Genomic DNA, 55,546 nt, shown 5'->3' on the forward strand with positions numbered 1-55,546 from the left:
GTGCGGCTGCAGCGAGTGCCATCAGCAGGGCTACCGCGGGCGTACCGGGATTTACGAATTGGTGGTGTTCGACGACCACTTGCGTACGCTGATCCATAACGCCGCATCGGAGCAAGAGATGGTTCGTCATGCCCGCTCGCTCGGCCCGAGCATCCGCGAGGACGGTCGGCGCAAGGTGCTGGAAGGGCTGACCAGTCTTGAAGAAGTGCTGCGTGTGACCTTGGACGAGTGACTTAGGACGATAATGGCTGCTTTCGAATACCTTGCCCTTGATGGCAAAGGCCGCCAGCAGAAAGGCGTGCTGGAAGCTGACAGCGCGCGTCAGGTGCGTCAATTGCTGCGCGAGCGGCAACTGGCGCCGTTGGCGGTCAAGGCGACACGCACCCGCGAACAGGCCGGCGTCGGCGGGCATTTCAGCTTTGTGCGTGGGCTCTCGGCAAGTGATCTGGCGCTGCTCACCCGCCAGTTGGCGACCCTGATACAAGCCGCACTGCCGGTCGAGGAGGCACTGCGCGCCGCCGCCGCCCAGGCTCGTTTGCCGCGCATCCAGGGCATGCTGCTGGCCGTGCGTGCCCGGGTTCTGGAGGGGCACAACCTGGCGAACAGCCTGAACGAGTTCCCCGCGGCTTTTCCCGAACTGTACCGTGCCACCGTGGCGGCAGGTGAGCACGCCGGGCACCTGGGGCCGGTGCTGGAACAATTGGCCGATTACACCGAGCAGCGTCAGCAATCGCGGCAGAAGATCCAGCTGGCGCTGCTCTATCCGCTGATTCTGATGTGTACCTCGCTGCTGATCGTCGGCTTTCTGCTCGGTTATGTGGTGCCGGATATCGTGCGGGTGTTCGTCGACTCCGGACAAACCCTGCCGGCGCTGACTCGCGGGCTGATCGTTTTGAGTGAGTGGGTCAAGGGTTGGGGTTGGCTGGCGGTTGTTCTGGCTCTGCTGGGCTTTTTCGCCCTGCGTTGGGCGCTGCGCGATGAGGCGGTGAAATTGCGCTGGCATGCGTTCTTGCTGCGCGTGCCGCTGGTCGGGCGGTTGATTCGCGCCACCGATTGTGCGCGTTTCGCTTCGACCCTGGCGATCCTCACCCGCAGCGGCGTGCCGCTGGTGGAGGCGCTGGGCATCGGTGCCGAAGTGATAGTCAATCGGCTGATTCGGGCGCAGGTGGTGGTGGCCGCGCAAAAGGTTCGCGAAGGCGGTAGCCTGACCCGTGCCCTGGAAGCCAGCGGGCAATTTCCGCCGATGATGCTGCACATGATCGCCAGCGGCGAGCGCTCCGGCGAGCTGGATCAGATGCTTGCGCGTACGGCGCGCAATCAGGAGAACGACCTGAGCGCCCAGGTGGCGCTGCTGGTCGGTTTGTTCGAACCTTTCATGTTGGTGTTTATGGGCGCAGTGGTGCTGGTCATAGTCCTGGCCATCCTGCTGCCGATTCTGTCTCTCAATCAGTTGGTGGGCTAAAGCAGTGAACAAGCGTCAGACGGGTTTTACCCTGATCGAAATCATGGTGGTGGTGGTGATCCTCGGCATTCTCGCCGCCCTGGTGGTGCCGCAGATCATGAGCCGGCCGGATCAGGCCAAGGTCACAGTGGCCATGGGCGATATCAAGGCGGTGTCCGCCGCGTTGGATCTGTACAGGTTGGATAATCAGACCTACCCGAGCACCCAGCAGGGTTTGGAAGCGCTGGTGCAGAAGCCCTCCGGCAACCCGCCGGCGAAGAACTGGAATCGCGACGGCTACCTCAAGCGCCTCCCCGTCGATCCGTGGGGCAACGTCTATCAATACCTGGCGCCCGGCACCAAAGGCGCTTTCGACCTCTATTCATTGGGTGCCGACGGCAAGCAGGGCGGTCACGACCTGGATGCCGATATTGGCAACTGGGATCTTTGATGAGGCTGGACTGAGCCATGCTTGTCGGCCGCGGTGGCGCGTCCAGCCCGATCCGGGGGTTTACCCTGGTCGAGCTGCTGGTGGTTATCGTGATTATCGGCAGTCTGATTGGCCTGGCCGTACTCAGCACGGGAATCGCCGGCCCGGCTCGGGAGTTGCGCAACGAAGCCGAACGGCTGGCCGGATTGATCGGTGTGCTGGCCGAGGAAGCGGTGCTGGATAATCGCGAATACGGCTTGCTGTTGAATGCCGAAGGCTATCGGGTGTTGCGTTACGATCCGCTATCGGCACACTGGCAGGCTCTGGCTGACAAGCCGCATCGCTTGCCGGCCTGGGCCGAGTTACGTGTCGAGCTGGAAGGCGAGGCGCTGCAATTGCCGCAGCCGGCAGCCGAACCGCGCAGTGCGGCTAATCCCGTACCGCAACTGCTGCTGCTCTCCAGCGGCGAGCTCAGCCCCTTTCGCTTGTATCTGAGCGAGCGGCGCAAGGACGGCTTGCGCTTACTGTTGTCCAGCGATGGCTTCCGTTTGCCCAAGGTCGAGGTTGACGCTCAGGCGGGGCGGCCGGGATGAAGGCGTGCCGTGCTTTCACCCTGCTTGAGGTGCTGGTTGCCCTGGCAATCTTCGCCGTAGTCGCCGCCAGCGTACTGGCCGCCAGTGCGCGCAGCCTGCAAACCGCTGCCCGCCTGGAAGAGAAAACCTTGGCGATGTGGATTGCCGATAATCGCTTGAGCGAGTTGCAGTTGGCCGAGACCCCGGCCAGAGATGGGCGCGATCAGGGCGAGCTGGAGTTCGCCGGGCGGCGTTGGCAATGGCAGAGTGAAATCCAGGAGACCAGCGAGCCGAGCATGCGTCGGGTCACCCTGTGGGTGGCGCCGCGTCCGGAAAGAAACCGCCTGGGTGGCGACCTGCGCGAGCGCGCGGTCGTCAGCCTCAGCGGCTTTCTCGGGGATGGGCGATGAGACGCGCGCGTGGCTTCACCCTGCTCGAGCTGCTGATCGCCATTGCGCTGTTCGCCCTGCTCGGCTTGGCCGCCTACCGCATGCTCGACAGCGTGCTGCTGACCGACAGCAGCACGCGCGCCCACGAACAACAACTGCGTGAGCTGGTGCGCGCCATCGCCGTCTTCGAGCGCGACCTGCTGCAGGTCAGCGCGCGGCCGGTGCGCGATCCTTTTGGCGAGCTGCGTCCGGCCCTGCTTGGCGAGGAGGGCGATGGCGCCGGTGTGGAACTGAGCCACGCTGGTTGGCGTAATCCGCTCGGCCTGGCGCGCGCCAATGTGCAGCGGGTGCGTTGGCAACTGAGCGGCGAGCAATGGCAGCGTCGCTACTGGAATGTGCTCGACCAGGCACAGGACAGCCAGCCCCAGGTGCAGCAGGCGCTGAATGGGGTGCTAGGCATACGCCTGCGTTATCTGGATGGCGACGGCCGCTGGCAAAGCAGTTGGCCGCCGGCCGAAGCGAGTGGCGAATTACAGCTGACCGAGTTGCCGCAGGCGGTCGAACTGCTACTGGAGCATCGCCGCTATGGCGAGCTGCGGCGATTACTGCGTTTGCCCGATGCGCTGCCCAAGGAGACGGCGCAGGCGCCGGTGGCGGGACAGCCGCAAGCAACTGCTGAGGTGCTCGAACCATGAAGGCGCAACGAGGTGTGGCGCTGATCACCGTGATGCTGGTGGTGGCAGTGGTGACGGTAGTCTGTGCCGGGATTATCGCTCGTCAGCAATTGTCGATTCGCAGCAGCGCCAATCAGTTGCACGTACGCCAGGCCTGGCATTACGCCCTGGGTGGCGAGACCCTGGCCAAGGCGCTATTGCGGCGTGATCTGGAGCAAGGCAACCCGCGTGCGCCGGTGGATCATCTGGGTGAGCCTTGGGCGCGGCCGTTGGCGCCTTTCGCTCTGGACGAAGGCGGTGAGCTGCGGGTGCGTATCACCGATCCGAGCGGGCGCTTCAACCTCAACAGCCTGGTGCGCCAAAGTGCGCCTGATGACGCCGCCGTGGCGCAGTTTCGCCGCTTGCTCTTGGGCCTGCAGATCGATGCAGCCTATGCCGAGCGCCTGCTCGATTGGCTGGATGCCGATCAGGAGCCGAGCGGTGGCTTGGGTGCCGAGGATAATCAATACTTACTGGCAGCGCCGCCCTATCGTGCCGCCAACCGCGCACTGGTCGACGTGTCTGAACTGCGCCTGTTATTGGGGATGAGCGAGGCCGAATACCAGCGTCTGTTGCCGTTCGTCAGTGCCTTGCCGGCGGATGCGACCTTGAACGTCAACACCGCCAATGCTCGGGTGTTGGCGAGCCTGGCCGACGGGCTGTCGCTGAGTACGGCGCAGGGGCTGGTTGCCGCGCGGGCGAGCCAGGGTTATGCCGATGTAGCGAGTTTTCTTGCACGATTGCCCGGGTTGCAGGTGCGGAACCAGGCGTTGGCGGTCGGTAGCCAGTATTTTCAGGTGATCAGCGAGGTCAGTGTGGGTGATCGCCGTCAGGTTTTACGCAGCAGCTTGCAGCGCGCCAGCGATGGCAAATTGTATGTCCTAGCCCGTGATCTGGGGCAGAGCGGTGTGCCGCCTGCGCCTGCCGAGGAAGTCGAGCGATGAATCAGTGGTGTGTGTTTCTGCCGCCGGCGGCTTGTGCCGGCGCCTCTGCGGAGTTGCTGGTGCAACGGGTGCGCGAGGGTGGCAGCCAGTGTCTGCCGTTTGCCGAGGCGGTGGCCGGGGCGGGCGATGCCTGGACCCTGGTTCTGCCGGTCGAGGCGGTGACGGCTTGTGCCGTGCGTCTGCCGACGCAGAAGGCCCGCTGGTTGCGCCAGGCCTTGCCGTTCGCGGTGGAAGAGTTGCTCGCCGAGGACATCGAACAGTTGCATCTGGCCTTGGGTGCAAAGCTTGAGGACGGCCGTCATCGGGTGTTTGCCGTACGCCGCAGTTGGCTGGCGAGTTGGCTGGCGCTGTGCGAAACGCCGCCACGCACGATTGCCGTGGATGCCGATCTGCTGCCGCGGCAGGGCACCCAGCTGCTGCAACTGGAGTCGCGCTGGTTGCTCGGCGGCGAAGGGGTGGCACGCCTGGCGCTGAGGGGTGAGGATTGGCCGGCGCTGGCCGCCGCCTGCGCGCATCCGCATATCGCCTATCGAGCCGCCCGGCAGGCGGGGCTGCAGCCGGTGGATGAGACTGCCGACATCTTCGATGGTTATACCTGGCTGGCTGGCCAGACGAGCGAGAACAATTTGGCCCAGGGCGAATTTGCCCCGCACGACAGCGGCAGCCAATGGTTGCGCTGGCGTCCGCTGCTGGGGTTGGTTGGCCTGTGGCTGGTCTTGCAGTGGGGCTTCAATCTGGCCCAGGGCTGGCATTTGCAGAGCCGGGCCGAGGCCTACGCCGAGTCGAGCGCAGCGCTCTATCGAGAACTGTTCCCCGAAGACCGCAAGCTGGTCAATCTGCGTGCCCAGCTGGATCAGCACCTGGCCGCGGGCGGCGCCAGTGGCCAGGGGCGTCTGCTCGGCCTGCTTGTCCAGGTGAGCCAAGCGCTGACGCTCGAGGGCGCGCCGATCCAGGTGCAGCAGGTGGATTTCAGCGAGGTGCGCGGCGACTTGGCCATGCAGGTGCAGGCGCCCGGGTTTGCCGAACTGGAGCGCCTGCGTGAACGTCTGCAGGAGGCCGGCTTGGCGGTGCAACTGGGGTCGGCCAGCCGGGAGGGCGCTGGGGTCAGCGCACGTTTGGTGATCGGGGGATGAACATGGATCGTCTGGGCGAGTTGAGAAAGCCATTCGCGGTGCGCCTGCAAAGTTCCGCGGTGTTGCAGCGCTGGCGCGGTTTGGCGTCGCGCGAGCGGCGGGCATTGAGCCTGTTGGTGCTGGTGGTGTTGCTGGTGCTGGTGTATCTGCTGCTCTGGCAGCCGGCGCAACAGAGCGTTGCCGTGGCGCGCGACGCGTTCGAGCGGGAGCGCGCCCTGCATGCCTATATGCAGGCGCAGGCGCCCTTGGCACGCAGCATGGCAAGCAAACCGCAGGTCGGTCTGGATCCGGCGCGCCTGCAAGGCGTGGTCACCGCCAGCGCCGCCGAGCAGGGCCTGACGATCGAACGACTGGACAGCGATAGCGGCGGCACGCTGCAGGTCAATGTGCAGCCAGCGCCGTTCGCCCAGCTGTTGCGTTGGTTCGCCGCGCTGGAGCAGCAAGGCGTACAGATTAGCGAGGTCGGGCTGGATCGCCATGAGGATGCGCGAGTGGCGGCAAGATTGAGCCTGCGCGTGGCGTTTTAAGCTGGGCGATGCACGGTTGGAATCGGATTGGGCTAGGGCTTCTTGCTGCGGCTCGGCGGCGTGCCATTTTCTGCTGTTTCAGAAAAACTTTAAGCAGAGTATTGACTTAGGTAAGGCCCACAAGTAAATTGCGCGCCTCACAAAGCGAAGGGTGATTAGCTCAGCTGGGAGAGCATCTGCCTTACAAGCAGAGGGTCGGCGGTTCGATCCCGTCATCACCCACCACTCTTTGTGAATTCGGACGCAAGTCCGACCGACACGCAGCGGTAGTTCAGTCGGTTAGAATACCGGCCTGTCACGCCGGGGGTCGCGGGTTCGAGTCCCGTCCGCTGCGCCATATTTTCCATCTCGGGTTCGCCCGGCATGAGGCAGAAAGGCTGTAAAGTCGATTTGCCAGATGAAGCAAGAGTTCTTTGGACGCAAGTCCATCCGACACGCAGCGGTAGTTCAGTCGGTTAGAATACCGGCCTGTCACGCCGGGGGTCGCGGGTTCGAGTCCCGTCCGCTGCGCCATATAGGAAACCCTCAGGTAGCGATACCTGAGGGTTTTTTGTTGCCCGCGACAAATTGTCATCTTGTATTCATCTCTCCCCTTTAGCTTGATAGACACGTTGTCTCTATCAGCCAAAGCATCAAGCGGGAGGAATCACCAATGGATGACTATCAAGAAGAACTGCTCGAGTCCCGCGTCTTTGACCAGGACGACTGCGAGGCGGTTGAAGACGCTACCGAGCTTTGAAGCCCTGGCGCCTGCAGTAGGTCGTTATTCGGCCTGGCGTTGGGCGCGGCGGAACTCGCCCGGAGTCTGCCGGTTCCAGCGTTTGAAGGCGCGCTGGAAGGCCTCGGCGGAGGCGAAGCCGAGCAGGTAGGCGATTTCGCCGAAGGCCAACTCGGTGTCGCGGATATAGGCCATGGCCAGGTCGCGGCGGGTTTCGTTGAGGATGGCGCGGAACTGCGTGCCTTCCTCGGCCAGCTTGCGCCGTAGCGTCCAGCTCGGCAGCTGCAGGCGCGCGGCGACTTCCTGCAGGTCGGGCTCGCGACCGTGCAGCAAGGGCCCGAGCAGCTGGGTGATGCGCTCGCGCAGGCTGCGGGTGCGGGTCAGTTGTTCCAACTCCCGTTCACAGAGTTCCAGCAGCTGGCGCCAGGTGCTGGGGCAATGCTCGGGGTTGCGCAGGTTGAGCACGGCCTGATGCAGGCGCAACTGATTGTGCTCGGCAGCAAATTCCACGGGGCAGTCGAACCGTTCGCTGTACTGCGCGCTGTAGCTGGGCGCGGGAAATTCGATCTGGATTTTTTCCACGCTCAGGCGCTGATTGGCCAGATTGCCCAGTTGCTGCGCCCAGCCGGCCAGTACCGAGTCGATGACGAAGCGGTTGTAGGCGTTGTACGGGCTGATCGAGTAAAAGCGTAGCCAGGCTCCCTGGGCGTCTTCGTGCAGGCTGGATTGGCCGCGATAATTGGACGCATACAGTGGTTCGAAGCGGATCAGCGCGCGGGCGGCTTCACGCACGGTCGGCGCCTGGGCCGCGGTGACGCCGGCCAGGCCGGCCTGGCTGAGGCGGCTCAAACGCCCCATCAGCAGGCCGAGGCCGGGTTCGCCGGTCAGTTGAATCGCCGCGTGACCCAGGCGCATGTAGCGTGGAATCGACAGGCGTGCTCGGGGTTCGGCCAGCCGGGCTGGATCTAGGCCATAGCTCTCGAGCAGGGGCTGGGGGTCTTGCCCGAGCTGGCGCACGGCATCGTCCAGACTGTGGACGAAGCCGACCGAGAGGTCGCCGAGGCGAACCCGTTGTGGTTTCACTCGGCGCCTATCCAGATGTTCAGTAGATGGCTACCTGGCGCCGCACTGGCTTGTTCGACCTCACGGGGAATCAGCAGGATGTCCCGCGAGGCGCCGCCAATCGGCCAGTCCAGCTTGCCGCGCAGGAACAGCGGCGGGCTGCTACGGCGGCCGTCAATCAGGGATACAGTGCTCTGCGGGTAGCCGGGGCGCCAGTCGCGCTCGACCTGGAAATCCAGGGCGCCGACGCTGAGGCGTTGCGCCGGGCCGGCATCGGCTCGCCACGGCCAGGGCTCAAGATGCGGGCTGCCCTGAATCTTGCCCTGCGGGGAAAACACCAGGCTGAGGTTGCGCAGCGGGCCTGCACCGCTGTGCAGGCGGCCGTCTTCCACGCGCGGCTCGGGCAGCAGGATCGAACCCGCCAGCAGGGTGACGCGGTACTCGCGGGCGAGCCCGGCGAACAGTTGCTGGTAATCCTCGGCCATCTGCCCGGCCTTCATCCGCAGCAGGGCTTCGTCCAGGCGTTCGGCATCCAGATTCAGCAGCAGCGCCTCGATGGCCAGCAGCGGGTTGCCGAGCAGCAGCCAGTCGCGTACTTCCCGGCGGCTGCGGGCCTGATAGAACTCGACTTTCTCGCCACGCGCCAGCAGCCAGGTGCCGATATGTTCGGGCAGCGCCACCAGGGTGTTCGGGCCGAGCAGGCCGGCATTGCGGGCGTTATCCAGTGCGGCAGCCAGTTTCAGGCGCAGGTGGGCCGGGCTCTGGTAATCCATGGGGTAGAGTTGCGGGCGGATCAATAGCAGGTTGCCGCGTGCCTGCACCGGGGCCGGTTCGCTGCTGATCGAGCTGCGCAGGTCGGACAGGTAATGGGCGGCCGGGCGCCGTTCGGCCCAGATCAGCAATGCCAACAGGCAGGCGCCGACAATCAGGGCGACGAGAAATATCGAGAGTTTACGGGTCATGGCTACAGGGTAGGTCGATGAGTGGCCGCCTGCCAAGTGGTGGAGTTAATTTCGATCATCATTTTGTAATTTTGGGTCATTGAGGCGTCGGGGCCGGCTCTTTATTGTCTAGTCCATACCGACCGCGGTCCAGTTGAGACCACGGCATTCCGTGAAATGCACAGGCTCGATGTGGAGACTTCCATGACTGCTCGTTATCCCAATTTGCTGGCCCCGCTGGATCTGGGCTTCACCACCCTGAAGAACCGCACCCTGATGGGTTCGATGCACACCGGCCTGGAAGAGAAGCCGGGCGGCTTCGAGCGCATGGCGGCCTATTTCGCCGAGCGTGCCCGTGGCGGCGTCGGCCTGATGGTGACCGGCGGCATCGGCCCGAACGAGGAGGGCGGTGTCTATTCCGGCGCGGCCAAGCTGACCACCGAGGAAGAAGCGCAAAAGCACAAGATCGTCACCCAGGCGGTGCACGAGGCGGACGGCAAGATCTGCATGCAGATTCTGCATGCCGGGCGTTATGCCTACAGCCCCAAGTCGGTCGCGCCGAGCGCCATCCAGGCGCCGATCAACCCGTTCAAGCCCAAAGAGTTGGACGAGGACGGCATCGAGAAGCAGATCCAGGACTTCATCAATTGCTCGCTACTGGCCCAGCAGGCCGAGTACGACGGCGTCGAGATCATGGGCTCGGAAGGTTACTTCATCAACCAGTTCCTCGCCGCCCACACCAACCACCGCACCGACCGCTGGGGCGGCAGCTACGAGAACCGCATGCGCCTGCCGGTGGAGATCGTCCGCCGCGTGCGCGAGGCGGTGGGGCCGAACTTCATCATCATCTACCGCCTGTCGATGCTCGATCTGGTCGCGGGTGGCAGCAGCTGGGACGAGATCGTCCTGCTGGCCAAGGCCATCGAGGCGGCCGGCGCGACCCTGATCAATACCGGCATCGGTTGGCACGAGGCGCGCATTCCGACCATCGCCACCAAGGTGCCGCGTGCGGCCTTCACCAAGGTCACCGCCAAACTGCGTGGCGAGGTGAAGATTCCGCTGATCACCACGAACCGCATCAACACCCCGGAAGTGGCCGAGCAGGTGCTGGCCGAGGGCGACGCCGACATGGTTTCCATGGCCCGTCCGTTCCTCGCCGATCCGGACTTCGTCAACAAGGCTGCCGCCGGTCGGGCGGACGAGATCAACACCTGCATTGGCTGCAATCAGGCCTGCCTGGATCACACCTTCAGCGGCAAGCTGACCAGCTGCCTGGTCAACCCGCGCGCCTGTCACGAGACCGAGCTCAATTACATCCCGGTCACCCAGGTGAAGAAAATTGCCGTGGTTGGCGCCGGCCCGGCCGGCCTGGCCGCCGCCACCGTGGCCGCCGAGCGCGGTCACAGCGTGACCCTGTTCGACGCAGGCAATGAGATCGGCGGTCAGTTCAATGTGGCCAAACAGGTGCCCGGCAAAGAAGAGTTTTTCGAGACCCTGCGCTATTTCAAGCGCAAGCTGGAAACCAGCGGTGTGGAGCTGCACCTGAATACCCGGGTCAGTGCTGCCGAACTGGCCGAGGGCGGCTTCGCCGAGGTCATCCTGGCCACCGGCATCGCGCCGCGCACGCCGGCGATTGCCGGGGTGGATCACCCCAAGGTGATCGGCTACCTGGATGCCATCCTCGCGCGCAAGCCGGTTGGCCAACAGGTCGCCGTGATCGGGGCCGGCGGCATCGGCTTCGATGTTTCCGAGTTCATCACCCATCAGGGGCAGGCCAGCAGCCTCGACCGCGAGGCATTCTGGCGCGAGTGGGGCATCGACGCCGCGCTCGAGGCCCGTGGCGGAGTCGCTGGAATCCAGGCCGAAGTGCAGGCCCCGGCACGCCAGGTGTTTCTGCTGCAGCGCAAGAAGTCCAAGGTCGGCGACGGCCTGGGCAAGACCACCGGCTGGATTCACCGCGCCGGACTGAAGAACAAGAACGTGCAGATGCTCAATTCGGTCGAATACCTCAAGGTCGACGACGAGGGGCTGCACATCCGTATTGGCGAGGGTGAACCGCAGGTGCTGGCGGTGGATACCGTGATCCTGTGCGCCGGTCAGGATCCGCTACGCGAGTTGCAGGACGAACTGGTTGCGAGCGGACAAAAAGTGCACCTGATCGGCGGTGCCGATGTGGCTAGCGAGCTGGACGCCAAGCGGGCGATCGATCAAGGCTCGCGGCTGGCTGCGCAGCTATGACGGGGGCGTCGAGCATGACTGCAGCGCTGGCCGTGCAGCCGGCGGTGGCCGCGGCACTGCATAAATGGCATGCAATGATTGCGGCCGGTGACCTGAGCGCCTTGCCGGCGCTGCTGCATCCGCAGGCAGTGTTCCGCTCGCCGATGGCCTTCAAACCCTATTCGGGGGCGCCGTTGGTGACACTGATTCTCAACACTGTGTCTCAGGTGTTCGAGAGTTTCGCCTACCATCGCGAATTGGCCAGTGCCGACGGTCTGAGCTTGGTGCTGGAGTTCTCTGCCAGCGTGGGTGAGCGCGAGCTGAAGGGGATCGACATGATTCGTTTCGACGACGCCGGCAAGATCGTCGAGTTCGAGGTGATGATCCGGCCCATGAGCGGACTGCAGGCGTTGGGCGAGGAAATGGCCAAGCGTCTGGCGCCATTGCTCTCTGCAACCAAAAGCTGATCGTTGCACCGAGCCCGTCACAGTTTCACCCTGCCGCTTGTCCGTTCGGATCCGGCGCCAGGGTGGCTGCCAACCCTGTCACATTGCTGGCGTTGGTTTTTACCCTAGACTTGCTTGAACGATGGCTGGCGACTGCGTTGCAGGTTTCGCCGTGCCTGTCAGAATGGTGGCCGGCGCGTTGAGACACCTGATGTTCTTCAGCGAGCCGTAGCGCTTGAGCGGATTTCACCGTGTCTAGAGGGAAACCGATGAGCATGCAGAACAAGCCGCAGATGGTTGAGGCCGTGATGTTCTTCAGTGAGCGCGGTGGCATCTGCAAACAGATGTTCTTTGCCGAGTTCGAGGCCTTGCTCGACGGCGTGGTGAATATGCCGGAATTCGCCGACCAGCAGATGCGTATTGCCTATGTGGCGATCAATCCGCGTCTGTTGATCCGGGCGGCGGTGTTCTTCTATCTGGACTTCGACGAGAAAGGCGCTCCGGACTCGGGCTGGAATATCCCTCTGCAACACCTGTCCGAGCGCGCCGGGCGGGGCCCCGATCTCGGCGCCGGGCCGATTCGGCTGGCCTGTCGCAGCCAGTGCCCGGTGTCCTGGCACCAGATGCACCTGTGGGATCCGAGCCTGGCACCAGGGCAGAATGATTTGCTGTTGCTGCGGGATGCCGTCAAACGCAACAGCTTGGGCTTGCTGGTTGAGGATGACAGCGTCCAGGCGATTGCTCCCGAGCGTTTGCACATGGCATCGGAAGACAAGTGGTATGCGCCCGATGCGGCCAGCGAGGTGGCCGATAAAGTCGCCGAGACGATGAATCAGGAGCATCGTCTGAAGACCGCACAGCTGATCAAGCAGCAGCGTTTGCGCATCAGCAGCCTGAGCCAGCAACACGAAGAGGAAGTGGCCAAACTCAAGCTGGCCAATGAAGAGCAGGGCAAGAGCCTGCAGGTGCAGGCCCGCGAGCTGCATCGGGCGTTGCGCCAACAACAGGAATTGAACGCCAGTCTCAAGGCGCAATTGGCCGCTCAGGCGGCCAGTATGCAGTCGTTGCGCGAGGAAATGACCGAGCAGGTGCGCGATTCTGAGTGCCACGACCGAAGCGAAAGCGAGATTCTGCGGGTTCAGTTCGAGAGTGAGCTGCAAACCAAAATCGCCTCGGCGGTGGCCGAGTACAAGGAGCAAGTCGCCATTCGCGATGTCGAACTCGCCTACCGCAATGAGCAGGGCGCGCAGGCGCAGCAGGAAGTCGAGCGGCTCAAGCGTGAGCGCGACGAACTGGTCGGTCAGGGCGGCGAGCAGATTCTCGAGCGGTTGGCCACGCTTGGCGTGGTCTTCGTGGTCTATCACCCTGGCGCCGGGCACTTGACCATTCCCTTGCAGGACATCGGCAGCTATCGGGACAACCCTGTGGCCTATGCGGCGGCCAAGTGCTTCGTCTCCGAAGCGCAGTATCGACAGTGGCTGGCGCACTATCAACAACCCAATTGCGAGGCGACCCTGCCCAGTGGACAACGCTGCGCCATCCCGATCGACCGTGTCGATACCCCGAGCCGCTTCACCGTCGGCGACTCCAACTGCTGCGAGCGGCACAAGGCCGGTAGCCGCTTGCGCACAGTCGGCTAAGTCTTGCCGCTGGTTGAGCCCAACTGGGCGCCCAAGGCGCCGCTCGAACCCTTGCATCTGCAGTGGCTGGCGGCGGCCGGCATCGAGTTGGCGGTGTTGCGTCTGGATCTGATCGATCCGCTGATCAGCGGCAACAAGTGGTTCAAGCTGGCGCCCTACCTGCAAGCGGCCTGCGCGGTTGCTGCCGAGGGGCTGATCAGCCTCGGCGGGGCCCATTCCAATCACCTGCATGCGCTGGCCGCCGCGGGCAAACGCTTCGACTTTCCCACGGTGGCTTTGCTCCGCGGCACGCCGCAGGACACGCCGACCGTGCGCGATCTGCAGCGCTTCGGCATGCAGCTGCACTGGCTCGGTTATGGCGGCTATCGTGCCCGCCATCAGCCGGGTTTCTGGGATCCCTGGCGTGAGCGTTACCGCACCCTGCATCCGGTGCCCGAGGGCGGCGGTGGGCTGCCGGGAGCCATGGGTTGTAGCGGCTTGGTGAACCAGGTACGGGAGCAGCTGAGCGTGCTCGGTTGGGCGGATTATCACGGCTGGTGGCTGGCGGCGGGTACGGGAACCACCCTGGCGGGCCTGGTGCTGGGCGAGGCCGGTGCTCATCCGGTCTACGGCGCCGTGGCGGTGCCTGCCGATCATGGCGTGGCGCAAAACGTGCGGGCGCTTCTCGACGAGGCGCGGGCCGCGGAGGGCGGCTATCAGTTGCTCGACGCCAGCCGCGGCGGGTTTGCCAGGGTCGATGCGGCGCTGCTGGCGTTTCTTCGGGCCAGCGAAGCGGCCAGCGGGCTGGCGTTGGAGCCGCTGTATACCGCCAAGGCGCTAATGGCGTTGCGTCAGCACGTCGAGGCCGGTTACTTTGCGCGTGGCAGCCGCCTGGTGTTCGTGCATACCGGCGGCCTGCAGGGCCGTGCCGCGGCGTTGCGCCAGCATGCGGCGGAGCATGCCAGGCGATGAAAACACGCCCGCGATGGCGTTGGTTCTTTGCGCAACCTCTGAGTCTTGACCGGCGGAGCCTGGATACCCATGAGTGACCCCCTGAATCCCGAGCAGTTGCGCAGTTTTACCCCGCTCAATGTGCTGTCCGAGCACCAGTGGCGGGAATTGCGCCATCAGCTGGTACCGCAGCCGCTGCTGGCCGGGCAGCTCCTCTTTCGTCAGGGCGATCAGGCGGGGCTGACCTACTACCTGCTCGCGGGAGAGTTGCTGCTGCAGACGGCCGATGGCCGGCAACAGCGTCTGCTCGCCGGCAGTGAGGCCAGTTGCTATCCGCTGTCGCCCAGTTTGCCGCGTTTGCATGAAGCGCGTGCCGCGAGCGATGCCAGCCTGCTGGTCGTCGACACGGCCACGCTCAACCGGCTATTGACCTGGCGCCTGGCCTATCAGGATTTGCTCCTCGAACTTGGCCAGAACCATGCCGATGTGGCGTGGCTGGAGCGTCTGCTGGAGAATCCGGTATTCGCCAAGGTGCCGCCGAGCAATGTGCGCGTCATGCTCGAGCGTCTGCAGCGCATCGAGCTGGCGGCGGGCACCACCCTGTTGCGTGAAGGGGAGCCTGGCGATTGCTGTTACTTCCTCGAAAGCGGTCGTGCCGAAGTGATTCGCGGTGCCGCTAGCGAGCAGCAGGTGTTGGCCGAGCTGGAGGTGGGTGCCTGTTTCGGTGAAGAAGCCTTGCTCGCCGACCGCCCGCGCAATGCCACTGTGACCCTGCTGGAGAATGGCGTGGTGTTGCGCCTCGATCGTCAGGACTTTTTCTCTTTGCTCAAGGCGCCCGTGGTCGACGAAGTCTCGCTGGGCGAAGCGGCACGCCTGCTGGCGGCCGGCGCACAGTGGCTGGACGTGCGCCTGCAGGAGGAGTACGAGCAGGCCCATGCCTTGGAGTCCCTGCATATGCCATTGCAGCTACTGCGCCTGAAGGCGCGGTTGTTGGATAAGGCGCGTACCTATCTGTGTTATTGCGACAGTGGCAAACGCAGCGCCAGCGCGGTGTTCTTGCTTACACAGCTGGGTTTCAGTGCCTACGCGTTGCGCGACGGCGTGGACGTGTTGCCGGCGCTGCAGCGCGATGCTCTGCTGTGCGAAAGCGGCTCGGGTTATCTGGCGCGATCCGGTGGGCGTACCGAGCGCAGCCGCTAATCAGGATCGGCGCGGGACGCCGCCGGCAACCTGGCTCGGCGGATGGCCCTGTGCCCTCGCGGGCTATTTTTCAGCGGCGTCGGGCATTGCTGACGGCCAGTCATCGCTGACCAGAAACACCCGCTCCACCTCCTGCCAGTCGCCCTGCGGGCTGTGTTGCAGCCGCACCAGTAATTGCGCCTTGGCCTGCGGCTGCAGGGCGTGCAACCAATCTTGCAGTGTTTCGCTGGGCCACAGCTCGTCACGGCCAACTCGCGCCGGCGCCAGCCAGGCCGCGCGTGGTAAAGGTTGCCAGCGGCCGTCGGTGCGCTGTGCGGCGAAACCAGGCCAGTCGCGCCGGTGCAGCCAGCGGCCAGTCAAGTGTTGCGGGTTGGCGCCCGGAGGTGGCACGCAAGGTTGCGGCCAGGGGTAGAACAGGTAACCGCCGAGCCAGAGTGCCGCCTGCGCCGTGCACAGCTCCAGTTCGGCCAGCGCCGGGCGTGCTTCGCCGCGTGCCGACATGGGTAACTGGTGCTGACTGAGATGGTCGAGCTTGATATCCAGGCGATCATGGCAGCCCGGGCCGATCCAGTGGGCGAGCTCGGCGCCGCTTTGCCGTTGCGGGCCGAGATAGAGCTTGATCGCCAGCTCCAGATGGTGCACGCCTTCCTCGTCGCGCAGCAACAAGTCGAGTTCGCCGAGGGTTCGTCCGTTCTGCCGGATCGGCAGGTTGGCCGCCAGCAGTTCGATGCCGGGGGCGGCATGCAGGGCGAATTGCCAGAGGCGTTCGTAATACAGACCCAGGCGCCGCACCGAACTCTGCGCCAGCCAATTCAGCAAACTGCCGGGGTCGCGGTCGAGGCGGATCAGCCAGTCGGCCAGGGTGTCGGGCGCACGGCTCCATGAGCTGACGCTGAGCGGGTGGCGTTGCGGCCACGGCATTGCGCTGAGCAGTGGCGGTGACAGCAGCACCCAGGCCAGATCCCGCACCACGGGTTGGCGCAATTGTTGCGGCAGGTCGGTCAGCGAGGCGAGCGGTGTCATAACCCGAGCATAGCGCCAAATCCTTGCTTGGCGGCGGTTAAGCGGTGCGCTCGTGCGGCCGCTGGGCAGGGCGCGCGTTTGCCGCTGCCTGTGGCTTTCGCCCATAATCGGACTTCTCTAGATCCAGAGCTTGCGGGAGCACCATGGAGCAATTTCGTAATATCGGCATCATCGGCCGTCTGGGTAGCACCCAGGTGCTGGATACCATCCGCCGGCTGAAGCGGTTTCTGATTGACCGTCACCTGCATGTGATTCTCGAAGACACCATCGCCGAAGTACTGCCAGGCCATGGCTTGCAAACTTCCTCGCGGAAGATTCTCGGCGAGGTCTGTGACCTGGTGATTGTCGTCGGCGGCGACGGCAGCATGCTCGGCGCGGCCCGTGCACTGGCGCGGCACAAGGTGCCGGTGCTGGGGGTCAACCGCGGCAGCCTGGGCTTTCTTACCGATATCCGCCCGGATGAGCTGGAGCTCAAGGTGGCCCAGGTGCTGGAAGGCAACTACCTGACCGAGAACCGCTTCCTGTTGGAGGCCGAGGTACGCCGGCATGGCGAAGCGATCGGTCAGGGCGATGCGCTCAACGATGTGGTGCTGCACCCGGGCAAGTCGACGCGGATGATCGAATTCGAGTTGTACATCGATGGCCAGTTCGTCTGCAGCCAGAAGGCCGACGGCCTGATCGTCGCCACGCCGACCGGCTCCACGGCCTATGCCTTGTCTGCCGGCGGGCCGATCATGCACCCCAAGCTGGACGCCATGGTCATCGTGCCGATGTATCCGCATACGCTGTCCAGCCGGCCCATCGTGGTGGATGGCAACAGCGAGCTGAAGATCGTCGTGTCCAAAGACCTGCAGATTTACCCGCAGGTTTCCTGCGATGGCCAGAATCACTTCACCTGCGCGCCGGGCGATACCATCACCGTGGGCAAGAAACCGCAGAAGCTCTGTCTGATCCATCCACTCGATCACAACTACTACGAGGTCTGCCGCAACAAGCTGGGTTGGGGCAGTCGGCTCGGGGGCGGAGGGGACTGAATGCACCTCGATCCCACGCGTGGCTATGACCTGATCGGCGATATTCACGGTTGTGCACTGACCCTTGAGCGCTTGCTCGAAACCCTCGGCTATCGGCGTCAAGCTGGGGTCTGGCGGCATCCGCAGCGGATGGCGATTTTTCTCGGCGACCTGGTCGACCGCGGTCCGCGTATCCGTGAAGCCTTGCATCTGGTCTATGACATGGTTCAGGCCGGCGCGGCGCTGTGCATCATGGGCAATCACGAGTTCAATGCCCTCGGTTGGAGCACCCTGGCCGCGCCCGGCAGCGCCCAACATTATGTCCGCGAGCACACCCCGCGACATGCGCGGCTGATCAAGGAGACCCTGGAGCAGTTCGAGGCCTATCCCGCGGAATGGTCCGAGTTTCTCGCCTGGTTCTATGAGCTGCCGCTGTTTATCGATGCGGGGCATTTTCGCGTGGTGCATGCCTGCTGGGACGCCGGCCTGATCGAACCGCTGCGTGCCCAGTTCGCCGACGCTTGTATCGACGAGCACTTCCTCCAGGCTTCGGCCGTGCGTGGCAGCTTCGCCAATACCGCGCTGGACCGTTTGCTGCGCGGCACCGACATGCGCCTGCCGCATGGTTTGACCTTGACCAGTGGCGAGGGTTTTCCCCGTGCACATTTCCGCACCAAATTCTGGGAGGAAGACCCGCAGACTTATGGCGATATCGTCTTTCAGCCCGATGCCTTGCCGGAGCTGGCCGCACAAACGCCGCTGACCGAGTTGCAAAAGAACGAGCTGCTGCGCTATGGCGCCGATCAACCATTACTGTTCGTCGGCCACTATTGGCGCAGCGGCAAGCCGACGCCGATCCGTCCCAACTTGGCGTGTCTGGATTACAGCGCGGTGATGTACGGCAAATTGGTGGCCTATCGTCTGGATCAGGAGACGCGTCTGGATCCGCACAAGTTCGTCTGGGTCGAAGTGCAACGGCCGGAGGCTCCGCGATGAGCCCGGTTGCTGTTTTGCGGCTGCCGATCCAGACCGATCTCAGTGGTTTTATCGTCTTGCTGCAGCGCTTGCAGGTGCCGCACCGGGTTTCCGAGGAAGCTGGCGAACAGGTGCTGTGGGTGCCGGCCGAGTTGGCCGAGCGGGTGCGCGATCTGCATCTGCGCTACCCGCAGGGCGATGCGGCGCTGCAGGCGCCTGCGTCGGCGCAGGCCACGGCGGGGTTTGCCCGGCAGTTGCGCGAAAGTCCGCTGACGGCCGGCATGCTCGGGCTGACCCTGCTGGTGGCCATGCTGACCGCGCTGGGCGACAACTTCGCGGCGATCCGCTGGTTGAGCTTCGTCGATTTCCGCATTCAGGGCGATTACATCTATTTCAGTTACCTGGCCGAAATGCTCGAAACGCGGCAGTGGTGGCGCCTGGTCACGCCGATGTTGATTCATTTCGGCCTGCTGCACCTGGCGATGAACGCGCTCTGGTACTGGGTGCTGGGGCGGCGCGTCGAGGCGCGCCAGGGGGCATGGATGCTGCTTGGGCTGACGCTGCTGTTCAGCCTGGCATCCAACCTTGCCCAGTACAGTTTTTCCGGGCCTGCCTTGTTTGGCGGCTTGTCCGGCGTGCTCTACGGGCTGCTGGGGCATTGCTGGCTGTTTCAGCGCCTGGCGCCCAATGCCGAGTATCGCTTGCCGCAGGGCGTGCTGGTGATGATGTTGGCCTGGCTGCTGATCTGCATGACCGGTATCTTCGAGCTGCTGCAGTTCGGTGCGATTGCCAATGCCGCCCATGTCGGCGGGTTGCTCGCCGGTTGTCTCACCGGCCTGCTGGGCGGCGCCTTGGCACGCCGGCGCAGCTGACAGCCTGTTAAACTGCCGCTTCGTCTTTCGGAGGTATCCATGTCGTCGTCCTTTCTCGAAACAATCGAAAACATCACCCCAGAGATTTACCAGAGCCTGAAGCTGGCGGTGGAAATCGGCAAATGGGCCGATGGGCGCAAGTTGTCCCAGGAGCAAAAAGAACTCAGCCTGCAGGCGCTGATCGCCTGGGAGTTGCAAAACCTCCCCGAGGAACAACGCACCGGTTACATGGGCGGGCAGGCTTGCGGCTCCAAGTCCAAGCCGGCCGTGGAAGAAGCGCCGAACCCGCAGTACAAGGCCCTGCACTGATGGTCGAGTTGGCACGCGGCGCCCTGAGCAAGATGGCGGCGCGCCTGGATGCGCCCGTGCAGTATGCGTTTCGCCTGGACGCCGAAGAGGTGGCGGTCAATCCATTGATCGGCAAGACCTTGCGCCTCGAATACCTGGGCGCCATCCATTGCAGCCACTGCGGGCGCAAGACCAAGACCAGTTTCAGCCAGGGCTACTGCTACCCCTGCATGCAGAAGCTGGCGCAGTGCGATATCTGCATCATGAGCCCGGAGCGCTGCCACTACGACGCCGGCACCTGCCGCGAACCGAGCTGGGGCGAGCAATTCTGCATGACCGATCATGTGGTCTACCTGGCCAACTCCTCGGGCGTGAAGGTCGGCATCACCCGCGCCACGCAGGTTCCGACACGCTGGATCGATCAGGGCGCATGCCAGGCCTTGCCGATCCTGCGGGTGGCGACCCGGCAGCAGTCGGGCCTGGTCGAAGACCTGCTGCGCACGCAGGTCGCGGACAAGACCAACTGGCGTGCCCTGCTCAAGGGCGATGCCGCGCCGGTCGACCTGGCGGCAATTCGCGAGCAGCTATTCGCCAACTGCGGCGCGGGGCTCACCGAGTTGCAGCAGCGCTTCGGCCTGCAGGCGATCCAGTCGCTGAGCGATCAGCCGCCGCTGGACATCCGCTACCCGATCGAGGCCTACCCGGCCAAGATCAGCAGCTTCAACCTGGACAAGAACCCGATTGCCGAAGGCACCCTGCTCGGAATCAAGGGCCAGTACCTGATGTTCGACACCGGGGTGATCAATATCCGCAAGTACACCAGCTATCAGATAGCGGCAAGCTGTACGGCATAAGCTGCGAGCTTGAAGCCGTGACGACCGCAACCCACTTGCAGCTTGAAGCACGTCGCTTGAAGCTGCCGCGAAGAGGCTCCCATGCGCACCGAACAACCGAAGATGATTTACCTCAAGGACTATCAGGCGCCGGACTACCTGATCGACGAGACGCACCTGACTTTCGAGTTGTTCGAAGAGCACACCCTGGTGCATGCGCAGCTGGTGATGCGGCGCAATCCGGCCTGCGGCAATGATCTGCCGTTGCTGGTACTCGACGGCCAGGAGTTGGAGCTGCTCAGCCTGGCCCTTGATGGCGAGGAGCTGAGCGCTGGCGATTACCGGCTCAGCGCCAGCCACCTGAGCCTGCAGCCGAAGAACGCCAGCTTCGTCATCGACAGCAGCGTGCGCATCCACCCGGAGCGCAACACCGCCCTGGAAGGCCTGTACAAGTCCGGCGGGATGTTCTGCACCCAATGCGAGGCCGAGGGCTTCCGCAAGATCACCTACTACCTCGACCGCCCGGACGTGATGAGCAAGTTCACCACCACCCTGAGCGCCGAGCAGCACCGCTACCCGGTGCTGCTGTCCAACGGCAACCCGATTGCCAGCGGCCCGGAGGAAGGCGGCCGGCACTGGGCGACCTGGCAGGATCCGTTCAAGAAACCGGCCTACCTGTTCGCCCTGGTGGCGGGCGACCTCTGGTGCGTGGAAGACAGCTTCACCACCCTGAGCGCTCGCGAGGTGGCGCTGCGCATCTATGTCGAGCCGGAGAATATCGACAAGTGCCAGCACGCCATGGACAGCCTGAAGAAGGCGATGAAGTGGGACGAGCAGGTTTACGGCCGCGAGTACGACCTGGACATCTTCATGATAGTCGCGGTCAACGACTTCAACATGGGCGCCATGGAGAACAAGGGCCTCAATATCTTCAACTCCAGCTGCGTGCTGGCCAAGGCCGAGACTGCCACCGACGCCGCCCACCAGCGGGTCGAGGCGGTGGTGGCCCACGAGTACTTCCACAACTGGTCGGGCAACCGGGTGACCTGCCGCGACTGGTTCCAGTTGTCGCTGAAAGAAGGCTTCACCGTGTTCCGCGACGCCGAGTTCAGCGCCGACATGAACTCGCGCACGGTCAAACGCATCGAGGACGTGGCCTACCTGCGCACCCACCAGTTCGCCGAGGACGCCGGGCCCATGGCCCATCCGGTGCGCCCGGAGGCCTTCATGGAGATTTCCAACTTCTACACCCTGACCGTCTACGAGAAGGGTTCGGAAGTGGTGCGCATGATCCGCACCCTGGTCGGCGAGGCGGGCTTTCGCCAGGGCAGCGACCTGTATTTCGCGCGCCACGATGGCTTTGCTGCGACCTGCGACGATTTCATCAAGGCCATGGAAGAGGCCAATGGCGTCGACCTGAGCCAGTTCAAGCGCTGGTACAGCCAGGGCGGGACGCCGCGGCTGGCGGTCAGCGAGGCTTACGATGCCGCCGCCAAGACCTACAGCCTGAGCTTCAGGCAGAGCTGTCCGGCCACGCCGGGGCAGAAGGACAAACTACCCTTCGTCATCCCCGTGGAGCTGGGCCTGCTCGGCGCGCAGGGCCAGGCCTTGCCGCTGCGCCTGGCCGGCGAAGCCGGCGCTGGGGCGGCGTCGCGGGTGATCTCGATCACCGAAGCCGAGCAGGTGGTGACCTTCGTCGATGTCGCCGAACAGCCGCTGCCTTCGCTGCTGCGCGGCTTCTCCGCGCCGGTCAAACTGAGCTTTCCTTATAGCCGCGACCAGTTGATGTTCCTCATGCAGCACGACGCCGACGGTTTCAACCGCTGGGAAGCCGGTCAGCAGTTGGCCGTGCAGGTGTTGCAGGAATTGATCGGCCAGCATCAGCGCGGCGAGCCTTTGCAGCTGGATCAACGCCTGGTCGGCGCCCTGCGCAGCGTGCTGGATAACGATAGGTTGGATCAGGCCATGGTCGCCGAACTGCTTTCGTTGCCGGGCGAGGCCTACCTCAGCGAAATCAGTGCAGTGGCCGATGTCGATGCCATCCATGGCGCCCGCGAATTCACCCGCCGGCAACTGGCCGAGGCGCTGTTCGATCCGCTCTGGCAGCGTTACCGGGCCAATCGCGAGCTTTCGCGCAGCACGGCCTATGTTGCCGAGGCCGAGCACTTCGCCCGGCGCAGCCTGCAGAACATTGCATTGTCCTACCTGATGCTCAGCGGCAGGCCCGAGGTGCTGGCGGCTTGTCTGGAACAGTTTGAAGTGTGCGACAACATGACCGAGCGCCTTGGCGCCTTGGCGGTGTTGGTCAATTCGCCGTTCGAGGAGGAAAAAGCCAAGGCCTTAGCCAGCTTCGCCGACTTCTTCCAGGGCAACCCGTTGGTCATGGATCAGTGGTTCAGCGTCCAGGCGGCTTGCAGCCTGCCGGGCGCCTTGGCGCGGGTACAGCAACTGATGGAACACCCGGCCTTTACCCTGAAAAACCCGAACAAGGTGCGCGCCCTGATCGGGGCGTTCAGCGGGCAGAACCTGGTCAATTTCCATCGGCTCGACGGCAGCGGCTACCGCTTCCTCGCCGATCAGGTGATTACCCTCAATGCCCTCAACCCGCAGATCGCCGCGCGCTTGCTCGGGCCGTTAACCCGCTGGGGTAAATACGACGACGCGCGCCAGGCCTTGATGAGGGCCGAGCTGGAGCGGATTCTCGCCTCTGGCGAGCTGTCCAGCGATGTCTTCGAGGTGGTCAGCAAGAGTCTGGCGAGCTGAAGCCGTTTATATCCGTCAACTAGCTTGTAGCTAATCATCGATATGCAAATAACCCAGCCTTAGCGCTGGGTTATTTGCATTATGCCGCTCTGATTTTGTCTTACAAAGTGTTGCGCTGATGTTACCAACTGTCGTGCCGGGTAACACCTTACTGTTACCTGTAGCGGGCGGGCAGGTATTTCTGCATAAATAGCGGAGGTGGCCAGCTTGGGTTGAATTAACGTCGTTGCGCTAACTTCATGACCCGCGCGCCGAAGCAAGGACGGATGAGGTCATCCGGCAGACAAAAAAAGCCAATGGCTGTTTCAATATGCTGCATTTGTCTGATGAATGATCAGTCATAAAGTGAACTTTCGGAGTGCTCGCTGCGGGGCAATTATTTTTATACGAGCGTTTGAATTGGCATTGTGGTTGCAATAACTCCAAGGATTTTACCTTGCCACTGTGCATGCCGACGCTAGGTGCATGCGAGCGCATTGGGGGCCTTCCAATAACATCAAGGCCGTCATCAGTATGGTCGTAGCGTGTCTCGGCATGAGGCATACAAAAGAATGATCTGTCCACGGAGTAAAGTTTCGATGGCAATAAAGTCCCGTAAGTCCGTATTGCGTTTCGCACCTGCCAAGGCAGGTTTTGCCTTTGTTGGCATCCTTCCGCTGCTGGTGGCGGCCCATGCCCAGGCCGTGGAATTCAGCTTCGCCGACAATGAAATCAGCGGCTCCATCGACTCCACCGTGTCCTACGGCCAACTGTGGCGCGTACAGGGTCAGGACAAGACCAATAACGACATCAACACCAACGACGGTAACCGCAACTTCGACACGGGTTTGGTCTCTGAGGTCTATAAAATCACCACCGATCTAGGGGTGAATTACAAGAATTATGGCGCCTTTATTCGTGGTACTGCGTTCTATGACACTCAGATCATGGATCGCCGCAATGATTACTATGATGCGAATAGTCCTGTGCAGCCTAGTCAGAGCTATCCCAATGATGATCGCTTTACGTATGAAACCCGGCATAAAGCAGGGCGTAGTGCGCAGATTCTGGATGCCTATATCTATGGTAGCTGGGATGTGGCGGATATGCCGGTTACCGCGCGTTTCGGTAAGCAGGTGTTTAACTGGGGCGAGGGCTTGTTCTACCGCGGTGGTATCAATACTACCAACCCGATCGATGCCGCCAAATTCCGCCTGCCAGGCTCTGAGCTAAAGGAAGTGTTGGTGCCGCTTGAGGCGTTTAACGTCAGTGTTGGCTTGAGCGACAATTTGTCGGTGGAGGCTTTTTATCAGTTTAACTGGAAAGAGTCGGCCATTGACCCGGTGGGCACCTATTTCTCAGAAACCGACCTGTTTGCAGATGGCGGCAACACGGCATATACCGAACAACCTGCATTGGCCGCGCTTCGTCCTCTCTATCAGGGGCTGTCGGCCGGCAATGTCGGTGGTTTGAGTGGTAACGATTACTTCGATACTAACGGCACCTTCAAAGTGGCGACTATCGGTGGGGATATCAATGCCAAGAACGATGGTCAGTTTGGCTTGGCATTTCGCTATATCGCCGAAGAGTTAAACTCCACCGAGTTCGGTTTCTATTTTGTTAATTACCATGCCAAGGAACCGTCTATTTTTGCCGATGTGGATGATAGTTTCGCGGGGCTGAACCCGTTGGCTATCGGTGCTGCTGTTACTCCTGCGCTGACACCCCAGGTGCAGCAGGCAGTGGCAGCTCAAGCCGGCGTTCCTTTAGCTACCTTGCAGGCTGTGATTGCCAATCCGGCGCTAAATCCTGGTCTTGCAGCTGCTTACGCTGGGGCTCTGACTGGTGCGGTAAACTCTGCCGTGGGCGGATTGTCAGCTATTGATTTGGCCAATAACATAATCGGTAGCCGTGAATACCCCGAAGATATCCGCATGTACGGTATGAGTTTCAATACCACTGTTGGCGATGCATCGGTGTTTGGTGAATTGTCCTACAGGCCGAATCTGCCGATTGGTGTGGCTACCACCAACGACATGCTGGGTGATTTGCTTAGCCAGGCGGCCTTTATGACTGCTGGTCAAAGAGTAAATATCGGTGGCCAAAATGTAGTACTCACCGACACCGTCAGCAACTACGAGCGAGTGGAGGTCTTTAATGCCTCGCTCGGCACTATCTACAATTTTGGTCCCGCACTGGGCTTCGATTCGCTGTTTGGTGTTGCTGAACTGGCGTCCGAGCACCTGCGCGGTAGTGATCTGCAATACAGCTCTCGCAATGGCAATCGTTACTACGCCGGTCGTCCCAATGGCTCCTACGTTTCTGGTTATGATCGCGACGACCAGGTTAATAAAAACGCCTACGGTTACACCCTGATGCTTTCCGGTACCTGGAACGACGTCTACGCCGGGGTCAACCTGTCGCCGTTTGCCGTCTATAAGGACGACTTCGAAGGTAACTCGCACCAGACCGGCAACTTTATCGAAGGGCGTAAGGCCTACACCCTGGGGCTGCGCGCCAGCTACCAGAGCAATCTGGAAGCCGAGCTGCAGTACACCGAGTTCTACGGCGCCGGGCAGAACAACGCAACGCGCGATCGCGACAATATCGGTTTGAACGTCAAGTACTCCTTCTAAACACAACTAGAAAATACCGGGTGCCTGCGGGCGCCCGATTGCTGACTTATCACGGAGAATCAAGATGCTGAAAAAGCACACGCTGATGGGGGCCGCTATTGCGCTGGCGCTGTCTGCTGGTAGCGCGCTGGCCGCGGTTTCGCCGCAGGATGCCGCCAAGTTGGGCGCAAGCCTCACCCCTTTCGGTGCCGAGAAGGCCGCTAACGCGGCCGGTACCATTCCCGAGTGGACCGGTGGCATCACTAAGGCGCCGGCCGGCTATACAGCTGCGGGTCAGCATCATGTGGATCCATTCGCCGCCGACAAGCCGCTGTTTACCATCACCAAGGCCAATCTGGAGCAGTACAAGGACAACTTGACTCCGGGTCAGATTGCCATGTTCAACACCTATCCCAACACCTATCAGATGCCGGTATACCAGACCCGTCGCTCCGGCTCTGCGCCGCAGTGGGTGTATGACAACAGCATCAAGAACGCCAGCACGGCCAAGTTGCTGGATGGCGGTAACGGTTTCACCGACGCCTATGGCGGCATCCCGTTTCCGATCCCACAAAATGGTGTAGAGGCGCTGTGGAACCACATTGCCCGTTACCGTGGTAGCTATATCGTGCGCCGCGCTTCGGAAGTGGCCGTGCAGCGCAATGGCAGCTACTCCCTGGTGACCTCGCAGCAGGAAGCGCTGTTCAAGTTCTACAACCCCAAAGGCACGGCTGCCGACCTGAACAACGTCATGTTCTACTACCTGTCGTTCACCAAGAGCCCGGCGCGTCTGGCCGGTGGTGCGGTGCTGGTGCATGAGACCCTGGATCAGGTGAAAGAGCCGCGTCAGGCCTGGGGTTATAGCGCCGGTCAGCGCCGCGTGCGCCGCGCGCCGAACCTGGCGTATGACACGCCGATCGCTGCCGCCGATGGCCTGCGTACCGCCGACGACACCGACATGATCAACGGTTCGCCCGATCGCTACGACTGGAAGCTGGTGGGCAAGAAGGAAATCTACATTCCTTACAACAGCTATAAAGTCACCAGCCCGGAAGTCAAGTACGAGAACCTGCTGCAAGTGGGTCACCTGAATCCGGCCTTCACCCGCAACGAGCTTCACCGCGTGTGGGTGGTCGAGGGCACGCTGAAGTCCGGTGCTCGTCACATCTACTCCAAGCGTACCCTGTTCCTCGACGAGGATAGCTGGCAAGCTGCGGTGGTTGACCAGTACGACGGTCGTGGCGAGCTGTGGCGTGTATCCCTGGCTTACCTGAAGAACTACTACGATCTGCCGACCACCTGGTCTGCGCTGGATAGCTTCCACGATCTGCAGGCCCGTCGTTACCACGTGCAGAACCTGGATAACGAAGAGTCGAGCACTATCGACTTCAGCCAGCCGGTTCCGGACGATGGCTACTTCAAGCCGGCTGCCCTGCGTCGTCGCGGTACGCGTTGATTCGGGCGTAGAGTCGCTGAAAGGCCGCTACAGTCGTAGCGGCCTTTTCTATTTTGCCGGCAGAAACAGGCGCAAGCAGTTGGCGGCCTTAACAAAACATAACGTCACGTCGATTGTCAGGCCTTTCTAAAGCTCGCTAGCATAAGCGGTCTGCTAAAAAGCAGTGCCATCGATAACAACAAGGGAGAAGGTATATGAGTGAGCCCGTCACGCGGCGCACCCGGGCCGGTCTGTTCAATGCACCGGCGTTGCGCTTCTACTCGCCGCTGGCTAAAGCGCTCTCGCTCTGCAGTGTGCTGTCCGTTGTGCTTTTTGCTGCCGCGCCATTGCAGGCGCAAACCGCCGCCGATTCAGCCGTTCGTTACTCGATCGAATCGCCCAGCGCAGTGAAAAAACTGCTGTTGGACGTTACCCGCGTCGGCCAGCGCCTGGTGGCTGTTGGCGACCGTGGGCATATCCTCTACTCCGACGACAATGCCGTCAGCTGGACTCAGGCCAAGGTGCCGACCCGGCAGATGCTTACCGCGGTGTTCTTTGTCGATGACCAGCATGGCTGGGCGGTTGGCCACGACGCACAAATTCTCGCCAGTAACGATGGCGGCGCTACCTGGGTCAAACAGTTCGAGGATCAGGAGCGCGAGGCCGGTTCGCCTTTCCTGGATGTCTGGTTCAAGGATCTGAACAATGGTTTCGTCGTCGGCGCCTATGGTGCGTTGTACGCGACGACCGATGGCGGCAAGAACTGGGAAGATGTCGGTGACCGCCTCGACAGCGAAGACGGTTACCACCTCAATGCCATAGTCGCGGTCAAGGATGCCGGCCTGTTCGTCGTCGGCGAACTGGGTGGCATGTTCCGCTCGGCCGATTGGGGGCAAACCTGGGAAACCATTCAGGGGCCCTACGAGGGCTCACTGTTCGGCGCTCTTGGCACCAGCGAAACCGGCAGCTTGTTGGTTTATGGTCTGCGCGGCCATATGTTCCGCTCCAGCGATTTCGGCGATAGCTGGCAGCAGATCGAGCTGAATACCCCGAATAACGGTCCGCTGGAGTTCGGCCTGGCCGATGGCAACCAACTTGCCGACGGCTCGATCGTGGTCGTTGGGCATGGCGGCACCGTGTTGAAAAGCAGCGATGACGGGCGAACCTTCAGTTTGCTCAATCGCGTCGACCGGCTCTCGCTAGCGGGCGTCACTGCACTGGATAACGGCAACCTGATTCTGGTGGGGCAGGGCGGCGTCCTCGTCGCTGCGCCGACTGGCGCCGATCTGGGCCAACAATAATAAGCCGGGAGAGTTTGCATGAGTAAGCATCAACAACAACCTGCGTCTGTCCTCGAGCGGTTGATCTTCAATAACCGTCCGGCGGTGATTGTACTGTGCCTGCTGATCAGTGTTTTTCTGTTCTATCAGGCTGCCCAGGTGCGCCCACAAACCAGTTTCGAGAAGATGATCCCGCTGGGCCATCCCTATATCCAGAAGATGCTCGAGCATCGCAATGACCTGGCGAACCTGGGCAACACCGTGCGCATCTCGGTGGAAGCGGTCGATGGCGACATCTTCACCAAGGAGTACATGGAGACCCTGCGTCAGATCAGCGACGAAGTGTTCTACATTCCCGGTGTCGATCGTTCCGGGCTGAAATCGCTGTGGAGCCCGAGCGTGCGCTGGACCGAGGTGACGGAAGAGGGCTTCGCCGGCGGCGAAGTGATTCCGCAGACCTACGACGGTTCCAGCGACAGCCTGGAGGATTTGCGCAGCAATATCCTCAAGTCCGGGCAGGTCGGCCGGCTGGTGGCCAACAACTTCAAATCGAGCATCGTCGATGTGCCGCTGCTGGAGTCCTACCCGAATCCCGAGAACCAGGGCGAGCTGATTCCGCTGAACTACCAGAAATTCTCCCACGAGCTGGAAGAGAAGATTCGCGAGAAGTACCAGGCACAAAACCCTAACGTGAAGGTGCACATCATCGGCTTCGCCAAGAAAGTTGGCGATCTGATCGATGGTCTGGTCGGTGTGGCCTTGTTCTTTGCCGTGGCCATCGGCATCACCTTCGCCCTGCTGCTGTGGTTCACCCATTGCTTCAAGAGCACCCTGGCGGTGGTCATCACCACCCTGATCGCGGTGGTCTGGCAGCTCGGCTTGCTGCACACCCTGGGCTTCGGCCTGGATCCCTATTCGATGCTGGTACCGTTTCTGGTGTTCGCCATCGGCATCTCCCATGGGGTGCAGAAAATCAACGGTATCGCCATGGCCTCGGGGGAGGCGACGAGTCCGTTGTCTGCCGCGCGCATGGCGTTCCGCCAACTGTTCATTCCCGGCTTGGTCGCCTTGCTGTCGGATGCGGTCGGCTTCATTACCCTGCTGCTGATCGATATCGGCGTGATCCGTGAACTGGCCATCGGTGCGTCGATGGGGGTGGCGGTGATTATCCTGACCAACCTGATCCTGCTGCCGGTGATGATTTCCTATATCGGCATCAGCAAGAAGGCGGTCAAGATCAGCCGTGAAGAGGCGGCCAAGGATCACCCGCTCTGGCGTCTGCTTTCCAACTTCGCCCATCCGATGGTGGCGCCGGTGTCCGTGCTGGTTGCCATGGTGGCCCTGGCCGGTGGCGTCTGGTATGGCCAGAACCTGAAGATCGGCGACCTCGACCAGGGCGCGCCGGAGCTGCATCCGGACTCGCGCTACAACCTGGACAACGATTTCGTCATCCACAACTACTCGACCAGCTCCGATGTGCTGGTGGTGATGGTCAAGACCAAGACGGAAGGTTGCTCGACCTACCCGGCGCTGTCGGCCATGGACGAGCTGACGTGGAAGATGGAGAACACCGAGGGCGTGCAGTCGGCCATTTCCATGGTCACGGTGTCGCGTCAGGTGATCAAGGGCATGAACGAGGGCAACCTGAAATGGGAAACCTTGTCGCGTAACCAGGACGTGCTGAACAACTCGATTGCCCGCGCCGACGGTCTGTACAACTCCGATTGTTCGGTGGCGCCGGTGCTGGTGTTCCTCAACGATCACAAGGCGGAAACCCTGGAGCGGGCGGTCGCGGTCGTCGAAGGTTTCGCCAAGGAAACCAACAGGGAAGGCCTGGAGTTCATCCTGGCCGCCGGTAACGCGGGTATCGAAGCGGCCACCAACGAAGTGATCGCCGCGTCGGAGACCACCATGCTGGTGGCGGTCTATGCCGCCGTGAGCATCATGTGCCTGCTGACCTTCCGTTCCATTGCGGCGACCCTTTGTGTGATTCTGCCGCTGGTGTTGACTTCGGTGCTGGGTAACGCCCTGATGGCTTATATGGGCATCGGCGTGAAGGTGGCCACCCTGCCGGTGATTGCCTTGGGTGTGGGCATCGGTGTCGACTACGGCATCTATATCTACAGCCGCATGGAGACCTACCTGCGCCAGGGGCTGTCGTTGCAGGAGGCCTACTACGAGACCCTCAAGTCGACCGGTAAGGCCGTGCTGTTTACCGGCGTATGCCTGGCGATCGGCGTGGCGACCTGGATCTTCTCGGCGATCAAGTTCCAGGCCGACATGGGCCTGATGCTGACCTTCATGTTCCTCTGGAACATGATCGGCGCGATCTGGCTGCTGCCGGCACTGGCACGCTTCCTGATCAACCCGGAGAAGCTGCGCCACAAGGCCTGATCGGCAGACGCAGTACTAAAGAACCGCGGCCTTAGGGACGCGGTTTTTTTATCTCGCCAGTAGCGGCATGGCGTCCTGGCTGCTGCTCGGTGGTTGCGTCGCGGGCGGTTATCCTAGAGTACGTTCAAGGCGTTAAAGGCGAGGTGAGGCCATGCTCCTGCGTCTGGCCGCGGATGCCGTGTTGCTGCTGCATCTGCTGTTCATTGCGTTCGCGCTACTCGGTGGTTTGCCGGTGTTGCGCTGGCGTTGGCTTGCCTGGCTGCATCTGCCTGCTGTGCTCTGGGCGGTGGCGGTCGAGTCGCTACAGCTGCTGTGCCCGCTGACGCCACTGGAGAACGCTTTGCGTCAAGGCGCAGGGCAAGCGGGTTACAGCACCGGCTTTATCCAGCACTATCTGCTGCCGATCCTCTATCCGAGCGGGCTCACGCCCTTTATCCAGCTGTGGTTGGCCGCGTTGCTGCTGTTGCCGAACCTGCTGGTTTATGGCTTTTTGCTCTGGCGTTGGCGCAGCCGTTAGCCGGTCTGCCAGTGACAGCGGTTTGCCTTGGTCATTCAGCAACATGATGGTACGTGGGGCGGAATATTTCCTTGGCTACACTGCGCCCGGTCTTCCATCGCACAACAAGGCGGCTTCCATATGCAAAACCGCATGATGATTACCGGCGCAGGTTCGGGCTTGGGTCGTGAAATCGCCCTGCGCTGGGCGCGCGAGGGCTGGCGCCTGGCGCTTGCCGATGTCAACGAGGCGGGTCTGGGCGAGACCCTGCAATTGATCCGCGCCGCCGGCGGCGAGGGTTTCACCCAGCGTTGCGACGTGCGCGACTACAGCCAGCTGACCGCTTTGGCGCAGGCCTGCGAGGAAAAGTTCGGCGGCATCGATGTAATCGTCAATAACGCCGGTGTGGCCTCGGGCGGCTTCTTCAGTGAATTGTCGCTGGAGGATTGGGACTGGCAGATCGCGATCAACCTGATGGGCGTGGTCAAGGGCTGCAAGGCGTTCCTGCCGTTGCTCGAACGCAGCAAGGGCCGGATCGTCAACATCGCCTCGATGGCGGCCTTGATGCAGGGCCCGGCGATGAGCAATTACAACGTGGCCAAGGCCGGTGTAGTGGCGCTGTCGGAGAGCCTGCTGATCGAACTGAAACAACAGCAAGTTGGGGTGCACGTGGTCTGCCCGTCGTTCTTCCAGACCAACCTGCTCGATTCCTTCCGTGGCCCGACGCCAGCGATGAAGGCCCAGGTCGGCAAGCTGCTGGAAAGCTCGCCGATCAGCGCCGCGGACATCGCCGCCTATATCTATGACGAGATGGCCAAGGGCGAGTTCCTGATTCTGCCCCATGAGCAGGGCCGCATGGCCTGGGCGTTGAAGCAGAACAACCCGCAATTGCTCTATGACGAAATGACCGACATGGCCGACAGGATGCGCGCCAAGGGCAAGCCGGCGTAATCCAGCTCGAGGTGCTGCGGCGGGCGAGGTTGATCCCTGCGCCAGCCGGCTGCTCAGCGCGCCATGCGCGCCGAGCAGAAAATCGCCAGGATGATCAACGTGCCGCCGAGCAGCATGCGCAGGGTCGGTACCTCGTTGAACAGCCACCAGGCGAGGGCGATGCCGTAGACCGGCTCCAGGGCGAAGATCACCGCCGCGCTGCGCGCCTTGATCACGCGCAGGCTGGCGACGAACAGGCTGTGCGCCAAACCGGTACAGAACACCCCGAGCAGGGCCAGCCAGAACCAGTCGAGCAACCGCAGGCCGGGCAGCAGGGGCCAGGCCAAGGGCAGGAAGCACAGCAGCACCGTGAGGTTCTGGCACAGCGCCGCCTGCACCGGATCCAGGCCGCGGGTGCTGGCGCGATTGAGCAGCGACAGCAGGGCGAACAGCAAGCCCGACAACACCGCCCAGAGCAGCCCGACCGTGGCCTGATTGCCGAGGTCGAAATTCGGCGTGACCAGGATCAACCCCAGGCAGACCACGGCGACCATGGCGAATTCGCCGGGTCGCGTGCGTTCGCGAAACAGCAGGCCTTCGAGCAATACGGTAAACGCCGGGAAGCTGGCGAAGCCGAGGGTGGCGATGGCCACCCCGGAAACCGTCACCGCCTCGAAGAAGGTCAGCCAATGGCTGCCGAGCAACAAGCCGCCGAGTACCAGCATGGCCAGCTGACGGGCGTTTGGCCGTTGGCTGTGCTCCTGGCTGAGGAGGCGGGCGAACAGGGCCAGGGCGACGACGGCGAAAATCGCCCGGCCGCCGACGATGGCCATGGGCAGGGTATTGGCCAGTTTGCCGAAGATCCCCGACAGGCCGAACAGCAGGGCGCCGAGGTGAATCGCCAGCAGTGCCTTGCGCTCGGTCATGCCAGGCGCGCCCCATTGGGCAGCGGTTTGTCGAAGCTGGCCAATACCACCTTGTCGTTCGCGTCATAGACGCCGGTGACCAGCACCTCGGAGCGGATCCCGGCGATGCGCTTGGGGGCGAAATTACACACGCAGAGTACCTGGCGGCCGACCAGCTCGGCGCATGGGTAGTGCTCGGTGAGTTGCGCGCTGGAGGTTTTCACCCCGAGCTCGCCGAGGTCGACCCGCAGTACGTAGGCCGGCTTGCGGGCCTTGGCGTTCGGCTCGGCGCAGAGCACTGTGCCCACACGCAATTCCACCCGTTGAAAGTCTGCCCATTCGATCTGCTGCATAACGTCTCCCTATCCAGTGCCAGCAAGTCTAGGGAGAGAAGCGGGCCCTGTCTGTCGCGGGAGTCGCGGCCTTTGTCGCGTTACTCGTGGCGCCGGCGCAATGCGCGCGGGGTGCAGCCGAACTGGCGCAAGAGCGCCGCGCTAAAGGCACTTTGCGAACTGTAGCCGACCCGCGCGGCGATCTCGCCGACCGCCAGCCGGCTGGTGCACAGCAACTGGCGGCCCAGGTGCAGGCGCCGGCTGCGCACATAGGCCATGGGCGTCTGTCCGGTTTCGTCGAGAAAGCGCGCATGGAAGCGCGCCGCCGACAAGCCGGCCAGCCGCGCCAGGTCGCCAACCTGCAGCGGATGGGCGGCATGCCGGTCGATGTGCGCATCCAGGGCGGCCAGCGGCAGGCCTTGCCCGTCGGGCAGCGCGACGCGCTCGCAGGTCAGGCTGGCGAGCAACAGGGCGGCGCCTTGCCGGGCGATCACCGGGTCATCGATCGGGCTGGCCGCCAGCCAACTGACCAGCTGGCTTTGCGCCGGGTCGAGACTCAGGGTACCGGGGTGTTCGAGCAGGTGGCGGCTGGCATCGGCATGCATGCCCAGGTGCTGTTGCAGCCAGAGTTCCGAGGGCACGTCGAGCACCAGGCACTGGCTGCCGCTGCTGCTGCCACAGGCATGCTGCGCCGCCGTCGGCACCACGGCGAGGGTCTGGCGGATCACCTGGCTGCCCAGCCCGGCCACTTCGAAGTCCAGTTGCCCGCTCAGGCCGAAGACCAGCTGCGCATGGGCATGGCTGTGGTTGAGCAGTTCATGGCTGTAGTGACGCAAAGAGAGCAGCGAAGGCATGGCCGGTTCCTCGTGACAGGCCGCCAGTTTAGCAGGCCGTTGCGCAGGGCCGTGACGGCTTGCTGTCATCGAACTGCCATGGCCTCGTCACAGTCGTTTCACCGCCGCTGGGCAAACTGCTCAAAATTCAGCCGGAAGCCGCCCATGACCAGCGCCCAGCTCGTCACACCGAGTCGCAAGCAACGAGTCCGCACCCTGTGGATTTCCGATGTCCACCTGGGCACCCGCGATTGCCAGGCCGAACACCTGGCGGCATTCCTCAAACGCTATCAAACCGAGCGGATTTACCTGGTCGGCGACATCATCGACGGCTGGAAGCTGCGCGGCGGCATCTACTGGCCGCAGGCGCATAGCAACGTGATCCGCCGCCTGCTGACCATGAGCAAGCGCGGCACCGAGGTGGTTTACATCACCGGCAACCACGACGAGTTCCTGCGCCGTTATTCGGCGCTGCTGCTGGGCAATATCCAGTTGGTCGACGAGGCCGAGCACATCACCGCCGACGGCCGCCGGTTGCTGGTGATCCACGGCGACCAGTTCGATGTGATCACCCGCTACCACCGCTGGCTGGCCTTTCTCGGCGACTCGGCCTACGAATTGACCCTGACCCTCAACCGCTGGCTCAATCATTGGCGCAGTCGCTACGGCTACGGTTACTGGTCGCTGTCGGCCTACCTCAAGCACAAGGTCAAGGGGGCGGTGAACTTTATCAGCGACTTCGAGCAGGCGATCGTCCACGAATGCCTCAAGCGTGGCTTCAATGGCGTGGTCTGCGGGCATATCCACCACGCCGAGATCCGCCCGATGGGCGAGGTGGAATACATGAACTGCGGCGACTGGGTCGAGTCCTGCACGGCCTTGATCGAACACCTGGACGGGCGCATCGAGCTGTATCGGCTGGCCGACGACCAGGCTCGGCAGGCGCAGTTGCAGGTCGAGCCGCTGGCCGCAGTCGAGCCGCCGGCATGAGGCTACTGATCGTCTCGGATGCCTGGTTGCCGCAGGTCAACGGTGTGGTTACCAGCTTGCAGGCTCTGGTCGGCGAACTGCGCGGCCTGGGCCATCAGGTCAAGCTGCTGTCGCCGCCGGATTTTCGCCGTTTGCCGTGCCCGAGCTACCCGGAGATTCCGCTGGCGTGGAACCTCTGGCGGGTCGGCCCGGCAATCCGCGAATTTCGGCCCGACTGCGTCCATCTGGCCACCGAAGGGCCGCTCGGTTGGGCCGCCAGGCGTTGGCTGAACAAGCGTGGCTTGGCGTTTTCCAGCGCCATCCATACGCGCTTTCCCGAGTACGTCCATGGCCGCTGGCCGTGGCTGCCACTGCGTTGGGGCTATGCCTACCTGCGCATTTTCCACCGCCCGAGCCAGGCCGTGCTGGTGACCACCGAGCGTCTGCGCGCGGAGTTTGCCGGTTGGGGTCTGCAGCGCCTGGCGCTCTGGCGCAAGGGGGTCGATACGCGCTTGTTTCAGCCGCAGATGCCGCTGTTAGCGGCGGCCAAACCGGTGTTCCTGTGTGTCGGGCGGATCGCCGCGGAAAAGAACCTGGAGGCTTTTCTCGCCCTCGACCTGCCCGGCGAGAAGTGGGTGGTCGGCGACGGTCCGTTGCGTGAAGCCTTGCAGGCGCGTTATCCGCAGGCGAGGTTTCTCGGCTATCGGCATGGCGAAGAACTGGCCGAGGCCTACCGCCAGGCCAGCGTGCTGGTGTTTCCCTCGCGTACCGATACCTATGGTCTGGTGATGCTCGAGGCACTGGCCTGCGGTACGCCGGTAGCGGCCTTCCCGGTGCCCGGGCCGCTGGATGTGCTGGAGGCGGGCGTCAGCGGGGCGCTGGCCGAAGATTTGCGCGAGGCCTGCCTGGCGGCTCTGGCGCTCGATAGGGCGCGCTGCGCGGCGTTGGCGGCGCAGCAATCCTGGCGGGTCTCGGCGCTGGAGTTTCTGGCCCGCCAGTCGTTGCTCGACGGCGAGCCGTGCCTGGGCCTGGGGCCGCTCGCGGAGAGTTCATAGGCTGAGTTAGGCGCGCGGGCGCGGTGCGTCGCGGGTGTCGCGAGAGGCGCCGCACTGAGCGGTATGTCGACTGCGCGAGCGGTGTTTGGCGCCGCTAGCCCAGCCTACCCGACGAGCGCCAGCCCGGCGGCGTTACATGATCACCTTGTCGCGCAACTTCTCGGCCGCCTGTTGCAGCGCCTGGATCACCCGTTGCTTGTCGAAGTTCTGGATGCCGTTGGTGTCCAGGTACATGGAGAAGCCGGGCAACTCATGCTCGACATAGCTGGAGGTGGCGCCCAGGTCGCGGCGGAAATCCACCACCTGGTAGATCTGTACCGGGCGGGTGAAGCCCTTGACGCTGATCTGGCCCTTGTCGCGACACATGATGAGGTCTTTGACCAACGAGTAGGTTTCGTGGGAGATCAGGATCTCGCCGGCTTCGGCGGCGCTTTCCAGGCGGCTGGCGAGGTTTACGTCGCGGCCGATGATGGTGTAGTCCATGCGCGTGTCGGCGCCGAAGTTGCCGACCGTGCAGTAGCCGGTGTTCAGGCCCATGCGGATTTCCAACGGCTTGGTGATGCCCTGGGCGCGCCACTGCTGGCGCAGTACTTTCATGTGTTTGCGCATGGCCACGGCCATCGATACCGCGGCCATGGCGTCTTGCTTGGCGCCTTTGCTGGCCGGATCGCCGAAGAACACCATGACGCTGTCGCCGATGAACTTGTCGATGGTGCCGCCGTATTTCAGGCAGATTTTCGACATCTCGTTGAGGTAGCTGTTGAGCAGGTCGGTCAGGGCCTCGGCTTCCAGCTCCTCGGACAGCTCGGTAAAGCCCTTGATGTCGGAGAAGAACACCGTGAGTTTCTTGCGCTGGGTCTCCAGGCGCACGCTCTTCTTGCCGGTGAAGATCGACTCCCACACCTGTGGCGACAGGTATTTGGCCAGATTGCGGGCCAGGCGTGCGGCTTTTTCCTGTTCGCGTTTGATGTCGCTGCGCACCTGATCCAGGTGTAAGCCTTGCTGGTGCACGAAATAAGCGCTGATGCAGATATACAAGGTGCTGAAGGCGATGCTCACCAGGGCGACCAGGGCCGGGGTGTTGGGGATGAATTTCAGCTCGATCAGCGCCGCGTTGAGCAAGGTGCTGCTGACTGCGATCAGCAGGGCCACGCTCAGGTAGCGCAGGCCGCCGGCCACCATCGAGCTGTAGGCCAGGATCAGCAGGCACATCAGGCTGGGCACCACCGAGAAACCGAGCAGCGCGAGCGCTGCGCCGCAGTGCAGGGCGTCGATGAACAGCAGGGCCAGGGCGGCGGTTTGCGGGTGGTCACGCTTGAAGCGTTGGCCAAGGTGGTGGGCCAGATGCGGATAGAGCAGGGCATAGGGCACCATCCACAGAATGTCGTAGGCGAAATGCTGGGTATAGGTGCCGGCCGCGATGCTCGCGGCCACGGCGATATAGGCCAGTATGCGTGAGTAATACTCGCGCAGTGGTGGCGCCGGTAATGCGGGGAGTCGGTTCTGGGTGGTGACATTCATGCTGTGGAAAGGATCCCTGCTGATTATCCAACGTCTCTGCTGGACGTCTAAGTAGCGCTGCAAGCGCCGAACCAGGATTGCGACAGAGCACGGATCATAACCAAGCAGCATGGGGCGAGCCAAGCATCGCGGCCAAACGGGATAAATATGCCGGCTTGTGGCCGACCTCGGCGCACCTTGAGCGCTGTCGGCTCAGAATTTGATGCGTGCGCTAACAGCATCCTTGAGCATTACCCAGTCGCCCATGAAGCTGTACAACGGGTATTGAAAGGTCGCCGGGCGGTTCTTCTCGAAAATGAAGTGGCCGACCCAGGCGAAACCATAACCGGCGAATGGCATGGCCAGCAGCCACAGCCACTGTTGTGTGATCAGGACGTGGGCTAGGATGGCCAGCACCAGCAGGCTGCCGACATAGTGAAGGCGGCGGCAGATGGGGTTGCTGTGTTCTTGCAGGTAATAGGGGTAGAACTCGGCGAAGCTGGTGTAACGAGCGCCGGTTTGCGTAGCCATGGCGTGCCTCCTGGTATTGCTCTGGCCGTACCGAGGGTTCAGCGGCTGCGGGATTTTTCGCCGTCTAACGGCGGTCCTGTTGGGCCAGTGACATTCCGTGGCGGGTTCGACATCACCCGGGTGAGTATCGTACCCGGTTGTAGGCGGCATAGGGCACAGAAGATCCATCGCCTGACTGCCGTCGGCACTGCGCTCAGTGTCTCCAGAATGCGGGCATCAACAGCACCAGCACGGTAAGGATTTCCAGGCGGCCGAGCAGCATGCCGGCGGTCAACAGCCACTTGGCCGTGTCCGGTAGGCTCGAGAAGTTGCCGGCCGGACCAATGGTCGGGCCCATCCCCGGGCCGACCCCGGACACGGTACTGGCCGCGCCGCTGAGCGCGGTGATCCAGTCCAGGCCGCAGAGCGTCAGGGCCAGCGCCAGCGCGGCGATGGTGATGGTGAAGAAAAACGAAAAGGTCAGGATCGAACGGACGATGTCTTCGTCCAGACGGTGCTGATTGTATTGCTGCTTGATCACCGCGCGCGGATGCACCAATTGCAGCAGGTTGGCCTTGAGCAGGATATAGGCGACCTGGAAGCGGAAGATCTTCAGGCCGCCGGCGGTCGAGCCGGAGCAGCCGCCGATAAAGCCCAGGTAGAAGAACAGCATGCCGGCGAAGCCGCCCCACAGGGTGTAGTCGCCCAGGGCAAAGCCGGTGGTGGTCATGATCGAGGTGGTGTTCACCGCCACGTGGCGCACCGCCTCCAGCCAGTGCAGTTCGGTGGTCAGGCTGTACCAGGTACCGAGCGCCAGCCAGGTACTCAGCAAGATGGCGAGGAAACCGCGAACCTGCTGATCGCGCAATAGCGCCTGGAAGTTGCCCCGCAGCATCGAAACATAGAGGACGAACGGCAGGCTGCCGAGAATCATCACCAGTACCGAAACCCAGTGCACCGCAGGCTGCGACCACTTGCCGATAGAGCTGTCCGAGGTGGAGAAGCCGCCGGTGGCAATCGCCGACATGGTGTGGTTGATCGCGTCGAACACGCCCATGCCCGCGGCCCAGAACGCCAGGAAACTCAGCAGGCTGATGCCCACGTAGGCGGCGATCATGTATTTGGCGACCATGTGCGAGCGCGGCATGACCTTGTCCGAACGATCCGAGGATTCGGTCTGGAACAGGCGCATGCCACCGATGCGCAGCATCGGCAAAATCGCCACGGCCATGGCGATGAAACCGATGCCGCCGAGCCAGTGCAGCAGCGAGCGCCAGATCAGAATACCCGGCGACATGCTGTCCAGGCCGCTGAGCACGGTGGCGCCGGTGGCGGTGATGCCGGACATGCTCTCGAAGATGGCGTCGGCGAGGCTCATGTGTTGCGCCAGCATGAAGGGTAGCGCGGCGAAGATGCACACCAGCAGCCAGCTCGACACCGTCAGCATGTACATGTCGCGCGGCCGCAGTTCGACGCCTTGCGGGTGGCCATGCGCGACCATGGCCAGCCCGGCGACGAAGGTGATCAGGCTCGACCAAAGATAGGCATTGAGTTCATGGGCGCGCTCAAAGATCACCAGGGTAAACATCGGCACCACCATGCTCACCGCCAGGGTGATCAGGAAAATACCGTTGATGAAGGCGATGATGCGTAGGGTCGGCAAGGCCATCTAGTGGGTTTCCAGGCGAATAATGTCGTCAATCAAGGTGATGGAGCTGCCGGTAGGCGCCGCGGGCAACCTGGTCGGGGTTTAGTGTCTCCAGAAGGCGCGGGTGACCAGAACCAATACGGTGAGAATCTCCAGGCGACCCAGCAGCATGCCGAGGGTCAGCAGCCATTTGGCCGCATCCGGCAAGCTGGCGAAGTTACCGGCCGGCCCGATGATCGGGCCAAGCCCCGGGCCGACATTACAGACTGCGGTGGCTGCCGCCGTCAGTGCGGTAGTCCAGTCCAGCCCAATCAGTGCCAGCCCCAGGGCGATCAGGCCGATGGTGATGGTGAAGAAGAAAGAGAAGGTAAGGATCGAACGGACGATCTCCTCATCGAGGTTATGCCCGTTGTAGCGCTGCTTGATCACCGCGCGCGGATGAACCAGTTGGTTGAGACCGCTGCGTAGCAGGGTATAGGCCACCTGAAAGCGGAAGATTTTCAGGCCGCCCGAGGTCGAGCCCGAGCAACCGCCGACGAAGGTCAGATAGAAGAACACCATCACGGCGAAATCGCCCCAGAGGCTGTAATCGCCGAGAGCATAGCCGGTAGTGGTGACCACCGAAACCACGTTGAGGGTGACGATGCGCAAGGCATCCAGATACGCGTAGTCGGAGTGCGTCCACAGCCACAGGCTGAACAGCAGGCAGGTGCAGACCAGCATCGAGACAAAGCCGCGCACTTGCTGATCCTTGACCAAGGCCCGGCGGTTGCCGCGGATGGTGGCGACGAAGAGGGTGAAGGGCAGGCCGCCCAAGAGCATCAAGACGACCGCCACCCAGTGTGCCGCCGGGCCGAAATGCCCGATGGAGGCGTCGTAGGTGGAGTAACCGCCAGTGGAGATCGAGGTCATCGCATGGTTGATGGCATCGAACCAGCTCATCCCGGCGAGCCAGTAAGCCAGGATGCCGGCCAGGGTCAGGGTGACGAAGATGGCGATGATGTACTTGGCCGCCATATGCGAGCGCGGCATGACCTTCTCGCCCCAGTCCGACGATTCGCTCTGGAACAGGCGCATGCCGCCGACGCGCAGCAGCGGCAAAATCGCCACCGCCATGCCGATAAAGCCGATACCGCCCAGCCACTGCAGCAGCGAACGCCAGATCAACAGCCCTGGCGAGGCGCTGTCGAGACCGGTCAGAACGGTGGAGCCAGTGGTGGTGATGCCCGACATGGTTTCGAAGAAGGCATCGGTATAGCTGATGTGCTGAATCAGCATCATCGGCAGGGCGGCGAAGATGCACACCACCAGCCAGCTGATGGTGGTCAGCATGTACATGTCGCGTGGACGCAACTGAGCGTTGACAGTGCGCCCGGAGAGCACCAGGGCGAGGCCGCTGGCGAGGGTGATCAGGCTCGACCAGAGAAAGGCATTGAGATCATCGGTGCGTTCGAAGACCAGTAGCGTCAGCATGGGGATGGTCATGCTGACGGCCAGGGTAATCAGAAAGATGCCGAGGATGAAAGCGATGATGCGCAGCGTCGGCAAGGCCATGAAATGGGGCTCGGATTGAGTGCGGCAAAGGGCGCCATTCTACTCGCGCCGCAGGGGCTGTAAACCAGCCCGCGCATGCGCCGGGAAACCGCGGCATGGGCTTAGGCGGCGTCGCCATCAGCCATCGCAGCGCGCGTGGACGCTCGGCGAATCGGCTTTCATCGCGGCCATTGATCCGGAGCTTTACAAGCGCCTGGCTCTGCATAAAATAGCCGCCAGGTGCCGGCCCTTGCCGGTTTCTGAGCCCTCTTAAATCATGTCGAACGCTAATTCTTGCCTTACGTGCGGTGCCTGCTGCGCGCATTTTCGTGTGTCTTTCTTCTGGGGTGAGTGCCAATCGGCCGGCGGCACGGTGCCGGATGACCAGGTGGTGCTGATCACGCCGCATCGGGTCGCCATGCGCGGCACCGAGCACAAGCCCGCCCGCTGTGTCGCCCTGCTCGGTGAAGTGGGGCAGGGTGTGCGCTGCACGCTTTACGAACAACGCTCCAGTACGTGCCGTGGATTCGAGGCGTCCTGGGCCAATGGCGAGCCTGAACCGCGCTGTGACGATGCCCGGCGCGCCCATGGCCTGCCGCCATTGACGCCGCCTGTGCGGCCGAGTGTGGCACCCGAACGGGTTGCCTAGTGGTGGCGGTCAGGTCGTTGAATACGGGCTCCGTGGACTTTGCGGCTATTACTCCGCGGTGACTGATTTAGGCTATGTCTTAGTTATGTGTTGCAAGCACTTTGCATGGGGCGTTGATGCTGAAGGCTTTGCGCTGTTCACCCTGGCAGCACGCGTCTTGTAGCCCGGATGCAATCCGGGGAAGGTTTGTGCGGCTGCCAGCGCTTCCCGGATTGCATCCGGGCTACGGGATGGCAAGCACCGCTGACCCTGCCCACACCAGCATGCGCAGCGGACAAAACCTACCGGCCCCATGTAACAGGTAACGGGTACATAGCCCTGATTTAGCCGTTGCTCGCGACCTGTTGCAACGGCCTGTTGGCTGCCGGGGGATAGTTTTTCCCCAGCCTCGGGCACCAGGCTCTAGAATTCCCGCTTAATTTTGTTCAAGAGGTGGCCGATGGATGCTCTCGATGCTCTGCTCAATCGTGTTTCAGTGCCGCGTTTGCGCGAGCCTGCACCGGATGCCGCGCAGCGCGAACTGCTGTTTCGCGCGGCATTGCGGGCGCCGGATCACGGCCAGTTGCGGCCGTGGCGCTTTCTCACGATTGAGGGCGCCGGACGTGAGCGCCTGGGCGAGTTGTTTGCCCAGGCCTTGGCGGCAGGCGCGGATGAAGTCGGCGAGGAGGCCTTGGCCAAGGCGCGAGCCATGCCCCTGCGGGCGCCGTTGCTGATAGTGGTGGTGGCGCGCGTGCAGGCCCATGCCAAGGTGCCGCAGCAGGAGCAGGTGATCGCGGCGGCTTGCGCGACCCATGCCATTCTGCTCGCCGCCCATAGCCAAGGCATAGGCGCGGTCTGGCGTACCGGTGACTTGGCCTACAACCCCCGGGTGGCTGCCGGCCTGGGCTTGGCCAGCGACGAACAAATCGTCGCCTTCCTTTACCTGGGGACTGCCGAACGCGAATTGCGCAAGCCCGTGCCGTTGGCGGTAGCCGATTTCGTCAGCGCCTGGCCGGGCGCGTAACGGGCGATTCGCCGGGCGCTACTCGCTGGAGATGATCGGTGCGGCACAAAGCTGGCGGGCTGTCGCCCTACTTGTCAGTCTGCGGTTTTAGCGGCAGCAGCAGGCTGGCGCTGAAGCCACCTGCGGGATGATTGTTCAGCTCCAGTCGACCGCCGTGGCGCTCGGCGGCGCGGCGGGCAATCGCCAGGCCCAGGCCATGCCCCGGCTTGCTTTGCTCGGGGGCGCGGAAGAAGGGTTCGCCCAGCCGGGTCAAATATTCGGCGGCAACCCCAGGCCCGTGGTCGCGTACGCTGAGGCACAGTTCGTCGGCCTGGCGCTCGGCCTTGAGTTCGATCGGCTGGCCTGCCGGGTTGAAGCGCAAGGCGTTGCGCAGCAGGTTATCCAGCGCCCGTTCGAGCATGTCCGGCCAGCCGTGCAGGTTCACTCCGGGTTGCAGTTCGATCTCCACCCGTTGTTCCGGGGTGTCGAGTTGTGCGTCTTCTTGTAGCTTGCGCAGCAGCGCCGCAAGGTCGACCGGTTGCGCCGCGCCAGGGTCGGCGTCGAGGCGGGCGAGGGCGAGAATCTCGCCGATCAGGGCTTCCAGGCGGTCGCACTCGCGCGCCAGGCGTGGCCAGAGATCCTCCCGTTCGCCGGGCTCGGCGCGTTCGGCCAGTGCCAGGGCCACGCGCAGGCGGGCCAGGGGCGAGCGCAGTTCGTGGGAGACGTCGCGCAGCAGTTGGCGCTGGCTGCCGATCAGCCCTTGCAGGCGTGCGCCCATGCGGTTGAAGTCGCGGGCCAGCACGCCCAATTCGTCGCGTCTATTGGCCAGGCGGGCCAGGCTGTTTTGCTGGTAAGCGGTTTGCCCCAGGTCGTACACGGCGCCGCGCAGGCGATCCAGCGGACGGGTAATGGACAGGGTCAGCAGCAGGCTGAACAGAGTCAGCACTATCAGGGCGATGGTCAGTGCGCTGAGCGGCCAGAACAGGCTGTCACGGTGCCAGGCGGCCAGTTCCGGATGCGGGATACGGTAGATGAACAGGTAGGTTGCGCCACTCAGCGGGCTGCTGTAGTCGGTGGTCAGACGGCGCCAGGGCAGGCGTCTGTCATTATGCTGGCGCGCCTCGAAGGCCGCGGCGCGTGGCGGGAATGTGCCCTTGACCAGGGGTTGGCCGTTGTCGTCAAGCACTTGCACGTTGACGCGCGAGGTTTTTCTGAGCCGTTCGAGAAAGGCCTGAGCGGCGTCGGCGCCCTGTTCTTCGTAGCGGCTTGTCCAGGTTTCGGCCACCCCATCCAGGGCCGGATGCTGGCTGAGAATCCAGGCGTCCTGGTTCAGCGCTCGTCCCAGCAACATGGACAGCCCGGCAACCAGGGCGATGGCCAGCCAGAAGCTGGCGAAGATGCGCCAGAACAATGAACGCACGGATGACTCCTTCTTGGTCGCGAAAAAACCCATCAAGCCAGGGCTTGATGGGTGGGCTGGTGTGGGCATGCACGGCTGGCCGGGGTCAGCCTGCCGTGGTTATTCGGCCTTGGCCTTGCCGGCCTGCTCGGCTTTCCAGGCCTTGAAGGCTGCGCGCTCGGCGCGACGCTCCTGCATTTTTTTCTGGTGCTCGTCGAAGGTCTTCTGCTGTTCTGGCCTGAGCAGGTCGCGAATGCTGCTGTGCTGCTTGTCCTGGGCGGCTTTCAGCTCATCCTGCAGGGCCTTTTGTTCGGCGGCCGGGAGTTTTTCCAGGTAGCGCTGGGTGATCTCGTGGCGGCTTTTCATCTGTTCGCCCATCAACTTGCGGAGTTCGCGGCGTTGTTCCTGGCTCAGGTCGAGGTCGTTGAACATCCGCGAACCGTGTCTGTCGCCGTGTCCGCCGTAGCCGTCGTGATGCGGGCCACCTTCGGGCATGGCCATGGCCAGCGTTGGCAGGGTCAGGGCGAGTAACAGGGCGGTGAGGGTCTTGCGCATGGTGTGTCTCCTTGTCTCGATGCCGGTTAGTTACCGGATGCGCCCAGTCTAGGCGGGGCAAGGTCAAGAGCCGTCAGGCAAGGGTAAAGCTTGAGTAAAGGCGACGGGATCCGGCGTTAGCAGAGTGTCAGGCGCTGTAGTAGTAACCGCGGCTGCGCAAGGCGAGGATGCGTGGGTGCCCGTCCGGATGGGGGCCGAGTTTCTTGCGCAGGTTGCTGACGTGCATGTCGAGACTGCGGTCGTACAGCGTCAGCTTACGGCCCAGCGCCAATTGCGCCAGTTCCTGTTTGTCCACGGGCTCGCCGGGTTGTTGCAGCAGCGCTTCGAGCAGGCGGCTTTCCGACAGGGTGAGAATGACCTCGTGCTCGCCGATCGTCACCACGCCGCGCGCCTGACTGAAGCACAGGTCGCCCAGTTGCAGTTGGCTGGACACGGCAGGGTGCAGGCTGCGCCGCAACACGGCGCGCAAGCGGGCGGTCAGCTCACGCGGGTCGCAGGGCTTGGCCAGGTAGTCGTCGGCGCCAAGCTCCAGGCCGAGAATGCGATCCAGCGGCTCGCCACGGGCTGACAGCATCAACACCGGTAGCTCGGGGTGATCGCTGCGCAATTGCTTGAGCAACTCCAGGCCACTGCCGTCGGGCAGCATCACATCGAGCACCACCGCATCGGGAGTCTGGTGGGTCAGGGCGCGGCGTGCGCTGTTGCCATCATGGCAGGCGCTGACCTGGAAGCCTTCCTGGGTCAGCCAGCTGGCCAGCAGCTCGCACAATTCGATGTCGTCGTCGATTAGGAGAAGAGCGCTCATAGGGTTTTCAGTTTATCCACTCACGCCGCGAACGACGATTGCCGCGCAGCAGGGCGCCGAGGATGACGCCCAGCAGTGCGGCGCCAGCCCCCACCGCAAACCATTGCTGCCGATCAGCGAGCAACGGCGCGGGTGTATTGGCCTGGGTTTTCTTCAGTTGCAGCTTGAGACGTTGGTTTTCCTGGCGCAGGCGCTGCAATTGCGCGCTGTCGCGTTCGCCGCCACTGGCTTGCAGTTCTGCACCCAACGCTTCGCGTTGTTGCTCGCTGGTGGCCAGGCGCTGTTTGAGGGCGTCGATCTGCGCTTGTTCTGCCGTAACCGTTGCGGAGGGTGCAGGCGGGGTTTGCTCGGCCTGCAGATCAAGCGGCAGCAGCAACAGCGCAAACAAAAAAGACCACGAGCCTGGACGCATTGGAACTCCTATGTCTTATTGGATTGTGGTGGGCGAGCAGCGCGCTGCAGTTAGTGCGAGTTAAGGCAGAACCAGCTTGAACGGCTTGACCAGCACCGCGGCATAGACGCCGGCTGCGCGGTAAGGGTCGGCGTCGGCCCAGCTTTGGGCTGCATGCAGCGATTCGAACTCGGCAACGATCAGGCTGCCGGAAAAGCCCGCCGAGCCCGGGTCGTTGCTGTCGACCGCCGGGTGCGGGCCGGCGAGCACCAGGCGACCTTCGCTTTTCAGTTGTTCCAGCCGGGCGAGGTGCGCGGGGCGAGCCGCCAGACGGTTTTCCAGGGAGTTTTCTACATCGGTGGCGATAATGGCGTAGAGCATCTCTATCCTTAATGGGTGTGCGTCAGCCTTAGTTAGCGCAGAAAAGCAGCACGAACTGGCAAAGTCGAGAAATTGTTTAGCAGCCCGTTGAAAGCTACCGAGTTGGCCGTCTATTGCAACATGATCCCGCGTTTCCCGCGCGTTAACTGCATTTGCCGGCCGCTTTACTCGCTGCGCAAACGCCGTGGGCCAGCTTTTAGGTGCCAGTTTGTTTCAGCAGTTTATTAGTGATAGCAGCAAGAGTTCGCCGGTGTCGGCATAATAACAAACATAAATTATCGAGAAAGCGTTCCTTATGGATGTTGATTTGCATTGCCATAGCACGGCCTCAGACGGCGCGCTGGCGCCTGCTGTGGTGGTCGCGCGGGCGCACGAACGTGGGGTGCGGCTGCTGGCGCTGACCGATCACGACACCCTGGACGGCCTCGACGAGGCGCGTGCGGCGGCCCAGACCTTGGATATGCAGCTGGTCAATGGCATCGAGCTGTCCTGTACCTGGGGTGGCGCCACCATTCATGTGCTCGGTTATGCCTTCGCCAGCGATGCGCCCGCCTTGCTCCAGTCGATTGCCGAGTTGCATGAGGGGCGCTGGTTGCGCGCCGCAGAAATCAGTAAGCGTCTGGACAACAAAGGCATGCCCGGTGCCCTGGACGGTGCGCGGGCCGTGCAGCAGGAGCTGGGCGACAGCGGCAACGCACCGGCCCGGCCGCACTTTGCCGAGTTCATGGTGCGCGCCGGCCACGTCAAGGATCGCGCCGAAGCCTTTCGCAAATGGCTCGGCTCGGGCAAGTTGGGGGACGTCAAGCAGCATTGGCCGACGTTGCCGCAGGCCATCGCTACCTTGCAGCAGGCCGGCGCCTTGATCAGCCTGGCGCACCCGTGGCAGTACGACTTTACTCGTAGTAAGCGACGCAAGTTGATCGCCGATTTTGTTGCGGCGGGTGGCCATGCACTGGAGGTGGTCAACGGCATGCAGCCGGCTGAACAGGTTGGCGGTCTGGCGATTCTGGCGCGCGAATTCGGCCTGCTGGCAAGTGCCGGCAGTGACTTTCATGCACCTGGCGACTGGTCTGAATTGGGTATGTATCGCCCTGTACCCGAAGACTTGTCGCCCCTCTGGGCGCGTTTTCAGCATGTCCAACAGCCTACTGCAAGTTGAACAGGGAGTTAACGTGAGTCAATTTTTCCAGGTTCACCCGGAGAACCCACAGCTGCGCCTGATCAAGCAGGCGGTGGAAATCCTCAGGGCCGGCGGCATAGTGATTTATCCCACCGATTCGTCCTATGCGCTGGGTTGCCGTATCGGCGACAAGAATGCCGTGGAGCGTATCCGTCGTTTGCGCCTGCTGGACGATAAACACAATTTCACCCTGGTCTGTCGCGACCTGTCGCAGCTTGGTTTATTCGCCAAGGTCGATACCGCGGCCTTTCGGCTGCTGAAAAACCATACGCCGGGGCCTTACACCTTCATCCTCAATGCCACGCGCGAAGTGCCGCGTATGTTGCTGCACCCCAAGCGCCGCACCATCGGTTTGCGTGTGCCCAGCCACCCGATTGCCCACGCCTTGCTCAGCGAACTCGGCGAGCCGCTGATGAGCGTCAGTCTGATTCTGCCGGGCGAGACGCTGCCGATGAGCGATCCCTATGAAATGCGCCAGCTTCTCGAGCACCAGGTCGACCTGATCATCGATGGTGGTTTTGGCGGGCTTGAGGCCTCCACCGTGATTAACCTGGTCGACGACGAACCGCAAGTCATTCGCGTCGGTTGCGGAGATCCAACGCCTTTCGGCGAGGTGTGAGAGCTCGTGAAAAAACTCTCGCCTACTACGACCGCCTCCAAACGTCCGCTGCGGCGTTGCGCTACGTGAAAAGCAGGTTCATTTAGCTCACTAAACTCCCCTGTTTTTCACGCAGTGCGCCTTGCCGCGAACGTCTGGAAACGGTCGCGCGACGGCGCTCGATATTTTCACAACCTCTGAGAGCCTCGCCCGAAGAGCGCAGAATGCCTCGTGCCGGCTAGAGAATCAGCGCCACCAGCAGTGCCACCAGCAGGATGATGACGAAGTCGGTGCCGCTGAGCGCACCAGCGGCCGGCAGGGTGTCGACCCGCTGAGCCAGGGCGGCGGCTTCCGCTGGCGTCAGGGCATCCACCCGGCTGCGAGCCAGGGCCGCGGGGACATCCATGGCTTGCAAGCGCTGCTCGACGTCGGCACGGTTGAGGAATTCACGGACTTTGTCGCGATCGACCTGCAGGGTTTGTTCGGCGATGACTTCTTGCGTGCCGATCATGCCGGCCTGAACGGTTGGCGGTAGCAGGAACAGTAGCAATCCTGCCAGCAGAGCGACGCTCAGCGTTAGGGCGGGAATTTTCATGGCGTGCCTCCCCGGGAATGGTCGGGATTCGCGTCAAGCCTTGCACTGCTGTGGCCGCGCGATTCTGCCGTCGATCCTGCCTGGCGGCTTCATTAATTAAGACTGGCTGCGTGCCCGAGCGGTTCCTTTGTCGTTTTTCCCGCGGCAGCTGCGGGCCTCGTTATACTTCGCGTCTTGTTGATTCGCTTAGGTAACCTGGTTTGAGCCTTGTTGATTCCGAACGCCGCGTGCTGTCCGGTATGCGCCCTAGTGGCCGTCTGCACCTTGGTCATTACCATGGCGTGCTGAAGAACTGGATCAAGTTGCAGCACGAATACGAATGCTTTTTCTGCATCGTCGATTGGCACGCACTGACGACCAACTACCAGGAGGTCGGGCCGATCTCCCAACATGTCATGGACATGGCGGTGGATTGGCTGGCCGCCGGGGTCAGTCCCAGTTCCGCGACCCTGTTCATCCAGTCGCAAGTGCCTGAGCACGCCGAACTGCATCTGCTGCTGTCGATGATCTGCCCGCTCAGCTGGCTGGAGCGGGTGCCATCCTATAAGGAGCAGCAAGACCGGCTGCCGGGCAGGGAGCTCGCCACCTATGGTTTTCTGGGTTACCCGCTGCTGCAAACGGCGGATATCCTGCTGTACCGAGCCGGACTGGTGCCGGTTGGCGCCGATCAATTGCCGCATATCGAGTTCGCCCGCGAAGTGGCTCGACGCTTCAATCATCTCTATGGCCGCGAGCCGGGCTTTGAGCTGAAAGCCGAGGCGGCGATTCGCAAGCTCGGCAAGAAAACTGCCACGCTCTACAATAATTTGCGCAAGGCGTTCCAGGAACAGGGCGACGTAGAGGCTCTGGAAACCGCTCGGGCGCTGCTTAAAGAGCAACAGAGCATCACTCTGGGCGATAAGGAACGTCTGTTCGGTTACCTGGAAGGTGGCGGCAGGGTGTTGCTGCCCGAGCCGCGCCCGTTGCTCAGCGAGGCGCCGAAGCTGCCGGGACTGGATGGCAGCAAGATGTCCAAATCCAACGGCAATGCCATTTTTTTGCGCGACAGCAACGCCGAGGTCGAAGAAAAGATCAGGCGCATGCCCACTGACCCGGCGCGGGTGCACCGGGACGATCCGGGCAATCCTGCCCATTGCCCGGTTTGGCCGCTGCACGAGGTTTACACCAGTGCAGAGACACGTGCGGCGCTGCAGCAAGGCTGCCAGAGTGCCGGCATCGGCTGTCTGGAGTGCAAGGGGCCATTGATCGAGGCCGTGCAAAAAGAACTGCAACCCTTGCAGGCGCGTGCCGCCGATTATCAGGACAACCCCGAGTTGCTGCGCAGTATCCTCGCCGAGGGCGCCGAGCGCGCGCGCAATGAAGCCCGGGAAACCTTGACCGAGGTGCGCTTGGCCCTGGGTTTGAATTACCGCTGAGCAGGAATTCGATAAATCAATATGCACAGCCAGCCATCGGAACAACCTGTCGACAGTCAAGCGGGCGCCCAGCAAGAGTTGCCGTTCGCGTTGGTATACGGCCGGGCGGTGACCGAGATGCCGCTGGATCTGTATATCCCGCCGGACGCGCTGGAGGTGTTTCTCGAGGCCTTCGAGGGGCCTTTGGATCTGCTGCTTTATCTGATCCGCAAGCAAAATATCGATGTGCTGGATATCCCCGTGGCGGAAATCACCCGGCAGTACATGGGTTATGTCGAGTTGATGCAGTCGGTGCGCCTGGAACTGGCCGCCGAGTACCTGGTGATGGCGGCGATGCTCGCCGAGATCAAGTCGCGCATGCTCCTGCCGCGTTCGAGCGAGGCCGCGGAGGAGGAGGACGACCCGCGGGCCGAACTGATTCGCCGTCTGCAGGAGTACGAGCGCTACAAGGCCGCTGCCGAAGGGCTCGACATGCTGCCCAGGGTTGGCCGCGACCTGACGGTGCCGCGCCTGGAGGCGCCGCAGGCGCAGGCGCGCAAGCTGCTGCCGAGCGTCAATCTGGAGGAGCTGTTGTTGTCGATGGCGCAGGTGTTGCGCCGCGCCGATATGTTTGAAAGCCACCAGGTCAGCCGTGAGACGCTGTCCACCCGCGAGCGCATGAGCGAGGTGCTGGAGCGTCTCAAGGGCGGCGCTTTCGTGCCCTTCGTCGAGCTGTTTACGGCTGCGGAGGGGCGCTTGGGCGTGGTGGTGACCTTTATGGCGGTGCTCGAACTGATCAAGGAATCGCTGGTCGAGCTGGTGCAGAATGAAGCCTTTGGATCCATCCACGTGCGCGCGCGAGCCGAATGAGCATGAACCTGAGCAATCCCCGCGAACTGGCCAGCCTGCTGGAAGCCTTCTTGCTCGCCTCCGGCAAGCCGCAATCGTTGGAGCGCCTGTTCGAGCTGTTCGAGGAGGCTGAACGCCCGGCGCCGGCGGTATTCAAAAAAGCCCTGGAGCAACTGCGCCAGTCCTGCGAGGGGCGCGCCTTCGAGCTGGTCGAGGTGGCTTCCGGCTACCGCCTGCAGGTGCGCGAGTGTTATGCGCCCTGGGTCGGGCGCTTGTGGGAAGAGCGTCCGCAGCGCTATTCGCGGGCCATGCTCGAGACCCTGGCGCTGATTGCCTACCGGCAGCCGATTACCCGCGGCGAGATCGAGGATATTCGCGGCGTGGCGGTCAACAGCCACATCGTTAAAACCCTGCTGGAGCGCGAATGGATCCGCGTGGTCGGTCACCGCGACGTGCCGGGCAAACCGGCGATGTTGGCGACCACCAAGGCATTTCTCGATCACTTCAATCTGCAAAGCCTCGATCAGCTACCGCCGCTGGCGGCCCTGCGTGAATTGGAGCCCGAGCCATTGCTGGCCTTCGACGACGAGCTCGCCGCGCCGCAAAGCCTGCAGGCCCGCGCCGATCTGGCGCTCGCCGATGAGCCGGTGGTGGAGGCGAGCGAGGAAACCAGCTTCAGCAGCCTGCTGGCCGAGCTGGACTCCATGGAGCAGGGCTTGAAGACCGACTTCGAGGATTTTTCGGCGCTGGCGGTGGATGAGGGTGAAGGCGACGAGCTGGCCGACCAGGCGCCGGTTATCGAAAAGACGGCTGGCTGTTCGTCTGCCGACTAGTCTCAAGCCGTGCGTGCGCCGCGTGTTTCGCGTATGATCCGCGCCCCTTCGACGACTTGCGGTCGTCCATCACTAGAGAAACACCGGGAGGTGCCCAGATGAGTGAATCCGAAGAATACAGTCCAGCCGGCGAAAAACTGCAGAAAGTCATGGCGCGCATGGGCCTGGCCTCGCGCCGCGAGATTGAAGGCTGGATCAGCGCCGGCCGGGTCAAGGTCAATGGCGCGGTTGCCGGCCTCGGTCAGCGGGTCGACCTGCACGATGCCATCGCCATCGATGGCCGCCTGATCAAGCGCGAAGAAGCCGCCGAAAGCGTGCGCCGCGTGATTATCTACAACAAGCCGGAAGGCGAGATCTGCACCCGCGACGACCCCGAAGGGCGTCCGACCGTGTTCGACCGCCTGCCGCGGCCAAAAGAAGGGCGCTGGATCAACATCGGCCGCCTCGACATCAATACCACCGGTTTGCTGATGTTCACCACCGACGGTGAGCTGGCCAACCGCTTGATGCATCCGTCCTACCAGATGGATCGCGAATACGCGGTGCGCGTGCGTGGCGAAGTCGACGATGACATGATCGAACGGCTGAAAGCCGGCGTGATGCTCGAAGACGGTCCGGCCAAGTTCACCGATATCAAGGTGGCGCCGGGCGGTGTGGGCTTCAATCACTGGTATCACTGCGTGGTGATGGAAGGGCGTAACCGTGAAGTACGCCGCCTGTGGGAGTCCCAGGGCTTGGTGGTCAGCCGCTTGAAGCGCGTGCGTTTCGGCCCGGTGTTTATCACCTCGGACCTGACCATGGGCCGCTGGCGCGAAATGAGCCAGCGCGAAGTGGATATTCTCAGCGAGGAAGTCGGTCTCAAACCGATCGCCTTGCCGGACATGAAAGAAAAGACCCGCGACAAGCTGGAGCGCTTGCAGCGCAAATCGGCCAAGCCGGTCGGTCGCGGCGAGCGTCCGGTGCGAACCTTGCGCCCGGCCCATGGTGGTGGCCAGGTGGACGCCGAGCAAGGCCGCTCGCGCGCACCCCGTGGCGAAGGTGCGGAGCGCCCGCCGCGCACCCCGCGCGGCGAAGGCGGCGAGCGTGCGGTACGTACTCCGCGCAGCGAAGATGGCGAGCGTGCGGTGCGTACCCCGCGCCCGCCGCGCGCAGACAAGGGCCGGGCGGAGCAGGGTCGTCCGCAGGGCAAGGGGACGCCAGTTGCCGAGCGGCCGCGGGATGTCAACAAGAAGAGCCCGAACAAACCCAAGTCTGTGCGTCCAGGCGTCGAGCTGAGCGAGCGTCCTGGGCGCAAGCCGGCCGCTCCAACCAAGCGGCGCAGCCAGCCGGCGGGCGAAGGGCAGCGTCCAGGCTTTGGTCGTGGCGGGCGCAAGCCAGAGTAACGGTGAGACGAGCCGCGATCTTTGGAGCGAAAAAAGGGACTCGATAGAGTCCCTTTTTTCTGTGTGCGGGTTTTATCCGGCCATGCTCAGGCGATTGCGTCCATCGCGCTTGGCTACATAGAGTGCGCTATCGGCGCGCCGCAGCAGGCTCTCCGCTGATTCGCCGGCGAGCAGGCTCGCGCAGCCGAGGCTGATGGACACCTCTATCGGTCGGCCTTGGGCCAGGCATTGCAGCTCTTGCACGGCATGCCGCAAGCGCTCGCCGACCATGCCGGCGGCTTCGCGGCAGGTTCCCGAGAGCAGTACGAGGAACTCTTCGCCGCCGTAACGAAACACCATGTCGATGTTGCGCAGCTGGCTTTTCAGGGTGGCGGCCACGTCGATCAGCACCTCGTCGCCGACGCTATGGCCGTGGCTGTCGTTGATCCGCTTGAAGTGGTCGAGGTCGAGCATCAGCAGCGAGAGCGGTTGCTGGTTGCGTCGTGCCAGATCGATTTCACGCTGCAGAATCTGATCCATGGCAATGCGGTTGCCGGTGTTGGTCAGCGGGTCGCGCAGCGCACTCTGGATCGCGGCGCGGTAGAGCAGGGCATTGCGCAGCGGGAACAGCAAGCTGGCGAGCAGGGACTCCAATTGGCCGAGCTCCTCGTCGCTGAAGCGCTGCTGCCGGCGAAAAATCAGCTCGCCGAGGTATTCGCCTTCATGGCTCAACCGGTAACCGGCCGAGTGGTTGGCGCGCTCACCCAATTCCAGGCGCAGGTCAGAGGTTGGCTGTTGGTAAGTCAGTGCATCGAGCGGCACCAGGCCTTGCACGGCGGTGAAGAACAGTTTGAGGATGCGTTCGGCATCCAGGCTGGTCTGCAGTTGCATGCCGAGTTGCTGGCGCAGCTGTGCCAGGCTGATCGGGCGCAGGGAGCGCGTGCGATTGCCGGAAAAGCCCAGGCGCTGAAGCTTGGCTGCATCGAAATCGATAGTGTTGGTTTGGCTGGGGGTAACCATGAATGCTGAACCTCTGGCGCATTGATGCGGCAACACTGGCTATAGAGCGAATTTCATGCCAAGAGGTTCGGGAGATATAAAAATTATTTGAACTCAGTCACTTACAGCAATCTTGCGCGGCCAGTGGCCAGTATCGCTGGTGCCTTTGCCGGCAAACTGTTGCCGGCCGGCGGGTGCGTTGCCATTTTTCTGCCGCTTCAGCTGGCGCTTGCGAGTCTTACTGGGCGTCGAATGCCTGGCCATTGACGCCGCTGCTGTCGGGGCCCATCAGGTACAGGTAGACCGGCATAATCGCCTCAGGCAGCGGGTTGCTCGCCGGGTTTTCCCCTGGATAGGCCTGGGCGCGCATATCGGTACGGGTGGCGCCCGGGTTAATGCTGTTGGCGCGCACCGGCGCCACGCCGTCGACTTCATCGGCCAGAACCTGCATCAAGCCCTCGGTGGCGAACTTGGAGACCGCGTAAGCGCCCCAATAGGCGCGGCCTTTGCGTCCGACGCTGCTCGAGGTGAAGACCACCGAGGCGTCGCTGGAAAGCTTCAGCAGGGGCAGCAGGGTGCTGGTGAGCATAAAGGTGGCGCTGACATTGACCTGCATCACGCGCATGAAATTGTCGCCGGAGAGCTGCTCCAGCGGTGTGCGCGGGCCAACAATCGAGGCGTTGTGCAGCAGGCCATCGAGCTTGCCGAATTCGCGCTCGATCATGGCTGCCAGTTCGTCGTACTGGTGCGGTAGGGCGGTTTCCAGGTTGAACGGGATCACCGCGGGTTGCGGGTGGCCGGCGGCTTCGATGGCGTCGTAGACCTGGCAGAGGTTTGCTTCAGTCTTGCCCAGCAGCAGCACGGTCGCCCCGTGGCCGGCAAAGGTTCGGGCGGCGGCGGCGCCAATCCCGCGGCCGGCGCCGGTGACCAGGATCACCCGATCCTTGAGCAAATCGGGGCGGGCGGAATATTGGAACATGGGTGGCTCCTTCGGGGGCGGCAAGCCTCAAGCGGCAAGCATCAAGTTAAAAGCTAAAGAGTGGCTGCGGGCTTCCGGCCGCATGCGGGGGGGAGCGTGCGGCTGCTGCGTC

Annotated in this window: 55 protein-coding genes and 3 tRNA genes (2 of these 58 cut by a window edge); 39 read left to right on the plus strand and 19 right to left on the minus strand. The window is 62.8% G+C overall.

Features of this window, described 5'->3' with window-relative positions; all coding sequences use genetic code 11:
- The 12 genes from gspE to P8H27_RS14755 all read left to right on the plus strand — a co-directional run.
- Positions 1-232: the final stretch of a type II secretion system ATPase GspE gene (gene gspE / locus P8H27_RS14700; protein WP_308446825.1), read on the plus strand. It extends 1,256 nt beyond the left edge of the window; 232 of the gene's 1,488 nt are visible here — the last part of the coding sequence; the start codon falls outside the window, past its left edge; it ends in the stop codon at positions 230-232.
- Between the two features lie 12 nt (positions 233-244).
- Entirely contained in the window at positions 245-1,462 is a 1,218-nt protein-coding gene (xcpS, locus tag P8H27_RS14705) for a GspF family T2SS innner membrane protein variant XcpS (RefSeq protein ID WP_289638310.1), read from the plus strand.
- Positions 1,446-1,892 carry a type II secretion system major pseudopilin GspG gene (gene gspG, locus P8H27_RS14710; RefSeq protein WP_289638402.1) on the plus strand — a complete coding sequence of 149 codons (447 nt, stop codon included), beginning with the start codon at positions 1,446-1,448 and terminating at the stop codon, positions 1,890-1,892. Before xcpS ends, gspG begins: the two co-directional genes overlap by 17 nt.
- Before the next feature lie 17 nt (positions 1,893-1,909).
- Entirely contained in the window at positions 1,910-2,464 is a 555-nt protein-coding gene (gspH, locus tag P8H27_RS14715; RefSeq protein WP_289638311.1) for a type II secretion system minor pseudopilin GspH, read from the plus strand.
- Positions 2,461-2,853: a type II secretion system minor pseudopilin GspI gene (gspI, locus tag P8H27_RS14720; RefSeq protein ID WP_289638312.1), complete on the plus strand. Its 393-nt coding sequence runs from the start codon at positions 2,461-2,463 to the stop codon at positions 2,851-2,853. The genes gspH and gspI overlap by 4 nt, the downstream gene beginning before the upstream one ends.
- Positions 2,850-3,527: a type II secretion system minor pseudopilin GspJ gene (gene gspJ / locus P8H27_RS14725; RefSeq protein WP_289638313.1), complete on the plus strand. Its 678-nt coding sequence runs from the start codon at positions 2,850-2,852 to the stop codon at positions 3,525-3,527. The genes gspI and gspJ overlap by 4 nt, the downstream gene beginning before the upstream one ends.
- Positions 3,524-4,489 carry a type II secretion system minor pseudopilin GspK gene (gspK, locus tag P8H27_RS14730; RefSeq protein WP_289638314.1) on the plus strand — a complete coding sequence of 322 codons (966 nt, stop codon included), beginning with the start codon at positions 3,524-3,526 and terminating at the stop codon, positions 4,487-4,489. Before gspJ ends, gspK begins: the two co-directional genes overlap by 4 nt.
- Positions 4,486-5,622 carry a type II secretion system protein GspL gene (gene gspL, locus P8H27_RS14735; protein WP_289638315.1) on the plus strand — a complete coding sequence of 379 codons (1,137 nt, stop codon included), beginning with the start codon at positions 4,486-4,488 and terminating at the stop codon, positions 5,620-5,622. The genes gspK and gspL overlap by 4 nt, the downstream gene beginning before the upstream one ends.
- The gene (locus P8H27_RS14740; protein WP_289638316.1) at positions 5,619-6,149 is read left to right on the plus strand and encodes a type II secretion system protein M; all 531 of its coding nucleotides are present in this window, start codon (positions 5,619-5,621) and stop codon (positions 6,147-6,149) included. The genes gspL and P8H27_RS14740 overlap by 4 nt, the downstream gene beginning before the upstream one ends.
- A gap of 149 nt (positions 6,150-6,298) precedes the next feature.
- Positions 6,299-6,374, plus strand: a tRNA-Val gene (locus tag P8H27_RS14745).
- Between the two features lie 35 nt (positions 6,375-6,409).
- A tRNA-Asp gene (locus P8H27_RS14750) sits at positions 6,410-6,486 on the plus strand.
- A 99-nt stretch (positions 6,487-6,585) separates the two neighbouring features.
- Positions 6,586-6,662, plus strand: a tRNA-Asp gene (locus P8H27_RS14755).
- A 250-nt stretch (positions 6,663-6,912) separates the two neighbouring features.
- Here P8H27_RS14755 and P8H27_RS14760 read toward each other — a convergent pair.
- The gene (locus P8H27_RS14760; RefSeq protein ID WP_289638317.1) at positions 6,913-7,950 is read right to left on the minus strand and encodes an AraC family transcriptional regulator; all 1,038 of its coding nucleotides are present in this window, start codon (positions 7,948-7,950) and stop codon (positions 6,913-6,915) included.
- Positions 7,947-8,891: a hydrolase gene (locus tag P8H27_RS14765; RefSeq protein WP_289638318.1), complete on the minus strand. Its 945-nt coding sequence runs from the start codon at positions 8,889-8,891 to the stop codon at positions 7,947-7,949. The genes P8H27_RS14760 and P8H27_RS14765 overlap by 4 nt, the downstream gene beginning before the upstream one ends.
- Before the next feature lie 183 nt (positions 8,892-9,074).
- On the opposite strand from P8H27_RS14765, the gene P8H27_RS14770 reads away from it, so the two are divergent.
- The 5 genes from P8H27_RS14770 to P8H27_RS14790 all read left to right on the plus strand — a co-directional run bounded on the left by P8H27_RS14770 (position 9,075) and on the right by P8H27_RS14790 (position 15,303).
- Complete coding sequence (locus P8H27_RS14770; protein ID WP_289638319.1) at positions 9,075-11,108, plus strand: NADPH-dependent 2,4-dienoyl-CoA reductase; 2,034 nt, start codon at positions 9,075-9,077, stop codon at positions 11,106-11,108.
- A gap of 14 nt (positions 11,109-11,122) precedes the next feature.
- On the plus strand, positions 11,123-11,554 hold the full coding sequence (locus P8H27_RS14775; protein ID WP_289638320.1) for a nuclear transport factor 2 family protein: 432 nt from the start codon (positions 11,123-11,125) through the stop codon (positions 11,552-11,554).
- Positions 11,555-11,802: 248 nt separating this feature from the next.
- The gene (locus tag P8H27_RS14780; protein WP_289638403.1) at positions 11,803-13,173 is read left to right on the plus strand and encodes a chromosome partitioning protein ParA; all 1,371 of its coding nucleotides are present in this window, start codon (positions 11,803-11,805) and stop codon (positions 13,171-13,173) included.
- A gap of 3 nt (positions 13,174-13,176) precedes the next feature.
- Complete coding sequence (locus P8H27_RS14785) at positions 13,177-14,124, plus strand: 1-aminocyclopropane-1-carboxylate deaminase/D-cysteine desulfhydrase (RefSeq protein WP_374761359.1); 948 nt, start codon at positions 13,177-13,179, stop codon at positions 14,122-14,124.
- Positions 14,125-14,193: 69 nt separating this feature from the next.
- Positions 14,194-15,303, plus strand: coding sequence for a cyclic nucleotide-binding domain-containing protein (locus tag P8H27_RS14790; protein ID WP_289638321.1), 1,110 nt, complete (start codon positions 14,194-14,196; stop codon positions 15,301-15,303).
- Positions 15,304-15,366: 63 nt separating this feature from the next.
- Here the strand turns inward: P8H27_RS14790 and P8H27_RS14795 are convergent, their stop codons facing one another.
- Entirely contained in the window at positions 15,367-16,326 is a 960-nt protein-coding gene (locus P8H27_RS14795; protein WP_289638322.1) for a DUF1853 family protein, read from the minus strand.
- 143 nt (positions 16,327-16,469) lie between these two features.
- On the opposite strand from P8H27_RS14795, the gene P8H27_RS14800 reads away from it, so the two are divergent.
- The 12 genes from P8H27_RS14800 to P8H27_RS14855 all read left to right on the plus strand — a co-directional run bounded on the left by P8H27_RS14800 (position 16,470) and on the right by P8H27_RS14855 (position 32,220).
- A complete protein-coding gene (locus P8H27_RS14800; RefSeq protein ID WP_289638323.1) occupies positions 16,470-17,360 on the plus strand; it encodes an NAD(+) kinase in 891 nt (296 codons plus the stop codon).
- Entirely contained in the window at positions 17,361-18,335 is a 975-nt protein-coding gene (locus P8H27_RS14805; protein WP_289638324.1) for a metallophosphoesterase, read from the plus strand.
- Entirely contained in the window at positions 18,332-19,186 is an 855-nt protein-coding gene (locus P8H27_RS14810; RefSeq protein WP_289638325.1) for a rhomboid family intramembrane serine protease, read from the plus strand. Before P8H27_RS14805 ends, P8H27_RS14810 begins: the two co-directional genes overlap by 4 nt.
- A gap of 39 nt (positions 19,187-19,225) precedes the next feature.
- Positions 19,226-19,495: a YeaC family protein gene (locus tag P8H27_RS14815; RefSeq protein ID WP_289638326.1), complete on the plus strand. Its 270-nt coding sequence runs from the start codon at positions 19,226-19,228 to the stop codon at positions 19,493-19,495.
- Positions 19,495-20,328, plus strand: coding sequence for a DUF2797 domain-containing protein (locus tag P8H27_RS14820; protein WP_289638327.1), 834 nt, complete (start codon positions 19,495-19,497; stop codon positions 20,326-20,328). Before P8H27_RS14815 ends, P8H27_RS14820 begins: the two co-directional genes overlap by 1 nt.
- A gap of 81 nt (positions 20,329-20,409) precedes the next feature.
- Positions 20,410-23,070: an aminopeptidase N gene (gene pepN / locus P8H27_RS14825; protein WP_289638328.1), complete on the plus strand. Its 2,661-nt coding sequence runs from the start codon at positions 20,410-20,412 to the stop codon at positions 23,068-23,070.
- Between the two features lie 578 nt (positions 23,071-23,648).
- The gene (locus tag P8H27_RS14830; protein WP_289638329.1) at positions 23,649-25,685 is read left to right on the plus strand and encodes a DUF1302 domain-containing protein; all 2,037 of its coding nucleotides are present in this window, start codon (positions 23,649-23,651) and stop codon (positions 25,683-25,685) included.
- Between the two features lie 64 nt (positions 25,686-25,749).
- Entirely contained in the window at positions 25,750-27,120 is a 1,371-nt protein-coding gene (locus tag P8H27_RS14835) for a DUF1329 domain-containing protein (RefSeq protein ID WP_289638330.1), read from the plus strand.
- Positions 27,121-27,314: 194 nt separating this feature from the next.
- Positions 27,315-28,400 (plus strand): YCF48-related protein, encoded by a 1,086-nt coding sequence (locus P8H27_RS14840; protein ID WP_289638331.1) that lies wholly within the window; start codon positions 27,315-27,317, stop codon positions 28,398-28,400.
- A gap of 18 nt (positions 28,401-28,418) precedes the next feature.
- Positions 28,419-30,773 (plus strand): RND family transporter, encoded by a 2,355-nt coding sequence (locus tag P8H27_RS14845; protein WP_289638332.1) that lies wholly within the window; start codon positions 28,419-28,421, stop codon positions 30,771-30,773.
- A gap of 151 nt (positions 30,774-30,924) precedes the next feature.
- Entirely contained in the window at positions 30,925-31,290 is a 366-nt protein-coding gene (locus P8H27_RS14850; RefSeq protein ID WP_289638333.1) for a DUF2784 domain-containing protein, read from the plus strand.
- 120 nt (positions 31,291-31,410) lie between these two features.
- Positions 31,411-32,220 carry an SDR family oxidoreductase gene (locus P8H27_RS14855; RefSeq protein ID WP_289638334.1) on the plus strand — a complete coding sequence of 270 codons (810 nt, stop codon included), beginning with the start codon at positions 31,411-31,413 and terminating at the stop codon, positions 32,218-32,220.
- 53 nt (positions 32,221-32,273) lie between these two features.
- On the opposite strand, the gene P8H27_RS14860 is transcribed toward P8H27_RS14855, so the two are convergent.
- From P8H27_RS14860 to P8H27_RS14870, 3 genes are all read right to left on the minus strand, one after another.
- On the minus strand, positions 32,274-33,125 hold the full coding sequence (locus P8H27_RS14860; protein WP_289638335.1) for a DMT family transporter: 852 nt from the start codon (positions 33,123-33,125) through the stop codon (positions 32,274-32,276).
- A complete protein-coding gene (locus tag P8H27_RS14865) occupies positions 33,122-33,457 on the minus strand; it encodes a tRNA-binding protein (protein WP_289638336.1) in 336 nt (111 codons plus the stop codon). The genes P8H27_RS14860 and P8H27_RS14865 overlap by 4 nt, the downstream gene beginning before the upstream one ends.
- A gap of 80 nt (positions 33,458-33,537) precedes the next feature.
- Entirely contained in the window at positions 33,538-34,290 is a 753-nt protein-coding gene (locus tag P8H27_RS14870) for an AraC family transcriptional regulator (protein WP_289638337.1), read from the minus strand.
- A gap of 144 nt (positions 34,291-34,434) precedes the next feature.
- Here P8H27_RS14870 and P8H27_RS14875 point away from each other — a divergent pair, with 144 nt between their 5' ends.
- On the plus strand, positions 34,435-35,259 hold the full coding sequence (locus tag P8H27_RS14875) for a UDP-2,3-diacylglucosamine diphosphatase (RefSeq protein WP_289638338.1): 825 nt from the start codon (positions 34,435-34,437) through the stop codon (positions 35,257-35,259).
- Positions 35,256-36,293, plus strand: coding sequence for a glycosyltransferase family 1 protein (locus P8H27_RS14880; protein WP_289638339.1), 1,038 nt, complete (start codon positions 35,256-35,258; stop codon positions 36,291-36,293). Before P8H27_RS14875 ends, P8H27_RS14880 begins: the two co-directional genes overlap by 4 nt.
- Before the next feature lie 132 nt (positions 36,294-36,425).
- On the opposite strand, the gene P8H27_RS14885 is transcribed toward P8H27_RS14880, so the two are convergent.
- The 4 genes from P8H27_RS14885 to P8H27_RS14900 form a co-directional block, all read right to left on the minus strand.
- Positions 36,426-37,814, minus strand: coding sequence for an adenylate/guanylate cyclase domain-containing protein (locus P8H27_RS14885; protein ID WP_289638340.1), 1,389 nt, complete (start codon positions 37,812-37,814; stop codon positions 36,426-36,428).
- 192 nt (positions 37,815-38,006) lie between these two features.
- Positions 38,007-38,324, minus strand: a complete 318-nt coding sequence (locus tag P8H27_RS14890) for an Mpo1-like protein (RefSeq protein WP_289638341.1) — start codon at positions 38,322-38,324, stop codon at positions 38,007-38,009.
- Between the two features lie 193 nt (positions 38,325-38,517).
- Positions 38,518-39,972 carry a TrkH family potassium uptake protein gene (locus tag P8H27_RS14895; RefSeq protein ID WP_289638342.1) on the minus strand — a complete coding sequence of 485 codons (1,455 nt, stop codon included), beginning with the start codon at positions 39,970-39,972 and terminating at the stop codon, positions 38,518-38,520.
- An 81-nt stretch (positions 39,973-40,053) separates the two neighbouring features.
- Positions 40,054-41,505: a TrkH family potassium uptake protein gene (locus tag P8H27_RS14900; protein WP_289638343.1), complete on the minus strand. Its 1,452-nt coding sequence runs from the start codon at positions 41,503-41,505 to the stop codon at positions 40,054-40,056.
- A 256-nt stretch (positions 41,506-41,761) separates the two neighbouring features.
- Here P8H27_RS14900 and P8H27_RS14905 point away from each other — a divergent pair, with 256 nt between their 5' ends.
- Both P8H27_RS14905 and P8H27_RS14910 read left to right on the plus strand, forming a co-directional pair.
- Positions 41,762-42,133, plus strand: a complete 372-nt coding sequence (locus tag P8H27_RS14905; RefSeq protein ID WP_289638344.1) for a YkgJ family cysteine cluster protein — start codon at positions 41,762-41,764, stop codon at positions 42,131-42,133.
- A 439-nt stretch (positions 42,134-42,572) separates the two neighbouring features.
- On the plus strand, positions 42,573-43,136 hold the full coding sequence (locus P8H27_RS14910) for an NAD(P)H nitroreductase (protein ID WP_289638345.1): 564 nt from the start codon (positions 42,573-42,575) through the stop codon (positions 43,134-43,136).
- Between the two features lie 67 nt (positions 43,137-43,203).
- Here P8H27_RS14910 and P8H27_RS14915 read toward each other — a convergent pair whose 3' ends face one another.
- From P8H27_RS14915 to P8H27_RS14935, 5 genes are all read right to left on the minus strand, one after another.
- Positions 43,204-44,535, minus strand: a complete 1,332-nt coding sequence (locus tag P8H27_RS14915) for a HAMP domain-containing sensor histidine kinase (RefSeq protein ID WP_289638346.1) — start codon at positions 44,533-44,535, stop codon at positions 43,204-43,206.
- A 99-nt stretch (positions 44,536-44,634) separates the two neighbouring features.
- Entirely contained in the window at positions 44,635-45,069 is a 435-nt protein-coding gene (locus P8H27_RS14920) for a Spy/CpxP family protein refolding chaperone (RefSeq protein WP_289638347.1), read from the minus strand.
- A 127-nt stretch (positions 45,070-45,196) separates the two neighbouring features.
- Entirely contained in the window at positions 45,197-45,874 is a 678-nt protein-coding gene (locus P8H27_RS14925) for a response regulator transcription factor (protein WP_289638348.1), read from the minus strand.
- A gap of 7 nt (positions 45,875-45,881) precedes the next feature.
- The gene (locus tag P8H27_RS14930) at positions 45,882-46,286 is read right to left on the minus strand and encodes a translation initiation factor 2 (protein ID WP_289638349.1); all 405 of its coding nucleotides are present in this window, start codon (positions 46,284-46,286) and stop codon (positions 45,882-45,884) included.
- A 60-nt stretch (positions 46,287-46,346) separates the two neighbouring features.
- Positions 46,347-46,646 (minus strand): YciI family protein, encoded by a 300-nt coding sequence (locus P8H27_RS14935; protein ID WP_289638358.1) that lies wholly within the window; start codon positions 46,644-46,646, stop codon positions 46,347-46,349.
- A 295-nt stretch (positions 46,647-46,941) separates the two neighbouring features.
- Between P8H27_RS14935 and P8H27_RS14940 the strand changes: the two genes are divergently transcribed.
- A complete protein-coding gene (locus tag P8H27_RS14940) occupies positions 46,942-47,805 on the plus strand; it encodes a PHP domain-containing protein (RefSeq protein ID WP_289638360.1) in 864 nt (287 codons plus the stop codon).
- A 13-nt stretch (positions 47,806-47,818) separates the two neighbouring features.
- Entirely contained in the window at positions 47,819-48,445 is a 627-nt protein-coding gene (locus P8H27_RS14945) for an L-threonylcarbamoyladenylate synthase (protein ID WP_289638362.1), read from the plus strand.
- A 217-nt stretch (positions 48,446-48,662) separates the two neighbouring features.
- Here the strand turns inward: P8H27_RS14945 and P8H27_RS14950 are convergent, their stop codons facing one another.
- A complete protein-coding gene (locus P8H27_RS14950; protein WP_289638363.1) occupies positions 48,663-49,019 on the minus strand; it encodes a PA2779 family protein in 357 nt (118 codons plus the stop codon).
- Between the two features lie 200 nt (positions 49,020-49,219).
- Here P8H27_RS14950 and P8H27_RS14955 point away from each other — a divergent pair, with 200 nt between their 5' ends.
- The 4 genes from P8H27_RS14955 to rluB all read left to right on the plus strand — a co-directional run bounded on the left by P8H27_RS14955 (position 49,220) and on the right by rluB (position 53,477).
- A complete protein-coding gene (locus P8H27_RS14955) occupies positions 49,220-50,434 on the plus strand; it encodes a tryptophan--tRNA ligase (RefSeq protein ID WP_289638364.1) in 1,215 nt (404 codons plus the stop codon).
- A 150-nt stretch (positions 50,435-50,584) separates the two neighbouring features.
- Positions 50,585-51,283 carry a ScpA family protein gene (locus tag P8H27_RS14960; protein ID WP_289638405.1) on the plus strand — a complete coding sequence of 233 codons (699 nt, stop codon included), beginning with the start codon at positions 50,585-50,587 and terminating at the stop codon, positions 51,281-51,283.
- 2 nt (positions 51,284-51,285) lie between these two features.
- Positions 51,286-52,095, plus strand: coding sequence for an SMC-Scp complex subunit ScpB (scpB, locus tag P8H27_RS14965; RefSeq protein ID WP_289638365.1), 810 nt, complete (start codon positions 51,286-51,288; stop codon positions 52,093-52,095).
- Positions 52,096-52,193: 98 nt separating this feature from the next.
- On the plus strand, positions 52,194-53,477 hold the full coding sequence (gene rluB, locus P8H27_RS14970) for a 23S rRNA pseudouridine(2605) synthase RluB (RefSeq protein WP_289638366.1): 1,284 nt from the start codon (positions 52,194-52,196) through the stop codon (positions 53,475-53,477).
- 72 nt (positions 53,478-53,549) lie between these two features.
- Here rluB and P8H27_RS14975 read toward each other — a convergent pair whose 3' ends face one another.
- The 3 genes from P8H27_RS14975 to mupP all read right to left on the minus strand — a co-directional run.
- A complete protein-coding gene (locus tag P8H27_RS14975) occupies positions 53,550-54,476 on the minus strand; it encodes a GGDEF domain-containing protein (RefSeq protein ID WP_289638367.1) in 927 nt (308 codons plus the stop codon).
- 217 nt (positions 54,477-54,693) lie between these two features.
- Positions 54,694-55,434, minus strand: coding sequence for a YciK family oxidoreductase (locus P8H27_RS14980; protein ID WP_289638369.1), 741 nt, complete (start codon positions 55,432-55,434; stop codon positions 54,694-54,696).
- Between the two features lie 110 nt (positions 55,435-55,544).
- Positions 55,545-55,546 carry a 2-nt sliver of an N-acetylmuramic acid 6-phosphate phosphatase MupP gene (gene mupP, locus P8H27_RS14985; protein WP_289638370.1) on the minus strand. Its footprint extends 670 nt past the window's final position, so a 2-nt sliver of its 672-nt coding sequence is all that appears in the window; its start codon lies beyond the right edge, outside the window; its stop codon straddles the right edge of the window (only 2 of its three bases are visible, at positions 55,545-55,546).

The organism is Pseudomonas sp. sp1636 (assembly GCF_030376615.1).
Classification (GTDB): domain Bacteria; phylum Pseudomonadota; class Gammaproteobacteria; order Pseudomonadales; family Pseudomonadaceae; genus Aquipseudomonas.

Excerpts from the sequence above, each read along its gene's own strand:
- P8H27_RS14800 (WP_289638323.1), top strand. The coding sequence starts at position 16,470 with ATGGAGCAATTTCGTAATATCGGCATCATCGGCCGTCTGGGTAGCACC.
- P8H27_RS14740 (WP_289638316.1), top strand. The coding sequence starts at position 5,619 with ATGAACATGGATCGTCTGGGCGAGTTGAGAAAGCCATTCGCGGTGCGC.
- P8H27_RS14840 (WP_289638331.1), top strand. The coding sequence starts at position 27,315 with ATGAGTGAGCCCGTCACGCGGCGCACCCGGGCCGGTCTGTTCAATGCA.
- gspL (WP_289638315.1), top strand. The coding sequence starts at position 4,486 with ATGAATCAGTGGTGTGTGTTTCTGCCGCCGGCGGCTTGTGCCGGCGCC.
- P8H27_RS14830 (WP_289638329.1), top strand. The coding sequence starts at position 23,649 with ATGGCAATAAAGTCCCGTAAGTCCGTATTGCGTTTCGCACCTGCCAAG.
- P8H27_RS14765 (WP_289638318.1), bottom strand. The coding sequence starts at position 8,891 with ATGACCCGTAAACTCTCGATATTTCTCGTCGCCCTGATTGTCGGCGCC.
- gspI (WP_289638312.1), top strand. The coding sequence starts at position 2,461 with ATGAAGGCGTGCCGTGCTTTCACCCTGCTTGAGGTGCTGGTTGCCCTG.
- P8H27_RS14810 (WP_289638325.1), top strand. The coding sequence starts at position 18,332 with ATGAGCCCGGTTGCTGTTTTGCGGCTGCCGATCCAGACCGATCTCAGT.
- P8H27_RS14805 (WP_289638324.1), top strand. The coding sequence starts at position 17,361 with ATGCACCTCGATCCCACGCGTGGCTATGACCTGATCGGCGATATTCAC.
- P8H27_RS14780 (WP_289638403.1), top strand. The coding sequence starts at position 11,803 with ATGAGCATGCAGAACAAGCCGCAGATGGTTGAGGCCGTGATGTTCTTC.
- P8H27_RS14790 (WP_289638321.1), top strand. The coding sequence starts at position 14,194 with ATGAGTGACCCCCTGAATCCCGAGCAGTTGCGCAGTTTTACCCCGCTC.
- P8H27_RS14880 (WP_289638339.1), top strand. The coding sequence starts at position 35,256 with ATGAGGCTACTGATCGTCTCGGATGCCTGGTTGCCGCAGGTCAACGGT.
- P8H27_RS14870 (WP_289638337.1), bottom strand. The coding sequence starts at position 34,290 with ATGCCTTCGCTGCTCTCTTTGCGTCACTACAGCCATGAACTGCTCAAC.
- pepN (WP_289638328.1), top strand. The coding sequence starts at position 20,410 with ATGCGCACCGAACAACCGAAGATGATTTACCTCAAGGACTATCAGGCG.
- P8H27_RS14850 (WP_289638333.1), top strand. The coding sequence starts at position 30,925 with ATGCTCCTGCGTCTGGCCGCGGATGCCGTGTTGCTGCTGCATCTGCTG.
- P8H27_RS14845 (WP_289638332.1), top strand. The coding sequence starts at position 28,419 with ATGAGTAAGCATCAACAACAACCTGCGTCTGTCCTCGAGCGGTTGATC.
- P8H27_RS14775 (WP_289638320.1), top strand. The coding sequence starts at position 11,123 with ATGACTGCAGCGCTGGCCGTGCAGCCGGCGGTGGCCGCGGCACTGCAT.
- P8H27_RS14920 (WP_289638347.1), bottom strand. The coding sequence starts at position 45,069 with ATGCGCAAGACCCTCACCGCCCTGTTACTCGCCCTGACCCTGCCAACG.
- P8H27_RS14950 (WP_289638363.1), bottom strand. The coding sequence starts at position 49,019 with ATGAAAATTCCCGCCCTAACGCTGAGCGTCGCTCTGCTGGCAGGATTG.
- P8H27_RS14895 (WP_289638342.1), bottom strand. The coding sequence starts at position 39,972 with ATGGCCTTGCCGACCCTACGCATCATCGCCTTCATCAACGGTATTTTC.
- P8H27_RS14900 (WP_289638343.1), bottom strand. The coding sequence starts at position 41,505 with ATGGCCTTGCCGACGCTGCGCATCATCGCTTTCATCCTCGGCATCTTT.
- P8H27_RS14855 (WP_289638334.1), top strand. The coding sequence starts at position 31,411 with ATGCAAAACCGCATGATGATTACCGGCGCAGGTTCGGGCTTGGGTCGT.
- scpB (WP_289638365.1), top strand. The coding sequence starts at position 51,286 with ATGAACCTGAGCAATCCCCGCGAACTGGCCAGCCTGCTGGAAGCCTTC.
- P8H27_RS14815 (WP_289638326.1), top strand. The coding sequence starts at position 19,226 with ATGTCGTCGTCCTTTCTCGAAACAATCGAAAACATCACCCCAGAGATT.
- P8H27_RS14770 (WP_289638319.1), top strand. The coding sequence starts at position 9,075 with ATGACTGCTCGTTATCCCAATTTGCTGGCCCCGCTGGATCTGGGCTTC.
- xcpS (WP_289638310.1), top strand. The coding sequence starts at position 245 with ATGGCTGCTTTCGAATACCTTGCCCTTGATGGCAAAGGCCGCCAGCAG.
- gspJ (WP_289638313.1), top strand. The coding sequence starts at position 2,850 with ATGAGACGCGCGCGTGGCTTCACCCTGCTCGAGCTGCTGATCGCCATT.
- P8H27_RS14930 (WP_289638349.1), bottom strand. The coding sequence starts at position 46,286 with ATGCGTCCAGGCTCGTGGTCTTTTTTGTTTGCGCTGTTGCTGCTGCCG.
- P8H27_RS14890 (WP_289638341.1), bottom strand. The coding sequence starts at position 38,324 with ATGGCTACGCAAACCGGCGCTCGTTACACCAGCTTCGCCGAGTTCTAC.
- P8H27_RS14835 (WP_289638330.1), top strand. The coding sequence starts at position 25,750 with ATGCTGAAAAAGCACACGCTGATGGGGGCCGCTATTGCGCTGGCGCTG.
- P8H27_RS14860 (WP_289638335.1), bottom strand. The coding sequence starts at position 33,125 with ATGACCGAGCGCAAGGCACTGCTGGCGATTCACCTCGGCGCCCTGCTG.
- P8H27_RS14935 (WP_289638358.1), bottom strand. The coding sequence starts at position 46,646 with ATGCTCTACGCCATTATCGCCACCGATGTAGAAAACTCCCTGGAAAAC.
- P8H27_RS14940 (WP_289638360.1), top strand. The coding sequence starts at position 46,942 with ATGGATGTTGATTTGCATTGCCATAGCACGGCCTCAGACGGCGCGCTG.
- P8H27_RS14875 (WP_289638338.1), top strand. The coding sequence starts at position 34,435 with ATGACCAGCGCCCAGCTCGTCACACCGAGTCGCAAGCAACGAGTCCGC.
- P8H27_RS14885 (WP_289638340.1), bottom strand. The coding sequence starts at position 37,814 with ATGAATGTCACCACCCAGAACCGACTCCCCGCATTACCGGCGCCACCA.
- P8H27_RS14925 (WP_289638348.1), bottom strand. The coding sequence starts at position 45,874 with ATGAGCGCTCTTCTCCTAATCGACGACGACATCGAATTGTGCGAGCTG.
- P8H27_RS14865 (WP_289638336.1), bottom strand. The coding sequence starts at position 33,457 with ATGCAGCAGATCGAATGGGCAGACTTTCAACGGGTGGAATTGCGTGTG.
- gspH (WP_289638311.1), top strand. The coding sequence starts at position 1,910 with ATGCTTGTCGGCCGCGGTGGCGCGTCCAGCCCGATCCGGGGGTTTACC.
- P8H27_RS14975 (WP_289638367.1), bottom strand. The coding sequence starts at position 54,476 with ATGGTTACCCCCAGCCAAACCAACACTATCGATTTCGATGCAGCCAAG.
- P8H27_RS14795 (WP_289638322.1), bottom strand. The coding sequence starts at position 16,326 with ATGACACCGCTCGCCTCGCTGACCGACCTGCCGCAACAATTGCGCCAA.
- gspK (WP_289638314.1), top strand. The coding sequence starts at position 3,524 with ATGAAGGCGCAACGAGGTGTGGCGCTGATCACCGTGATGCTGGTGGTG.
- P8H27_RS14980 (WP_289638369.1), bottom strand. The coding sequence starts at position 55,434 with ATGTTCCAATATTCCGCCCGCCCCGATTTGCTCAAGGATCGGGTGATC.
- rluB (WP_289638366.1), top strand. The coding sequence starts at position 52,194 with ATGAGTGAATCCGAAGAATACAGTCCAGCCGGCGAAAAACTGCAGAAA.
- P8H27_RS14905 (WP_289638344.1), top strand. The coding sequence starts at position 41,762 with ATGTCGAACGCTAATTCTTGCCTTACGTGCGGTGCCTGCTGCGCGCAT.
- P8H27_RS14820 (WP_289638327.1), top strand. The coding sequence starts at position 19,495 with ATGGTCGAGTTGGCACGCGGCGCCCTGAGCAAGATGGCGGCGCGCCTG.
- P8H27_RS14910 (WP_289638345.1), top strand. The coding sequence starts at position 42,573 with ATGGATGCTCTCGATGCTCTGCTCAATCGTGTTTCAGTGCCGCGTTTG.